54 protein-coding genes and 3 pseudogenes (2 of these 57 cut by a window edge) are annotated in these 57,671 nt (G+C 38.1%); 15 read left to right on the top strand and 42 right to left on the bottom strand.

The features are described 5' to 3' along the window. The 7 genes from ACWF5P_RS15325 to ACWF5P_RS15295 form a co-directional block, all read right to left on the bottom strand. Window positions 1-644 carry the 5' portion of an NADP-dependent oxidoreductase gene (locus tag ACWF5P_RS15325; RefSeq protein ID WP_452445037.1) on the bottom strand. The gene continues 355 nt to the left of window position 1, outside the view, so the window shows 644 of its 999 coding nt (coding positions 1-644); it begins with the start codon at window positions 642-644; the stop codon falls past the left edge of the window. A gap of 40 nt (window positions 645-684) precedes the next feature. Then, complete coding sequence (locus tag ACWF5P_RS15320; RefSeq protein WP_137020278.1) at window positions 685-1,020, bottom strand: ArsR/SmtB family transcription factor; 336 nt, start codon at window positions 1,018-1,020, stop codon at window positions 685-687. A 606-nt stretch (window positions 1,021-1,626) separates the two neighbouring features. Further along, window positions 1,627-1,998: a DUF4440 domain-containing protein gene (locus ACWF5P_RS15315; RefSeq protein ID WP_434168540.1), complete on the bottom strand. Its 372-nt coding sequence runs from the start codon at window positions 1,996-1,998 to the stop codon at window positions 1,627-1,629. Between the two features lie 151 nt (window positions 1,999-2,149). Next, window positions 2,150-2,941, bottom strand: a complete 792-nt coding sequence (locus tag ACWF5P_RS15310; RefSeq protein ID WP_434168539.1) for a phosphotransferase — start codon at window positions 2,939-2,941, stop codon at window positions 2,150-2,152. Window positions 2,942-3,479: 538 nt separating this feature from the next. After that, window positions 3,480-3,926, bottom strand: coding sequence for a GyrI-like domain-containing protein (locus ACWF5P_RS15305; protein ID WP_434168538.1), 447 nt, complete (start codon window positions 3,924-3,926; stop codon window positions 3,480-3,482). Between the two features lie 251 nt (window positions 3,927-4,177). Then, on the bottom strand, window positions 4,178-4,528 hold the full coding sequence (locus ACWF5P_RS15300; protein WP_260356619.1) for a VOC family protein: 351 nt from the start codon (window positions 4,526-4,528) through the stop codon (window positions 4,178-4,180). Between the two features lie 310 nt (window positions 4,529-4,838). Continuing rightward, window positions 4,839-5,336, bottom strand: coding sequence for an LURP-one-related/scramblase family protein (locus tag ACWF5P_RS15295; RefSeq protein ID WP_434168537.1), 498 nt, complete (start codon window positions 5,334-5,336; stop codon window positions 4,839-4,841). A gap of 679 nt (window positions 5,337-6,015) precedes the next feature. Between ACWF5P_RS15295 and ACWF5P_RS15290 the strand changes: the two genes are divergently transcribed. Next, window positions 6,016-6,360 (top strand): VanZ family protein, encoded by a 345-nt coding sequence (locus ACWF5P_RS15290; protein WP_434168536.1) that lies wholly within the window; start codon window positions 6,016-6,018, stop codon window positions 6,358-6,360. 592 nt (window positions 6,361-6,952) lie between these two features. On the opposite strand, the gene ACWF5P_RS15285 is transcribed toward ACWF5P_RS15290, so the two are convergent. Further along, window positions 6,953-7,390 (bottom strand): VOC family protein, encoded by a 438-nt coding sequence (locus ACWF5P_RS15285; protein WP_434168535.1) that lies wholly within the window; start codon window positions 7,388-7,390, stop codon window positions 6,953-6,955. A gap of 386 nt (window positions 7,391-7,776) precedes the next feature. On the opposite strand from ACWF5P_RS15285, the gene ACWF5P_RS15280 reads away from it, so the two are divergent. Further along, a complete protein-coding gene (locus ACWF5P_RS15280; RefSeq protein WP_434168534.1) occupies window positions 7,777-8,160 on the top strand; it encodes a DUF1796 family putative cysteine peptidase in 384 nt (127 codons plus the stop codon). A gap of 490 nt (window positions 8,161-8,650) precedes the next feature. Here the strand turns inward: ACWF5P_RS15280 and ACWF5P_RS15275 are convergent, their stop codons facing one another. The 3 genes from ACWF5P_RS15275 to ACWF5P_RS15265 all read right to left on the bottom strand — a co-directional run bounded on the left by ACWF5P_RS15275 (window position 8,651) and on the right by ACWF5P_RS15265 (window position 11,057). Next, complete coding sequence (locus tag ACWF5P_RS15275) at window positions 8,651-8,899, bottom strand: hypothetical protein (RefSeq protein WP_434168533.1); 249 nt, start codon at window positions 8,897-8,899, stop codon at window positions 8,651-8,653. Further along, on the bottom strand, window positions 8,896-9,987 hold the full coding sequence (locus ACWF5P_RS15270) for a GerAB/ArcD/ProY family transporter (protein WP_101224756.1): 1,092 nt from the start codon (window positions 9,985-9,987) through the stop codon (window positions 8,896-8,898). The genes ACWF5P_RS15275 and ACWF5P_RS15270 overlap by 4 nt, the downstream gene beginning before the upstream one ends. Window positions 9,988-10,301: 314 nt before the next feature. Beyond that, the gene (locus ACWF5P_RS15265; protein ID WP_452445036.1) at window positions 10,302-11,057 is read right to left on the bottom strand and encodes an SDR family NAD(P)-dependent oxidoreductase; all 756 of its coding nucleotides are present in this window, start codon (window positions 11,055-11,057) and stop codon (window positions 10,302-10,304) included. 361 nt (window positions 11,058-11,418) lie between these two features. On the opposite strand from ACWF5P_RS15265, the gene ACWF5P_RS15260 reads away from it, so the two are divergent. Then, window positions 11,419-11,781, top strand: a complete 363-nt coding sequence (locus ACWF5P_RS15260; protein WP_434168531.1) for a hypothetical protein — start codon at window positions 11,419-11,421, stop codon at window positions 11,779-11,781. A gap of 112 nt (window positions 11,782-11,893) precedes the next feature. On the opposite strand, the gene ACWF5P_RS15255 is transcribed toward ACWF5P_RS15260, so the two are convergent. The 3 genes from ACWF5P_RS15255 to ACWF5P_RS15245 form a co-directional block, all read right to left on the bottom strand. Then, window positions 11,894-12,088: a hypothetical protein gene (locus ACWF5P_RS15255; protein ID WP_434168530.1), complete on the bottom strand. Its 195-nt coding sequence runs from the start codon at window positions 12,086-12,088 to the stop codon at window positions 11,894-11,896. Between the two features lie 136 nt (window positions 12,089-12,224). After that, complete coding sequence (locus tag ACWF5P_RS15250) at window positions 12,225-12,668, bottom strand: cell wall hydrolase (protein WP_101224760.1); 444 nt, start codon at window positions 12,666-12,668, stop codon at window positions 12,225-12,227. A 136-nt stretch (window positions 12,669-12,804) separates the two neighbouring features. Further along, window positions 12,805-13,383 (bottom strand): LysE family transporter, encoded by a 579-nt coding sequence (locus ACWF5P_RS15245; RefSeq protein WP_434168529.1) that lies wholly within the window; start codon window positions 13,381-13,383, stop codon window positions 12,805-12,807. 133 nt (window positions 13,384-13,516) lie between these two features. On the opposite strand from ACWF5P_RS15245, the gene ACWF5P_RS15240 reads away from it, so the two are divergent. The 3 genes from ACWF5P_RS15240 (at window position 13,517) to ACWF5P_RS15230 (ending at window position 16,427) form a co-directional block, all read left to right on the top strand. After that, window positions 13,517-14,419 carry a LysR family transcriptional regulator gene (locus ACWF5P_RS15240; RefSeq protein ID WP_452445035.1) on the top strand — a complete coding sequence of 301 codons (903 nt, stop codon included), beginning with the start codon at window positions 13,517-13,519 and terminating at the stop codon, window positions 14,417-14,419. A 249-nt stretch (window positions 14,420-14,668) separates the two neighbouring features. After that, a complete protein-coding gene (locus ACWF5P_RS15235) occupies window positions 14,669-15,850 on the top strand; it encodes a YhgE/Pip domain-containing protein (protein ID WP_230177749.1) in 1,182 nt (393 codons plus the stop codon). Window positions 15,851-15,896: 46 nt separating this feature from the next. Then, window positions 15,897-16,427, top strand: a complete 531-nt coding sequence (locus tag ACWF5P_RS15230) for a PadR family transcriptional regulator (RefSeq protein ID WP_230177750.1) — start codon at window positions 15,897-15,899, stop codon at window positions 16,425-16,427. A gap of 486 nt (window positions 16,428-16,913) precedes the next feature. On the opposite strand, the gene ACWF5P_RS15225 is transcribed toward ACWF5P_RS15230, so the two are convergent. The 4 genes from ACWF5P_RS15225 to speB form a co-directional block, all read right to left on the bottom strand. Beyond that, window positions 16,914-17,492 carry a TetR/AcrR family transcriptional regulator gene (locus ACWF5P_RS15225; RefSeq protein ID WP_101224765.1) on the bottom strand — a complete coding sequence of 193 codons (579 nt, stop codon included), beginning with the start codon at window positions 17,490-17,492 and terminating at the stop codon, window positions 16,914-16,916. Between the two features lie 103 nt (window positions 17,493-17,595). Next, on the bottom strand, window positions 17,596-19,239 hold the full coding sequence (locus ACWF5P_RS15220; RefSeq protein ID WP_434168527.1) for an amidohydrolase family protein: 1,644 nt from the start codon (window positions 19,237-19,239) through the stop codon (window positions 17,596-17,598). Window positions 19,240-19,281: 42 nt separating this feature from the next. Next, entirely contained in the window at window positions 19,282-20,649 is a 1,368-nt protein-coding gene (locus tag ACWF5P_RS15215; RefSeq protein WP_452445034.1) for an APC family permease, read from the bottom strand. Between the two features lie 41 nt (window positions 20,650-20,690). Then, on the bottom strand, window positions 20,691-21,632 hold the full coding sequence (gene speB / locus ACWF5P_RS15210; RefSeq protein WP_434168525.1) for an agmatinase: 942 nt from the start codon (window positions 21,630-21,632) through the stop codon (window positions 20,691-20,693). A gap of 312 nt (window positions 21,633-21,944) precedes the next feature. On the opposite strand from speB, the pseudogene ACWF5P_RS15205 reads away from it, so the two are divergent. Further along, window positions 21,945-22,217, top strand: a pseudogene (locus ACWF5P_RS15205) (IS1595 family transposase); the annotation flags it as partial. A 135-nt stretch (window positions 22,218-22,352) separates the two neighbouring features. Here ACWF5P_RS15205 and ACWF5P_RS15200 read toward each other — a convergent pair. From ACWF5P_RS15200 to ACWF5P_RS15180, 5 genes and pseudogenes are all read right to left on the bottom strand, one after another. Continuing rightward, window positions 22,353-22,670 carry a heme oxygenase gene (locus ACWF5P_RS15200; protein WP_402877773.1) on the bottom strand — a complete coding sequence of 106 codons (318 nt, stop codon included), beginning with the start codon at window positions 22,668-22,670 and terminating at the stop codon, window positions 22,353-22,355. Window positions 22,671-22,689: 19 nt separating this feature from the next. Next, a complete protein-coding gene (locus tag ACWF5P_RS15195; protein WP_434168524.1) occupies window positions 22,690-23,370 on the bottom strand; it encodes an ATP-binding cassette domain-containing protein in 681 nt (226 codons plus the stop codon). Beyond that, window positions 23,371-24,492, bottom strand: a complete 1,122-nt coding sequence (locus tag ACWF5P_RS15190; protein WP_434168523.1) for an FtsX-like permease family protein — start codon at window positions 24,490-24,492, stop codon at window positions 23,371-23,373. Window positions 24,493-24,661: 169 nt separating this feature from the next. Beyond that, window positions 24,662-25,255, bottom strand: a complete 594-nt coding sequence (locus tag ACWF5P_RS15185) for a TetR family transcriptional regulator (protein ID WP_434168522.1) — start codon at window positions 25,253-25,255, stop codon at window positions 24,662-24,664. 78 nt (window positions 25,256-25,333) lie between these two features. Further along, window positions 25,334-25,818, bottom strand: a pseudogene (locus tag ACWF5P_RS15180) (recombinase family protein); the annotation flags it as partial. Between the two features lie 126 nt (window positions 25,819-25,944). Here ACWF5P_RS15180 and ACWF5P_RS15175 point away from each other — a divergent pair. Together ACWF5P_RS15175 and tatC are read left to right on the top strand one after the other, a co-directional pair. Beyond that, window positions 25,945-26,097 (top strand): twin-arginine translocase TatA/TatE family subunit, encoded by a 153-nt coding sequence (locus tag ACWF5P_RS15175; RefSeq protein ID WP_434168521.1) that lies wholly within the window; start codon window positions 25,945-25,947, stop codon window positions 26,095-26,097. A 64-nt stretch (window positions 26,098-26,161) separates the two neighbouring features. Next, window positions 26,162-26,737 (top strand): annotated as a pseudogene (gene tatC / locus ACWF5P_RS15170) (twin-arginine translocase subunit TatC); the annotation flags it as partial. A gap of 51 nt (window positions 26,738-26,788) precedes the next feature. Here the strand turns inward: tatC and ACWF5P_RS15165 are convergent. From ACWF5P_RS15165 to ACWF5P_RS15150, 4 genes are all read right to left on the bottom strand, one after another. Continuing rightward, the gene (locus ACWF5P_RS15165) at window positions 26,789-27,889 is read right to left on the bottom strand and encodes an endospore germination permease (protein WP_434168520.1); all 1,101 of its coding nucleotides are present in this window, start codon (window positions 27,887-27,889) and stop codon (window positions 26,789-26,791) included. Between the two features lie 293 nt (window positions 27,890-28,182). Further along, window positions 28,183-28,395, bottom strand: a complete 213-nt coding sequence (locus ACWF5P_RS15160) for a hypothetical protein (RefSeq protein ID WP_434168519.1) — start codon at window positions 28,393-28,395, stop codon at window positions 28,183-28,185. A gap of 155 nt (window positions 28,396-28,550) precedes the next feature. Beyond that, window positions 28,551-28,688: an anti-repressor SinI family protein gene (locus ACWF5P_RS15155; RefSeq protein WP_434168518.1), complete on the bottom strand. Its 138-nt coding sequence runs from the start codon at window positions 28,686-28,688 to the stop codon at window positions 28,551-28,553. 282 nt (window positions 28,689-28,970) lie between these two features. Next, the gene (locus ACWF5P_RS15150) at window positions 28,971-29,192 is read right to left on the bottom strand and encodes a hypothetical protein (protein WP_434168517.1); all 222 of its coding nucleotides are present in this window, start codon (window positions 29,190-29,192) and stop codon (window positions 28,971-28,973) included. 341 nt (window positions 29,193-29,533) lie between these two features. Between ACWF5P_RS15150 and brnQ the strand changes: the two genes are divergently transcribed. Further along, complete coding sequence (gene brnQ / locus ACWF5P_RS15145; protein ID WP_133353042.1) at window positions 29,534-30,874, top strand: branched-chain amino acid transport system II carrier protein; 1,341 nt, start codon at window positions 29,534-29,536, stop codon at window positions 30,872-30,874. Window positions 30,875-31,296: 422 nt separating this feature from the next. On the opposite strand, the gene ACWF5P_RS15140 is transcribed toward brnQ, so the two are convergent. From ACWF5P_RS15140 to ACWF5P_RS15105, 8 genes are all read right to left on the bottom strand, one after another. After that, entirely contained in the window at window positions 31,297-31,815 is a 519-nt protein-coding gene (locus tag ACWF5P_RS15140; protein ID WP_230177755.1) for a DinB family protein, read from the bottom strand. Window positions 31,816-32,455: 640 nt separating this feature from the next. Further along, window positions 32,456-33,331, bottom strand: a complete 876-nt coding sequence (sdaAA, locus tag ACWF5P_RS15135) for an L-serine ammonia-lyase, iron-sulfur-dependent, subunit alpha (RefSeq protein ID WP_230177759.1) — start codon at window positions 33,329-33,331, stop codon at window positions 32,456-32,458. Between the two features lie 31 nt (window positions 33,332-33,362). Continuing rightward, window positions 33,363-34,025 (bottom strand): L-serine ammonia-lyase, iron-sulfur-dependent subunit beta, encoded by a 663-nt coding sequence (sdaAB, locus tag ACWF5P_RS15130; protein ID WP_101224774.1) that lies wholly within the window; start codon window positions 34,023-34,025, stop codon window positions 33,363-33,365. Window positions 34,026-34,775: 750 nt separating this feature from the next. Beyond that, a complete protein-coding gene (locus tag ACWF5P_RS15125; RefSeq protein ID WP_452445033.1) occupies window positions 34,776-39,107 on the bottom strand; it encodes an endonuclease in 4,332 nt (1,443 codons plus the stop codon). Between the two features lie 54 nt (window positions 39,108-39,161). Beyond that, on the bottom strand, window positions 39,162-41,972 hold the full coding sequence (locus ACWF5P_RS15120) for a bifunctional metallophosphatase/5'-nucleotidase (protein WP_452445032.1): 2,811 nt from the start codon (window positions 41,970-41,972) through the stop codon (window positions 39,162-39,164). Between the two features lie 540 nt (window positions 41,973-42,512). Then, complete coding sequence (locus tag ACWF5P_RS15115; protein WP_402944147.1) at window positions 42,513-43,364, bottom strand: pirin family protein; 852 nt, start codon at window positions 43,362-43,364, stop codon at window positions 42,513-42,515. 70 nt (window positions 43,365-43,434) lie between these two features. Beyond that, window positions 43,435-43,908 carry a MarR family winged helix-turn-helix transcriptional regulator gene (locus ACWF5P_RS15110; protein WP_452445031.1) on the bottom strand — a complete coding sequence of 158 codons (474 nt, stop codon included), beginning with the start codon at window positions 43,906-43,908 and terminating at the stop codon, window positions 43,435-43,437. 182 nt (window positions 43,909-44,090) lie between these two features. Further along, window positions 44,091-44,645 (bottom strand): helix-turn-helix domain-containing protein, encoded by a 555-nt coding sequence (locus ACWF5P_RS15105; protein ID WP_048678909.1) that lies wholly within the window; start codon window positions 44,643-44,645, stop codon window positions 44,091-44,093. Window positions 44,646-44,748: 103 nt separating this feature from the next. Here ACWF5P_RS15105 and ACWF5P_RS15100 point away from each other — a divergent pair, with 103 nt between their 5' ends. Continuing rightward, window positions 44,749-45,333, top strand: coding sequence for a LysE family transporter (locus ACWF5P_RS15100; protein ID WP_230177769.1), 585 nt, complete (start codon window positions 44,749-44,751; stop codon window positions 45,331-45,333). Window positions 45,334-45,559: 226 nt separating this feature from the next. Here the strand turns inward: ACWF5P_RS15100 and ACWF5P_RS15095 are convergent, their stop codons facing one another. After that, window positions 45,560-46,345, bottom strand: coding sequence for a PhzF family phenazine biosynthesis protein (locus ACWF5P_RS15095; RefSeq protein ID WP_452445030.1), 786 nt, complete (start codon window positions 46,343-46,345; stop codon window positions 45,560-45,562). A gap of 297 nt (window positions 46,346-46,642) precedes the next feature. Further along, window positions 46,643-48,055 carry a LysM peptidoglycan-binding domain-containing protein gene (locus ACWF5P_RS15090; protein ID WP_452445066.1) on the bottom strand — a complete coding sequence of 471 codons (1,413 nt, stop codon included), beginning with the start codon at window positions 48,053-48,055 and terminating at the stop codon, window positions 46,643-46,645. A 136-nt stretch (window positions 48,056-48,191) separates the two neighbouring features. On the opposite strand from ACWF5P_RS15090, the gene ACWF5P_RS15085 reads away from it, so the two are divergent. The 3 genes from ACWF5P_RS15085 (at window position 48,192) to ACWF5P_RS15075 (ending at window position 51,164) form a co-directional block, all read left to right on the top strand. Then, on the top strand, window positions 48,192-48,602 hold the full coding sequence (locus ACWF5P_RS15085) for a hypothetical protein (RefSeq protein ID WP_452445029.1): 411 nt from the start codon (window positions 48,192-48,194) through the stop codon (window positions 48,600-48,602). A 117-nt stretch (window positions 48,603-48,719) separates the two neighbouring features. Next, window positions 48,720-49,097 (top strand): hypothetical protein, encoded by a 378-nt coding sequence (locus ACWF5P_RS15080; protein WP_101224781.1) that lies wholly within the window; start codon window positions 48,720-48,722, stop codon window positions 49,095-49,097. Between the two features lie 1,317 nt (window positions 49,098-50,414). Then, a complete protein-coding gene (locus ACWF5P_RS15075) occupies window positions 50,415-51,164 on the top strand; it encodes a sulfite exporter TauE/SafE family protein (protein ID WP_101224782.1) in 750 nt (249 codons plus the stop codon). Window positions 51,165-51,242: 78 nt separating this feature from the next. Here the strand turns inward: ACWF5P_RS15075 and ACWF5P_RS15070 are convergent, their stop codons facing one another. Then, window positions 51,243-52,847 (bottom strand): ABC transporter permease, encoded by a 1,605-nt coding sequence (locus tag ACWF5P_RS15070; protein WP_452445028.1) that lies wholly within the window; start codon window positions 52,845-52,847, stop codon window positions 51,243-51,245. Then, window positions 52,847-53,764 (bottom strand): ABC transporter ATP-binding protein, encoded by a 918-nt coding sequence (locus ACWF5P_RS15065; protein WP_452445027.1) that lies wholly within the window; start codon window positions 53,762-53,764, stop codon window positions 52,847-52,849. The genes ACWF5P_RS15070 and ACWF5P_RS15065 overlap by 1 nt, the downstream gene beginning before the upstream one ends. 154 nt (window positions 53,765-53,918) lie before the next feature. Here ACWF5P_RS15065 and ACWF5P_RS15060 point away from each other — a divergent pair, with 154 nt between their 5' ends. Continuing rightward, window positions 53,919-54,506 carry a TetR/AcrR family transcriptional regulator gene (locus ACWF5P_RS15060; protein WP_452445026.1) on the top strand — a complete coding sequence of 196 codons (588 nt, stop codon included), beginning with the start codon at window positions 53,919-53,921 and terminating at the stop codon, window positions 54,504-54,506. Window positions 54,507-54,557: 51 nt separating this feature from the next. Here ACWF5P_RS15060 and ACWF5P_RS15055 read toward each other — a convergent pair whose 3' ends face one another. The 3 genes from ACWF5P_RS15055 to ACWF5P_RS15045 all read right to left on the bottom strand — a co-directional run. Then, window positions 54,558-55,064: a hypothetical protein gene (locus ACWF5P_RS15055; RefSeq protein WP_452445025.1), complete on the bottom strand. Its 507-nt coding sequence runs from the start codon at window positions 55,062-55,064 to the stop codon at window positions 54,558-54,560. 349 nt (window positions 55,065-55,413) lie between these two features. Further along, entirely contained in the window at window positions 55,414-56,112 is a 699-nt protein-coding gene (locus tag ACWF5P_RS15050; RefSeq protein WP_101224786.1) for a GntR family transcriptional regulator, read from the bottom strand. Between the two features lie 674 nt (window positions 56,113-56,786). Next, window positions 56,787-57,671, bottom strand: the 3' portion of a protein-coding gene (locus ACWF5P_RS15045) for an aminoacyl-histidine dipeptidase (protein WP_101224787.1). 582 nt of this gene lie beyond the right edge of the window; only the last 885 of its 1,467 coding nucleotides appear in the window; the start codon falls outside the window, past its right edge; the stop codon is at window positions 56,787-56,789.

Genomic DNA, 57,671 nt, shown 5'->3' with positions numbered 1-57,671 from the left:
CCCCCAAGTGTATCAAATACGGCATCATAGTTTTTCAGTATCTCTTCAAATTTTTCTATCTTGTAATTGATAATTTCATCTGCACCAAGAGATTTTACTAAATTCGCACCAGCTTCACTGGCAGTCGTTGCAACAGTGGCACCCATTAATTTGGCCAGTTGAATAGCAAAGGTACCGACACCACCAGCCCCAGCTTGAATTAAAATCTTCTGTCCCTTTTGTAATTTCAAAATGTCAGTTAGGGCTTGATAGGCGGTTAACCCAACCAGTGGAATCGATGCTGCTTCTTCAAAGCTTAAATTTTTAGGTTTTAAAGCGATGTCATCTTCATGAATAGCGATATATTCAGCAAAAGTACCGATTTTACTCTTACGTGGACGTGCATATATTTCGTCACCAACTTTAAAACGAGTCACTTTTGTGCCAACCCTTGCAACGACACCAGAAAAGTCATTTCCTAAGATAAGAGGCATTTTATATTTAACTAACAATTTCACTTTCCCATCGCGTATCTTAAAATCAACAGGATTAATACTAGCTGCATGAATTTCTGCGAGTACCTCATATTCACCAATTTCAGGTGTGGGCATTTCTACCAAATGCATTGGAACTTTCCCATACCTATCAATAACCATTGCTCTCATACCTATACCTCCAACTTATGTGTGTTTATATTCCATCATTTCAATAAAAGTTCTGCATGAACTTATCAATATCCAACACAAGCGTTCTTAATAAACCTAATTCTGTACGTACATTAATATAATAAAAGTTTTTTGTCCCTTCTTTACGCATTAAAATAACACCGGCATCCCGTAAAACCTTAAGATGATGGGACACAGCAGGTCGAGAAAGATGTGTTTGTTTAGTGATTTCACCCACACGTAATCCTGTTTGACAATCCGTCCCCATTAGAACTAACAAGATCGATTGACGTGTTTCATCACCAATTGCCAATAGTACTTTTTGACAATTAATAAAATCCTCTTTGATAATATTTAGTTGGTCCTGTTTATTCATTCAGTAAAATACCTCCAGTAATCAGTTTAATGGTTTAAGTTGATGAACCATATCACCTAACAGAACAATATACTATTGTTCTGTTAGGTGCAATATTGAGAAAGTAAATCGAGACGAATACATCTTAGAAGGGAAGTACGTTAACTTTTAATGTTTTGGAACTATCCTGCCCCGTTAAGTTCCTTAAGAAAAAGCTGCCCTAAAGACAGCTCCGATCTTCAGCTAACGCACCCGTTACTTAAAGATTAAATTCCTAATTACGACCATGTCAGTAATTATTTTCTGGTGATACTTTGTATTTTTTCTGTTCATCCCTAACAAAAACAAAAGCTTCTTCAACAGTAGTTAGATTGTTTTCGTGCCAACTTTTACCCAATTCTTTAACCAAGGAGTGTACCAGTCCGATTCTACTGACCACTAAAGGGGACGAAAGAAAATGGTCCCGGTACAATACCGGGGCCGCCTATAGCCGCATAGTTTCGAAAAATGGAGGATAGTTGCAGTCGGCTTTTTTTCTTACTTTGTGAAGGATGTACAATTTCGATAGCTCCATAAAGAAAAAACTGCCTAAAAGGCAGTTCCAATCTTAAGCTACGCACCCATTAGTCAGTAATTAAAGCGAAGGAGTTGTTTTTGTACCTTGGTGAAAAACATTTTCCATCTTCCATCTCTTAATTTCCAAATTGAACTTCGCAATGAATGTTGTTTTTTACCTTCGTTAAATATTCGGTAGGTAGTTAACACTATTTCTTCAGACAATGGATGTATATCAAAATCACTCAATCTCATCTTTACCTCCCCTATTCCTTCTTCGCCAATCCCCTCATCTTTGTACAAGACTTTACCAGAACTTCCAAATTCAAAAAAATTGTCTGCAAGTAAATTATTAAGCTCTTTTTTAGATGTACGAATTTCTGGTTTTAACAACTTCTCTTCCAGTTGACGTAAATGTTCTTTTAACGAAGATTCACTTTCCATTTTCCACTCCCCTTTATTACTGTCCATTATAAAAATATCCCAAATACTCGCTTTTCCCTCTTCAAGCTAACCTGCCCCGTTTGTTGCATGAGAAAGAAGCTGCTGATCAGCTCCGAAGTTAAGCACCGGTTAGTTCAACAAAAACCTACCCTTAAATCCACTCTTTTCCATGTTGTCGAATGAACTTGATATCATTTTCATAATGTTCGAGATGCCCTTCAGCAATTATTTTTTGAAAAGCAGTATCACCTTCACTGGCTTTTCTTGTAATGGTTTTACATAACCCTTCTAATCGTAGCAATACCATTTCCAAATAATTTTCTTCTATTCCCTCACCGTAAGAATCAAAAAACAATCTAACTCTTTGTTTTATACAGTTAGCATGCTGTAATGAATTATAATAAACTTTCTCACCTGTTTCAGAAAGATAAAATCTACTTAAGGGGACGCAAGTATAAAGAGAATAAGCTATGTCCCAAAGTCTTGGACCAGGTCCAGCAACATCAAAATCAATAATGCCCATTGGTCTTTCATTATTAAAAATAATGTTGTACATTGCAAAATCATTATGGCATAGTACCTCAAATTGTTGGGGGGTGTTATCTATCGATTCCCAGCTACCATCAAATGAAAAATCACTGACAGAATCATGATAAAGACGGAGCATTTTCGCTATTTCTATTAAGACATCTTCAGACCACATGTATTCCTTTAAAGGATAATTACCAGCTTCTCCTTCAATAAATGATAATATCTCTCTTCCTTTTACATCAATACCTAAAAACTTTGGTGCATAACTGAAACCTTTGCTCTCCAAATGCTTTAATAGCTTATGAATTTTGGGACTATATGGCTTTAATTCTCGTCGAACAGTATCTCCCGAACGATAAACATTTGAAACATTCCCTCCAGTTAGCATTTCTTCGTTTTCATGGTTTGACATCTATATATTCCTCTCAACTTATGACTTTCTATAATCCGTAAACTGTTCAACTATCCTGCCCCCTCAATTCATTAAGTAAAGGCTGCCACATCCGCCAGCCTCAATTCTCAACTATTGCACCTATATTTAAATTATTGAAAGTTATTACCTTTTTATGATTTTGGCAATCTTGAAAATTCCAAAGCCGCAAAGAGTTATGATACCCATTATGATAATTGGTATTAAAATATTAAATGACATTAAATCATCTCCCTACAAATTATGTAAGTTATTTCTATATCCATATAATACCACATTAAAAACATCTACTTATGGAACTATCCTGCCCCGATAGTTCCATAAGAAAAAGCTGCCTTAAAGACAGCTCATTTCTAAAACTAACGCACCCGTTAGCTTAAGTACATTCTTTCACCAACTTTTGTTATTCCAAATTGGGCAAATTTTCATAATTGTAAACTACTCGAGGTCCATAAAAAAATGACCCTTATTTTCTTTCACTAAACTACCCGTTTGTTGAAGAAGGCTTTCGATTTGTCTTTTAAGCTTGAATTGGTAAATAAATCTGTACTTCTTCATCTCCTTCCCCCATAGGGTGATATGTCTCGATAATATAAGAATCGAGATCTCTTTGATAACCTTGTTCTTCTGCCCAATTCAATAAATTCAAATGAAGTTCTCCCAAATTAGATATATTCCCTCTTGTAGTTATGTAACTGTTATTTATTTCAATATAATCCATTCCTGTTGGTACTTCATTTAATTTCTCACTCACAATTAACCCTACATAATAATGACCTATCCTATGCTCCTCATCCTTTTTAGGCTCAAATAATGCAATTTCGTTCTCTGTTAGATTTAGGATTTCGTTTAATCGACTTAATAGTTGCTTTGCAAGCAAGGGTACTAAATTACCAAAGTTAACAAACTCCCCACTACCTTTTAATCCAACAAGCTTAAATTCTTTTTTAACCATCATAAACGACATATTAAACTCTCCTATTCACATAAAAATCCCATAATATTCTAATTTTATTTGTTCAACAAAAAATCCTTACTTCCTGCATTGAAGTAAGGATTTCATACTGATTTCTGTAACTGTTATTCAACTAACCTGCCCCTTTAGTTCTATAAGAAAAAGCTGCCTTATAGACAGCCCCGATCTTCAGCTAACGCACCCGTTAGTTTAACAAGAAAAATGACCGCAACAGCGATTTATCTTTAGTCCCATTCAAAAGATTAACACTTGCATACCATTAAATGATTCCCATCAGGGTCTTTGAAATTAAACCAATGATTATGCATAATTTCTGTTGATAATTCCACTTTTCTTTCCTTAATATATTCATATGCTTCGTCTATATTATTACTGTTAAAATGAAAAACTGGAGTTTTAAAAATATTTTCCTCTGAATAAATCTTGCTATCTAAAACAATCCCTATTCCATTCATAGGTACAATATATAAGTGACCGTATAATATCTCACCAGCTGCTGCTAACCCCAATAAGTCACAATACCATTTTCGAGCTTTTTCAATATTACTTACGGGAATAAAAATTGTTCCGATTTGATTTAATATGGGGTTCATATTTCTCACTCCTAAACCGAATTTGTTAAATAAATTCATTCGCTTTAAATTTTATATTCCCTTCTTTATTCAACTAACCTGCCCCAATAGTTCCATAAAGAAAAAGCTGCCTTAAAGACAGCTCCGATCTTCAGCCTGTTAGTTCTATAAGAAATGCGAACCTTATTCAAGAATCGCGCTCGATTACTGAATAACGAATATAAAACCTTGGTACCAAATGGCCTTGTCATTTATTTATGATACGTTTCACCGCACTATTCAAGCAGTGATTTTTTTAAAACTGTCAGCCTTTTAATTTTACACTTCTACTTTAAATCGACGCTGCTGAGGAAGCAGCTGCTTGATCAGCCTTCACACAATCAATAGCAACAACGAGTGCGATAATAATGGTTTCCATCTCTTCATCTATTATTTGTACCTTGTAGCTATCGCCCCAAGTGAACCACTCCTTGCCCACTTTGCCTACGATTTTACCATGCTGTAAAATTTGAAAATCCATATCCCACCAATTACCATGTACATCAATGCCTGCCGCATCAATTGTATATCGTGCTTTAAAGAAGGAAAATTCCTTCTTTATTGTTAATACCTCTCGACCATTCACCTCAACCAAAAACTTTGGTGAAAAGCTGAACACCTTTTTCGTAATGAGTGCTACTTCATCCCTTGCTGTATTCATAATGGAGAAAGTCTTTGGAACTTGCATAAAACTTCCCTCCACGTAATATATATCCTTCTCCTGCTGATCCTTTACTGTAAATTTCCCGCTAAGACTGAATACCTTCTGCTTTATATAAAGCTGCCTCATACTTATGCCTCCCAACCTTAAGTCTTTTACATTACTTACGTTTGAAATGGGCATTGGTTCCAATCGTATGCATTAAATTCCAAATAATAACTCCACTCAAAAGCGCCTTCTTTTCGGTTCACTTTTGTAAAGTCAGCAATTCTTCCTTCGCAATCTGGCATAATTTTTTAATCAAATCTCGTTTAGAGATCTTTGATTGAAAAGATAAAGTATCATTACTTTATCAAAAATTTGCATCTTTCTTACAAACATCGCAATTTCATTTTAAAGACACAATTACCAATGGCGGATTCCTAAGAAGATTAATAATAAGATCCAAGTATAAATTTAAGAAAAATTTTATATTTACCCCACTTTTTATTTTTAAAGTTTTTCCTATCCTATAAACAAGTTACATCAAGGAGGAGACTAAAAATGAAGAAGAGCAGAAATCAAAACATAAATCTATTTACATACAAAGAATTAACAATCGGATACCAATTACTTAATAGTGAAATAACTGAAAAATTTCCGGAGATGATAGCATAGTGTAAAGTAAGTAGGATAAAGCTTAGATTATAAATTTGAAGAATTGTGAATTGAGGATTTATATGGAAGAATCAAAAAAAATCAAAAAAAAATAACTGCTGGCTTGTTGGCCGTATATTTATTTGCATTAACATGGATTATAGTCTTTAAAATGCAATTTTCATTTCAAGGCTTGCCGGATTTTAGGGAAATCAACTTAATCCCTTTTGCTGGGTCAGCTAATGTTAATAATCAAATAGATTTTAATGAAATAATCTATAATGTACTTGCATTTATCCCATTTGGAATTTATATCAGTATGCTAAAACCAAATTGGTCTTTCTTGAATAAGATTGCAGTAATAGCAGGAGTTAGTTTGTTATTTGAAGTATTGCAATTCAGCTCTGCTATAGGAGCTAGCGATATAACTGACTTTATTGGAAATACATTAGGTGGAATTATTGGAGTTGGAGTTTATATTGTATTTTGTAAGCTGTTTAGTACAAAAAGCAAATAAAATCCTTAATGTTTTAGCTTTGATCGGAACGATATGCATTGTTGCATTATTGCTGTTATTAATATATCTCAGGATTAGTGGTGTTATTATTTATAAAGTTTCCTAAGTAATTGGAAGAATTGCTGTTCATGAAAATTAACAGAGGGTATACCATCAATGACTTTGATACAGCAGGTTCTTTATTTATAAAACAAGAATGACAAATATCACAAGCCACCATTTTGAGGGTGGCTTTTTTTATATCCAGTAAACAAAGTAATGTAAATCCCATACAGTTAAAGGGTTTGGCATCTGTTCGTTTTTTGTCATTCATGCATGATTTTATACATTTTTTCACATCAACGTTTTTGGCTTCTGAAAAAGCCTGGTTGCTGCATAAAAATGTGGAGTTTTATCTAACCTCTTATTCAATATAATTGCCCGATTGCGGAACAACTCTATTGTCACTCAACAATTGCCTATCCACTTTTAATTCAGATGTACTTTTCCTTTCACTATAAAAATAATCCTTTTGATAACATCTAAAGGGGCAAAGCATCGTTACTTTATTTTAAATCCACAATTGACCCAACAACCATTAATTACCCTTAATTTATTTGATTTGCTCCGCCAACTCTAAAATAATTCCCTCTGGTCCACGACAGTAGCATAACTTATAACTATCTTCATATTGTTGTATCTCACTAAAGATTTCCGTACCTTTCTTTTTCAATTTGGCAACAAGTGCTTCAATATCTTCAACAGCAAATGCAATATGCCGGATACCCAGGGTATTTGCAAAAGGTTGCTGAATATCTTTTTCATCTGACGGCGTATGAAATTTAATTAGCTCTATCCATGCCTGACCGTCTGGCTTCCCCAATCCTACACATGCTACTTTAACGTCATTAAGCCCACTCATCTGATCCATCAATTCTCCTTCCATCTCCCATTCCCCTTGCACTTCAAGTCCAAAATCGAGAAAAAACTCTTTAGCAGCAGAGAGATCATTTACGATTACACCTACATGATCTATTCTGTGGATCTTCATATTTCATACCTCCTATATTCCTGTTATTTTGCAATATCCTGTATTCTTAAATCTTAATTCTCTAAAAACAGAAAATATCCTTCTTCAACAAACTGGCCCGTTAGAGCCATAAGAAAAAGCTGCCTTAAAGACAGCACCGATCTTCAGTAACGCACCCTATGCTTTAAGTACAAGAATTTACGAACTTGCTTTCGATAAAAGAAAAGTTTGGTATCTTACTCCTCTGGTTCAACAATGAATAAAGGCTTCCGTGAAAACCTTTTAAACAGAGATATTTAAAGTTATAAACTTTTCATAGTTGACATCTTTTTTACACACATTTTTTAATTGTCCAATCAAATAGAATTGCTCTGATATAGAATATTAAAAAGCAGAGGAGTGATTATTTGAATTTATTGGACATAAAAGGATCATATGAATTGATCGCTGGTTTGGGCAGCTGGTGTGGTCCTGCCCTCCATACAAAGAGGCATGATTTAAGAAGGAATTCATTTCCCTTGGATTGGGTTCAGTCTGGTTTTCTCCCTGAAGTAAATAGATTATTAAAGAATAAATTCGAGGGATATATGGAGTTAGAAAATATGCATGAGAAAAATATACTCGCTCATTTTGTTGATGAAGGAAATGTTGTTCTTGAACCAGGGGGTACTCAACCATCAAAAGCCCATTTTATTCATGATAGCCAATATAAGATTGATTCCGTTCATGATTTTCCGAAGATACCAAACCAAGATTGGATTGTTAATATCCAGCATTTAAAAATAAGCTGAATCATCGCATCTAAAACTTCCTTACAAAAATCGAACATAGTAAAAATACTTTATTCATCAGATATGAGTGGTCAACGGCGAACTATGAAGATATTATTGAATTACAATCTATTTTATCTCAACTTACAACGGGTAAGTTTAACCTATTGTTTATGCAGCCGGTAGATGGTCTAAAAGGAGTTACAGACATGAACTGGCCACATGATGGGATATGCTTTGTACGAGTTCCTCGTAATGATCCCAGTAATAATGCCATTTGGGATCAGGTTTTAGAAGGGATATCATTAACGAATTAAAAAAGATGACCCTTTTATGCTGCCTTCTCCTATATGAAGTATTTCATAAAAAGATAAATATATAGGCAGGGTTTCCTGGCTTTTTTTTATTAAATACTTTCAAATTAATATACAAAAATGAGTAATTGCTTTTTTTCTAAAAAGATCAGAATAGTGCCATAAATATTGGATGTAAATGTGAAGATACTGGGTTACTAACCTGCCGTTAACTCCATAAGATATTGTGAATTTAACCCCAAACTAAGCTGATAGAGGTTCTGTAATAGCTCATTTAAAAATAGACGCTTGCTTTGATGCGGCTTGGCAGACAGTCGGCGGAAAGGGAGCGGATTTCTGAAATCACCTGGAACGGTTTTTAAAATAAAAAACTGCAGGCAAACTCTCTTTTCTTCAAGTTTGTCTACAGTCTGAGTAATATATTTATATAAATGATAATTTGTCATAAACGTTTTCTCGATTTTTTTATGCTTATTAAAACAAAAAGAAGCGGCAAGTATAAAACAAGGAAGCCCACGCTGTATGGATTGATTATTTTATTTAATACATATAAGGAATCGACATCGAAAAAAAATATACTGACAAGCAATATGATTATGGACATTACCCATAAGGGATACATTTGCTGGACGTTGAATAAGCGCTTGACACCCCTGCTGGCAGCCCACAAAGGAATGACCATGTTGGGAATGATGACGATGGCCCACCAAGAAACAGTTATGTATTCGAAACGTTGAATAAAGGGGAATTCAATGACACTGGTCAATGAGAGTGTTGGCCATAGGGTAAGGACCAACTGTTTCTGTGAATAGAAGACTGTCGAAACAAAATAAAGTAATAGGATCAATAACGTAGTGGCCAAGGCTCCTCCATGAGCATATTTTTGTGATGTTTCAGGATTTTTGATGAATGGATAAAACATCAGGATCATTTCAAAACCAAGCATTGATAATGAAGTACTTCTAGTTCCTTTCATTATTTCCATTAAAGTATGATCGAAAATAGGAAGAAAACCATTGAAATCTGCGTATTTAAAACCATATAATGGTACAAATAATAGCCAGTATGAAACGATTACGGTTAAAAAGGCTATACCCGTAATGGTTCGGAAACCTCCCGTACATATATAATAAATCAGGATCAGGAAAACCAAAGCAAATGCCCAAGATGGTATCTCTTCAAACATCCAAACATGAATGACATTTATATAGCCGATTATGACCGTCATTCCAAGGGCGAAAAAGTACAGAATGAATAAGAGACTAAAGATATTTCCGATCCATTTACCAAATGCATGATTATTAGCAGAAATGATATCACCGGGAACAATACTGAAAATCTTATATATAAGCCAAATTAATATATGAACAATCAGTCCGGCTAGGAGTATGGAGATCCAGCCATCGGTTCCCGTCGCCTTGGCTAAATCTCTTTGAAAATTTAACACGCCTAACCCAGTTTGCATGGAATGCAGTAAAAAAAACACATAAAATGGCGATACCTTATACTTTTCATTCACACCAGCTTGGTTCATACAGGACCCTCATTTATATCACTTATATTTCCTATGTTAATAATCTGGCTTTTACAGGAGTAATTTATTCAAAGGATACAAACGTTAAGTTCCGAATCACAATCTCGCGACTCTCTTAAATTATTAAGATTTAAACAACAACTGAACGGAAGGTTACATTCCTAAATAGAATTGGTATCAATTCTACAACCTTTAACCTTCTCTTCTAAGATCTAAAAATCTTAGGTATGCTTCTCAAGCAGTAGGTTAAAAGCTAATTCACATAAAAATACGGCGTAAAAAATTTACACCGTTAAGTCTTTTTTTAAGAATTCTTATTTAGATTTGAAGCTTAGGAAACCATCGTCAACAGGAATTGTTTGACCATTAATTGCACTGGCCCCTTCACTAAACAAGAACGTAACTACGCTAGCTACGTGCTTCGGTTGGATGAGCTTTTCCCGCATATGCTGTGCAGCTAGAGCATTTTTCACTTCTTCATTGTCACCAAGTATTGGCGTATCGATGAATCCTGGAGCAACTCCTAAGACTCGGATACCATGTTCAGCTAACTCTAATGCCCCGGATTTAGACATCATGACCACAGCTGCCTTAGCTGCGTTATAATTAAAGCTGCCAACTGCTGCCATTGTTCCATAAATTGATGCTGTATTAACGATAGTACCTTTTACATTTAATTCAACCATCTTTTTAGCTCCATAATACATCCCATAATATACACTGTGTTGGTCAACATCTATGACCCGATGATATGATTCTGGATCCATCTCCAAGAAAGGTTTTACCAGACCAATTCCAGCATTGTTAAAGATCCCGTTTAAAGTACTGAATCTTTCTACTGTCCAATCAATAAGAGCACTAACTTCATCACCTTTTGATACATCAACTTTATAGGAAGCTGCCATACCAGATGCGGCTTCTATCTCAGCAACCACTTCATTGGCAGAATTTTCATTATAATCTGCAATTACTACGGATGCACCTTTTGTTGATAGCTGCAATGCAGTCTCCTTTCCGATTCCGCTGCCTCCACCTGTTACTATAATTACTTTCCCATTTAATTCGGTCATCATTTAGCCCCCTTCAACTTATGTACCATCTAATAACCTTCCATTTAAAGTTTTATCGTTTTATCTATTTTTAATACCGTAGACTTCTTATTGAGGTGTCCCGTTAGTTCAATGAAAAAAGCGATCCTATTAAAGATCGCGCACGTTTGCTGAAGATTTATTGTCATTACATATTGAACTTTAGCCCCAATTAATTTAAAAGATTTATAACTATCTTGATTGCTGTAAAATTCTGCTAGCATGAAATATTCCCCTTACAGGAAAGCACCATCACTGTAAGGATGTTTAAAAAAACGGCCCATAGCACAATAATATAGGCAACGTATGTCTGTCTTTATTCCACCAAAGGAGGGGTATCCATTTGAAGATCTCTTCAATATCATTCAAAGAACCTCCAGTTTATCATGAATTCCCTCCCCTATATGAAGGTTTAGGGCTGCCTGAGTTATCTTCATTCATTCAGCAACGATTTGAATTCGCATATACTTTGGGGAAAGTCGAAAGGACGGGGCTTGGCAGCATTCGTTTTTATAAAAGGCGGGGTAATTTCGAAGTTCTTATACCTGATAAGTTACCAGGAGTGGGACCAATAAAGCTTCGGAAATTAAAGGGGTTGTTACTGGAGGAAGTAAAAACGGCTTTCATCGAAAATATTGAATCCGAACGAGAAAAGCGGAAGGTCTACCACGGAGAATTTCGTCGCCCTCGGAAAGACATTGAATAGGTGTGCTTTTCTACAAACTGGCGTCTGTTTGAGTAAGATCATTGTTGTCTTTTTGAATTTATTTTTAAAAGATTCCCACTAAAAAAAGGTTACCGCAGCAACCTCCCTCATTTTACTGATCCGTTTTATTTTCATTATCTAAATCATCATCAAGAAAAGACTTTTTATCTTCTTTAACCCCATATTTTTTTTCAAGAAATTGACCGATAATTGAATTGTTAATTCCTTTTCTTACTGCTGTTTCAATAACTATATAGAGAATGAATAACCCAACAGTAAAATAAACAAAAAATATTATAGCCTCCACTAAAAGTCCCCCAAACAATAATCCGTTTTTTACTATATTTTACCATAAAATCCATATTACCTTTTTGAAATGCCCGATTGTTGCATAAAAAAAGGAGCTGCTGATCAGCTCCTTGAAATGAAATAATAGCTCCCAGTCAACCTCCGGTATAAACACTTTCACATGTTCCAGGTTTTGGTTCATAATAACAATGATTTTTAAATTGACCAGCAAAAGGTTGATCGTACCATGTTGGAGGGCACGGGGCATATGGATTAAAATACCAAAGGGCATATTTCCCTGGGTGTTCCCTCCAATAATCCAAATTCTGTTTTGCTAATCTTTTTTCAGCAGATCTTGCTCTTTGATAAAATACATTACCTTTTTGAACTGCTTCAAAAGAATAATTTCCTCCTTGTACTTGATATATGACCTGTGGAATTGTTCTTAAATCTATAAAGTCTATACAATTCGCTTTAAGACGATTAACAATTACATTTCCAACATATAACATCCCTTGTTTTCCTTCACCTTCGGCTTCTGCTCTCATCATCCTTGCCATTAAGTCGACATCTGAGCTCCGGTAACTTACTCTTGCCATTTTTTCACCCCAAAAATATCGTATGAAAAAAAGACCTCATTAATGTCATTGTTCATAAATTAAGATTGCTTAATTTTTTTTAAGCTTACCGTTTTTAAGCAATCTAAAAACTTAAAGACAGCTACTTTTTGAGTAATCACAGAAAAATTGTACCGGCAGAGTAAATCAATAATAGACACATAATTAACCGAAAGGACTTATCATGTTTAGCAAAAAAATCTTTAAAAAGCGAGCCGAATCCAGACCACAGAAGCAATGCCATCCATCCCAGAAAAATCGTTAAAGCTAAATATATAGCAACGAATTCAAGCGACTCATTAAACGGTAAAATAAACACACTCAACACGGTTAAATAGAACAAAATGCTTTTAACATTGATGATTTGAAGAATGAAGCCTGATATAAAAGAAGACTGCACATCTCTGGATTCCTTCTTTGAACCTTTGGGCATAATAATCTGCCAAGCTAAGTAAAGAAGATATGCGGCACCGGCCATTTTAAAATATGGCTCCACGATAGGTATCCAATTGTAGAGGCTTGTTGTAAATACTCCGCTCATGATCCCTAATACTGCAAATCCTGCCATGATGCCGCTAGTGAACCTCCAAGACCCAAAGAAGCCAAACCTCCTTGCTTCATTCATCAATAAGATGTTACTTGGACCCGGCGTAATCGAAGTAATCATCACATATGAAAGAAACGCTACTATACTCATAATCTCACCTTCATTCACTATTTCCTAACGAACAGTCTTTATTGTAAGATGACTATAACTATAAATAAAATTGAAATTAAAAAATTCATTATCATTTTTTTCGATACATCAACCATCTTAAGGAGCCGACGATATGGAAATTAGACACCTTAAAACGTTTCTGACCATTGTAGAGATAGGAAGTTATACAGGGACTGCTTCAAAGTTGGGTTATACTCAATCCACGATAACTTCTCATATACAGGCGCTTGAACATGAGATTGGCGGGGAAATTTTCACTTATGCAAATAGAAATTTGCAGCTTACTACTCTAGGCAGAGACTTAATACCGTTAGCGGAAGATTTACTTTCCACTCACGAACAGATCAAGAACATGCGTTGCACCAATGAAGTTAAAGGTGTTTTAAAAGTGGCAGCACCAGAGTCTTTAACAATCTCCAGGTTAGGTCCAATCATAAGGGATTTTTCCTTGAAACATCCCAATGTCAAAATCATATTAACCAACGGTCCATGTGGACAAAACCATATCGACTTAATAAGCGGGCGGGTTGATGTCGCTTTAATGGTCTATCCGGAAATTAAACCGGAGAAATGCATTCATTATTCTTTGATTGAGGAGAAGATAGTTCTTGTGAGCAGTCTTGACGGTCCTGATCATTTTGATGCATATAAAAATATCGGCACAAATACCAACCATTTCTTCATCACAAATGAAGAAGGCTGCAGTTATCGGACAATGTTTGAAAAATATTTAATAAAGCATGAAATGGATATCTTTCAAACCATGGAGTTATGGAGTATTGAAGCAATTAAACAGATTATCATGAGCGGACTTGGATTTTCGGTATTGCCTTATATTACAGTGAAAGATGAAGTGGAGAGCGGCAAGCTGAAAATCCTTAATCATTCAGAAAATCTCGATCCCATTTATTCCTATATGCTGATAAAAAAGAAGAAATGGCTGCCTCCAGCAGTAGAGGCTTTTGTTGAAGTTGTATTAAACAGGTTTAATGACACTGAGAAAATGAGTATCTAAATCGTTGTCATATATGCTAGTCAGAGAAGTGCCGAAGGAATCAAAATGCCCCCCCTCCCTATTAGTTACTCGCAACATAGCAGAAGTTTTGACGTTCTGCTTTGTTGCGAGTTTTTCATATACATAAATTTTTTCAATTGACTTTTTATAAAAACTAAAATAAAATTCAAAGTACTTCAATTTAAAGTACTCTAATTAAAGTACTTCAAATTTAGTAAAATACTGAAATTAAAAGGATGGATTCAACATATGAAATTTACTGCATTCTTAAAAACAAGAGGTGCAACAGCGGCAATCTTTATGGGGATTTTCTATGCAGTTGCCATGCTAGGCATCTTCTTGCCTGGGTATACAGCCATTCCAGGAAATGTCGATAAATTACCGATCGCCATCATCAATGATGATGCTGGTAAAAATGGAGCGATGATCGCCGAAAATTTACAAGAAAATTTACCCTTTAAAGAAATCGAGACGGATATAACAAATAAACAAGCCTTAAAAGATTTGGAGCACAATGATTTAGCATTAGTCGTTCACATCCCAAAAACCTTCTCTGAGAATATACAAAAAGGTGAAGCGTCATCAAGCATCGATTTTACAATCAATGAGGCAGGGGCAACGGTCGTTTCTTCTACCATGAATGCGATCGTAACTGAAATTAACAGTCAGTTAAGCACACAATTCTCGCAACAAACAGCTCAGGGCGTATTGATGAACTTTAATGTACCAGAAAAGCAAGCCGCTGAATTAGCCGAAAAGATTGAGAAATCCTATGTAGGAAATGTCGTTACAATCAACGAAATACCGGATGGCATGAATCATAATATGCTGCCTATGTTCTTAACAATGGCCGGTTATGTAGGGGCTATGATCGGGGCGATGCAATTAGTGGGTGCATTTAGAGCCAGCCGGGGAAAAGCAAGCAAAACACGGTTATTCACTTATGTGCAAATGGCTGCATTATTGATTGCAGTGGTTTCATCAATCATCGCTGTAGGTGTAGCATATTTAATTGACAAGCCGAGCGGTGACCTATTCTTCGGTATAGTAGGTCAACAAATACTAAACTATATGGTATGTTTTAATTTCACTGCGATTTTAATCTTCTTATTTGGTGAAGGCGGCATGATTTTAAACTTACCGATTTTATTAATGCAAACAATAGCTAATGGTGCCACTATCACACGTGATATGATGCATTTACCGTATGAATGGATGAGCCACATTTCACCGATGTATTACTCGGTGCAAGCATACTTTGCAAACCTATTTGGCAGCATCAGTCCAAGTCCATATATTTGGTCAATGGCTGCGGTAGGTGCCGTTGCAATGTTAATTAATATGGCTATTGTCGCGTTTTTACAAAAACCAATGCCAGTACAGGTTTCTGAAACAGAAGTTGAAAAGAAAGCGGCAGAAATCTCAGCTTAGTTTTTGCTACAATAAGGAGATAATACTTCTTAAAGGAGCGTAGTAAATGTCTATTCAAATTTTTATATTGAGCAAGCTGATGGAGGATAAAAACTATCCTTATAAATTAAAAAAACAGCTTTCAGAACCCATTCCGTTGGATCGCCTGGGTGGGTTAACTGAAAGTAAACTGTACTACCATTTTGAATCATTAGTAAAACAAGGTTTAGTCGAACCAGTTGAAGTCATAAAAGAAGAACATCGGCCTGATAAACAAGTATTTGCGATTACGGCTAAGGGTCGCGAAGAACTACCAAAGAAAATCTATAAATTATTTGAAAGTGCGGATGAAATTAAGGATATGATTGTAGGTTTAGCCAACATCAAGTATGTAGATCGGGACAAAGTAGTAGAAATACTAGAAAAAAAAGTAAAGTCCATCAAGGCTATTTGGGAGCAGCTAGGGAATTTCGAGTCAGAACCTAATGGCAACGAGAATATTCGTGAATTTTTGGGTAGCTATTTTTCGACCAGGACTGATCACACAATATATTGGTTTGAAGAGTTAATTAAAAGGATTAAGTCAAAGGAATTGTAAGTTTACTTTAAAGCAGGATTTTTGGCAGGTATTCCTAGCTTCAGATTAAAAATAAGATTTACGTGTAGATGGCGACCATGCTAATCACATAACCAAAAATAATAATAAAGCTATGTGAAACCTTATATTCACATAGCTTTTTTTATATTTAAAAAACATACTCGGTATGAGCAAGGCAGACTGTAGACAAATTTGATATTAATTAGGATTGCCTACACTTTTTTGAGGGAGTGTTAGAATATGAACGTTGATTTCCACTCCAGGCACTCGCTTTCCGCGGGCGTTCCGGGAGCCTCCTTGGCGCCTATGCGCCTGCGGGGTCTCCCCTGGACACGCTTTTCCCGCAGGGGTCTCGAACACCCGATCCAATCAACTTTGTTTAAAAATTCAGATGGAATCCCTTTTGTCGACAAACTCACTTACTCTATATGAGCAAATAATGTATTCCTATTAGATAGCTTTTAGAGCATGAACTGTTTGAACGTATCATCCACTTAGTCCATACCAAAAATTTTCCCATATATTCTGAATTCTAGGTTCCATATTCTCTTTTCCATAATAAGAAAATTCCATGAATATCCCATCAATCAAACAGAGATAGGACATGATTAAGTTCTCGATTGTCCCTTGGCGTATTTCTTTTTTGTCAATTCCTTCGACAAAGATATCATGTAAGATAGCGGAAAATGATTCTTCAGATCTAAGGAATTTATCATTTAATATGTGCTTCAAATGCTCCGGCGGGAAAATCATTGCCCTCTTTAAAAAAGTTGCTTTATCTTCATGGTTTTTATAATAGTTACAAGTATCAAGAAGGATATGCTTTAACTTTTCTTCAGAAGAGAGTGTATTTATTTCTTCGACAAATTGTTCGACCTGGTTTATATGCTCTTCTAGTATTTCTTCAAACAGACACAAGAAAAGGTCATCCTTATTTTTGAAATGGTTATAGATTGAGGGTTTTTGTATACCTACCCTCTTGGCAATTTCCGATAAAGCTGTTCCCTCGTATCCATACTTGGTAAAAAGCGTTAAGGAAATGTTTTTAATTTCATTTTTTGTCATAATGATCCCCCAAACTATCTAACGTTAGTTAATATCATTATAAACTCATTTCCCTTTTTAAACTAAAGATTTGATACCTCTGTTTCTCTAAATGATTAGAGAATTAGAATATGCTGGATAAAGATGTTTCTTCACTTTTATACACAACTTCCCCATCGTTTATTGTAAGTTCCACTTTAGCTTTGAGCACTTCACTTTCTGGAATATCGAAAAGATTTCTGTCTAAAACCACAAAATCAGCAAGTTTTCCCTCTTCTATTGTACCTAGCTCATGCTCTCTGAAACTTCCATAGGCTGAGCCATATGTATATGCTTGCAATGCCTCTGCCAAAGTGAGCTTTTGTTCAGGATGCCATGTGTTTTTTGGATCTCCACTGCTATCAACTCTTGTAATGGCAGTATATATTTGCCGCATTGGATTTAATGAGATGGAAACCGGAAAGTCTGTTCCTAATGCTAAAGATGCACCTGAATTTAAAAGCGACTTCGTCAGGAAAACATTTTTTTCCCTTTCAGGACCTATAATTGAAGAATATACCTCTCTTGATGAAGCAGCCATGTGATCAGGCTGCATCGAGGCAATGACCCCTAGTTTGGAAAAACGTTCAATGTCATCCGAATCGATTACTTCAATATGTTCTATTGTATGCCTTGAGTCTCTTTTTCCATTCTTACGTACTGCTTCTTCAAAAGCGTCTAAAGCTAAACGAATTGCCGCATCTCCAATAGCGTGAAACCGGATTCTAAATCCAAGTTCATCTGCTTTAACAACTCGATCAATCAATACTTCTGGATTTAGAGCTGGATGACCACAGATATCCACTTGATCGGAGTAAGGTTTCAGGAAGTAAGCGGTATGACCCGTGACTGTTCCATCAACAAATTGCTTTAATCCTGAAAATTGAAGTTTCTTTGATTCATATTTATTTCTCAGCTTTTGGGCTTTATCCAAATTGCCATCTAATTCAGGAGTGATATGAAATCTAGTCGTTAATTTTCCTTGCTTATCTAATTTCTCGAAAAGGTCATAGTCTTGAAGGAAGTCATCTATTGGAGCAAACAAATCGTTTACAGAAGTAATCCCATATTGCGATAACAATCTTAAATACTTTTTTAGTATCGTTTCTTTTTTATCTTGTGTTAACCGTAATGCCTCTTTTAAAACGATTTGCTGGGCTTCTTCATATAAAATCCCAGTAAGTAAACCATTCTTATCTCTTTCATAGCGACCAAAATCCGGATCACGTATATCCTCAGTAACTCCTGCTAAATCCATGGCCTTACTGTTCACCCATGTATAATGACCTTCAGCATGAAAAAGAACAACAGGACGATCTGGAATAACAGCATCAAGTATTTTATAATGGGGCTCTTGTTTATCATGCCAATAACCTGCGTCCCATTGCATACCAATGATCCATTCTTCCTCAGGACATTCTTTAGAAAATTCCAGTACTTTTGCAGCTACTTCATGAGCTGACCTGGCTTCAAATAAATTGACACTATTTAAACTTAGGGCACTAAACATGATGTGGAGATGAAAATCATGAAAACCAGGCATAATTAATTGATTTCCATAGTTAAATACTTTTGTCTCACTACCTATAAAAGGTTCAATCTCCGCTTTTGATCCTACACTCATAATTTTGTCACCTAAGATAGCAATTGCACCAGACGTCGGCTCTTGTGCAAGCCCTGTAAAAATAGCATCACTGGAAAGAACAATATCCGCGTTTTTAATAGCCATGGAGTTTACCTCTTTTCATTCAAAATAATAAACAGTAACTGATCATTGCACTAGTTTTACATCAAATTCTTCTTTTTGCTCTGCAAAATTCAGTTCAGGAGGACGTTCCTTAAACATTTTAGTTAAGTACAATAAATATATGAACCCTACTGCCATCCAAGTAATCCCTAATACTAAAGAATGGATATCTAACTTTGTCATAAACAATATAGTTATACCGGTGCCTATTAAGGGAAGAAGTAAATATAAAACGATACTTTTAGGCGATCTCTGCTTCTGCCTCACAAAATAATGGATAAGCACTGAAAGATTAACGAATGTAAAAGCAAACAGGGCTCCAAAGTTAATGAAAGAAGTAGCTGTTGCGATATCCAAAAATACAGCACTCATTGCAACACAAGCAATGATTAGGATATTGAAAATGGGCGTTTGGAATTTTGGAGAAACATATCCGAAAACCCTCTTAGGCAGAACATTATCTCTCCCCATTGCATATAAGATCCTAGCTCCGCTGCCTCCTGAAGCTATTGCAGAAGCAGTAGCAGATGTCACTACCACGGAAATAAACAAACTATTCAGAAAATTACCCCCGGTATAAATCATGATATCCACTATAGCTGTATCAGGGTTCTTAAAAGCATTGAAGTTCGGGAAAATGGATTGTGCAAAATAGGTAGATGCAACAAATAATACCCCCCCGATCAATGTCGTAGCATAAATAGCTTTAGGAAGTGTTTTTTTCGGATTTTTGGTTTCTTCAGCTAATGTTGTAACCGCATCAAACCCAAGAAAACTAAAACATAATAGAGGTACAATCGAGAGCAGATTATTAAAATTTACGTCATGACTAAAAAACGGATCCTTCGAAAACAACTCTCCGGTACCTTTTCCTGCTAAAAGTCCATTTATACAAAGCAGGCTGAAGATAATGATAAAAAGAAATTGAAATAACACCAAAAAGGTATTCACATTTGCAGCAACCTTAATCCCAAAAATATTAATGGTAGTCACACCTATAATAAAAGAAATAATAACTGCAATGATAGGAATACCAGGGAAGTAAGCATTCACCATAATCCCAAAAAGTAAAGCACTGATCATAGGACTGAAAAGATAATCCAATAAAATTACCCATCCTACCAGAAAACCAAGATGTGAATTAATCCCTTTCTGCACAAAGGTATAGGCTGAACCTGTAGTCGGATACACCTGAACCATTTTTGCGTAACTATATGAAGTGAACAGCATGACAATTAAAGCAATTATATATGCTGTCGGAATCATTCCCTGGGTACGATCAATGGCGATACCATATGTGCTAAAGACTGTCACAGGCGCCATAAAGGAAAGTCCAAATACAATAACATATCTTGCATTTAGTGAACGCTTAAGCTCGGGTAATCCTTTCATCGCAAAGAGCTGCCCCCTTTATCTAATGTAATGACTGCTTTTTATTGATTGACTTCTTTCGTACTTAATGCTGCTAGGCTGGCAAACTCATGTACAAGTGTTGCTGCTAAAAGTGAAGTGATTTGACTTGAATCATATGATGGCAGCACTTCAACCACATCATATCCTATAAAATTAAAGTCAGTTAGGGCACGAATCATTTTAAGTGTTTCAAAGCTGCTAAAACCGCCTGCTTCAGGTGTACCTGTACCTGGAGCAAAAGAAGGATCAACGAAATCTATATCAAATTTCAAGAAACAAGGTGTGTTACCAATGGTTTTTCTAATCTCTTTCAAAACATCTTCAAATCCACGATTGGAAAGTTCCCCAGTTGTAATCAAACGATAACCTAAATCAAGACTTGCCTGTAAATCTCCAGAGTGGTTTAGCGTACCTCGGATTCCTACTTGAAATACTTTATCTGCCTGCAGCAAACCTTCTTCGTGTGCACGTATAAATGGAGATCCATGCCAATATTTTTCCTCATAATATGTATCCCAAGTATCTGTATGGGAATCAAAATGAATCATGGCTACCGGGCCATATACCTTTGCCGCAGCTCGTAAACTAGCTAAAGTGACAGAATGATCTCCCCCTAACCCAATAGGTATGACCCCTTTGGACATCAATTCAAACATGGATTCCTTCATTAGATCATAACTTCGATGAATATTATGGGGAATAACAGGGATATCCCCTATATCAATGGCATTCAATTGTTCAAAAGGATATACCTTATGAATAGGATGATAAGGAAACAGGGTCATGGATGCTTGGCGAATGGCTTGAGGAGCAAACCTGGCTCCCACCCTAAAAGAAGCTGCTGTATCAAAAGGCATACCCACAATTGCCAGCTTTGCATCATGCTTTTGAGAAGGTAAACGCATAAAGGTTCCTGTTGTACAAAACTCTGGCTTTACATCTGGTGTAAGTGGATATTTCATAAGTATCATCTCCTGGTTTTAAATAAAAATCTTTTCATATAAATTTACAAACACAAGGTGTAATCGCTTACAACCTATGATTCATTAAATTACTTTTTATTTCTAACACCTACTTTTAGAATTTTATTAACTAACGGTAGTTAGTATAAAACCAAATATAAACATAGTTGTAAAAAAAGTCAAACTATTTTTTATTGTCTATTAAATCCTCTTTTTGATCAAAGTAGCCTTTTCTTTCAATCCTGCCTCTATTAAATTAAATGCACCTATTCTTGTTATGCTGACCTTCATTAATATTGGAATAGAGCAAATCGCATTAAATCAAACGATGGTAAGCATGTTATTAAGGGCTTGTATCACATTCAAAATGTAAATGGTCTCCATTCTCGTATGAAACAATGGATAAACCGATTTAAAGGCGTGGCTACAAAGTATATAGATAACTATCTTGCGTGGTTCTTGTTTGTAGATAGCAGAAGTAACGAAAGTACAAAACACAACATCAAAGAGTTCTTACTCACATCATTTGTATTTGAAATGACTGATACTTATGATAGTTTACGTTTGTCAAAATTCAGAACTTAGTTTCTTCTCTATTGGGGGAGCGTCAGGAAAATGCGGATTTACAACGATAAAGAAATACAAATATGAAAAATCTAATGTTCTCAATGGTTAATTGAAAACATTAGATTTTCTTTATTCAGGAAATCATTGGTACCTTTATTTGGTTGTAGAAATCAGTTCAGAAATAACAATTTCACTTTCAAGTAATGGAGATTCTTTTGATTCCGAATCTTCAGAAGATCGCTTATGGACATTTCTGAACGCATCACTTTCACGCCAAACTTTAAAATTTTCTAAGCTATCCCAGTACATATTCACATTCATTTCATCGAACGCTTTATTGCCATTGGAGACTAAAACTTCAGTTTTAATAAAGCCTTCAAATTGATGAACTTGGGAATCCTTCGTGAAACCCGGTGCTAAATGATTGGCAAATCCTTTTTTTGTTTTAATGCGATTAGTAATAACAAACATAATTAACTCCCCTTCTTATTCAAATAATATTTAACTTTAAATTCCCATCTTCCATATGATAAACCTGGTCGCAGTAAGCCAACATACGTTCATCGTGCGTAACCATTATCGCTGCTTTATTTCGCTTTTTCACTTCATCAGCAATTAATTTCACAACTTCGTGAGCACGTTTTGAATCTAAACTTGCTGTTGGTTCATCAGCAAGAATAACGCTTGGCTGGTTGAAAAAGGCTCGGGCAATCGCTACACGCTGTCGCTCACCGCCAGATAATTCATTAGGCATTTTGTGCATCTTATTTACTAACCCAAGTTCTTTCAGTAAACTTTTTGCAAATTGATGATCTTCTTTATTTACTTTACCCGCCATTCGTTTTATTAAAATCAACTGATCAATTACAGATAAGTAAGGAATTAAGTTAGATGTTTGTAAAATAAAACCTATTTCATTTAAACGGAAGTCGGCTAGTTGTTTCTCATTTAACGACCCCACATCTTTTCCATTTACAATTACCTTCCCAGACGTTGAGTTTATTAATGCACCGATAATAGATAGTAAAGTACTTTTTCCCGAGCCAGATGGACCTACAATTGCCACCAACTCTCCAGAATTCACTGTTAAAGAAGCCTCTTTTAATGCTGTTAGAGTAGTAGTTCCCTCTTTATATTGTTTTGTAACTTGTTGCAACTGAATACCACTCATTTATTCCACTCTCCCTAAAGCTGTTAATGGATCAATTTTTGTAATTTGCCGGACTGAAACAAGAGAACTTAATAGACTTATAACTAATAAAGTAATTGCGTACAAGACTACTAGCTTACCATCTAAATTAAATGGCATATCTTTAGGGAAGGAAAGAGCTGTCAAGTATGTTAAACCTATACCTACTAAAATTCCCAAAAACGACAAAACGAACACCTGAGCAACAATAGCTTTAGAAATAAATCGATTTGAGGCACCAATTGCCTTCATTACACCAAATTGCGACGTCTTTTGAATTGTAATAACATAGAAAAAAACGGAGATTATAAAAGCCGAAATGACAATTAAGAATGAAAGCATCATTACAATTGTACCGTTCTCTTCCTTATATCCCGGCATCCCTTTTACAGCTGTTGATTTTGTAACAGTTTCAATCCCTTTGAACTGTTTATCCAGCTGGGCTTTATCTAATTGAGGAGCTTTTAAAACAATTGCTTGGACTGGATTTTCAATGCCGTTGTCAGCTCCTGGTGCTGCATACTGATACTCTCTCCAAGTATCCATATTCGCAAATAATACTGGTAAATGGTTGAAGGTTTCATTTTCGACAAAACCAATAATGTTTAATTTCATTTTGGAATTGGAAACACGAATTTCATCCCCAACTTTGTACCCGTCATCTTTTAAATTACTATTAGCAAGAACACCATACTTCTTATTAGTAGAAAGTTGTTTTCCTTCTATTACGTTTGGTTCAATAAATGAATCGGCAGTAATTCCAACTAAAGAAACATCTGTTTTCTTACTGCTATCATCAGTTTTTCCTTTGGAAACAGCTGCCATTGATGACCCAAAAACAGCTGCATCCTTTACATCTTTATTTTTTTTAATATCGTCAATTAAATTACCAGACATAATAGATTTACTAAACGTAGCACCAGCACTTCTCTCATAAACTACATAATCTGCGTCCAAGTTTTTAATCGTGGCAGCACTTAGTGTTGAAAGACCATTTCCCAGTCCCGATAAAATAAATACTAGCCAAGCAATAAGAATGATAATAATACTCATCATTCCATAACGAAATTTAGAATGCTTTAATTCTTTAATTGCTAAAAACAAATCTAAAATCCCCCTTCAAATTAGTTACATATGCGTCACTTTCAAACAAAAAAATAACTTATATGTCTTTTACAAATATTATTATAAGTTACACATTAGTCACTTTTAAACAAAAAAATAACTTATATGTCTTTTACAAATATTATTATACACATAAGTTACATATTCGTCACTTTTTTTTTAGAATTCCATTTAGAATCAACTTCTTCGTATAGATGAGCACTTGTTCAGCGTTCATTTCTGAATGATTAGGAATAGAAATACTTTGAAATATAAACCCTAATAACAATTCATTCGGCATATCCATTTCGATGAAGCCTTCTATCTTTCCTTGCTGCACTATATGGATAAGAGGCTTATATAGTTCGCGGTGCATAAGAGAAAGATGGTTTTTCTTAGCTTCTAATTGTGGATCACCTTTTGTAGGGATGACATCTTGAATCCCAAGAATCAAATGTAAATCCCTGTGGGTGAATATCTTTTGCAAAAGTAAGTTTATCTTTTCTAAAAATGGCAAGGACTCCGAAAGAGAAGAAAAACTCGCTAATGTATTTTTCATTTCCTCTACCATAAAATCTAATAGTAACTCATCTTTATTTTGATAATACTTATAAATTGCAGATCGTGTAACATTTAATTGTGTTGCTAGTTGGCCAATTGTAAACCCTTCATACCCTGTTTGAATAATAAGCTTTTTGGTGCAAAGGAATAGGTCAACTGTATTAAATTTCCGATCTCTCCCCATATTATAACCTCTTTTCAATTCGTTCCTTAAAATGTTTATTTATTATTTCATCCAGTTCTATTGTTCAATATATTCTTTCTATAATTTGAAGAGTGATTAATAATTAATCTCTGACAGTTTTCTATATAATGAAGCTCTAGACACGTTTGTAATTTCACAAATTTGATTTACAGTCATACCTCCTTCTTTATATAGCTTTACTGCATAATTCATTCCTGCGTGATTCTCATTATATTTCTTTAACCGACCTTTAAACTTTCCTTCTTTTTTTGCTAGTTCAATCCCTTCAATTGACGCATACGGATAAGGTCTCGTTCTAATTGGTTAACACCAGCCACTACCGTAATTAAGAATTGGCTATATGGATTATTCTCTGATAAATCTAGCCAAGTATCCTTGAGTGACTTTATGCTTGCTTTTTTACTTCGTATTATATCAAGTAGTTCAAATAAATCCTGCGTACTTCGAGTAATCCGAGTTAAGTCTGTAACATATATAATATCACCTTCCTTTAAATTTTCTAACATTTTTTGAAGTTGCTCGCGATCCTTTGTTGGTCCTGAAACTTTCTCTTCATAAAATACACTTTTGGATAATATTGAAGAGATTATGAGTATGGGACCAGAACAGTACATTTACTGCCCTTTATCAAAATATGTGATTGAGTTTTACCACGAAGTAACTGTGGCTTGGTTGTAAAATCGTTCGTGATAAAAAAATGGTGGGAAACCCTTATTAGTAAGGTCCCTTTAATTTCCCCCGAAATTGGACGTGCTTTTGGAAGTACATTAAGAGAGTTTAAAAACTCTACGAAAGATTTAATTTCTTCAGACGAAGAAGAAAAGACGCAATCCAAGTAATTTTGAAGAGGATGTAAGCAACAAGCTTGCATCTTCCTCTTGTTTTTAGGAATGGAAAAGTTGTATGACTAATCAAGAAATGCTTTTGGTTGAGCACCTCGGAGAACTCAGGAAACGGTTAATCTATACTTTGGTAGCTTTTATCGTTTTCTTATTTTGATCATTCATTTATGTACAGGAAATTTACGCATGGCTTATCCGTGATCTCAACCATAATTTAGCTGTATTGGGGCCAAGCGAAATCCTTTGGGTGTATTTTATGATTTCAGGAGTGATCGCGATTGCTCTTACTATTTCGATTGTTGCCCATCAAACATGGTTATTTGTAAAACCGGGGCTTTCTGAAAAAGAACGAAAAACGACTCTATCGTACATTCCTGGATTATTTGTCCTCTTTATTACCGGCTTATCATTTGGTTATTTTGTTGTGTATCCAACCGTACTTTCCTTTTTACTATCCTTGTCTGAAGGACAATTTGAAACGATGTTCACATCTGAAAAATATTTTAAATTCATGATTAACTTGACACTGCCGTTTGGATTTTTATTCGAAATCCCGCTTGTCGTCATGTTCCTCACCTCTCTTGGTGTCATTAATCCTATGATTCTTTCAAAAGCGCGAAAGATATCTTACTTTTTGTTCTCTTACGATGTTTCTCATGAACTTCGTACTTCCTTTTAAGACCCGAACTTAGTTACGCCGATCATTTTTCTGAACCTTGGCGATTATTAGTAGTATCAATGGAAGCAGAAACCCGAATGTCATAGCATAATACGGCCAGATTTCTGTAATGAATTCACTATAATGAACAATATTCGGTGTCATAATCAATGTAAAGGCAATCAAAAGGATACCAAACGGAAAAATCAGAGGACGATAATCTTGCAATTTAAACGTTTGTGCCAAGCCTAAAACGGTCACATAAAAAAACAAACTAAATCTAATAAAAATGGTGATGAACCATATTATGGCTAGTATTGCTTCCAGCCGCATCAAGAAATCAGCGATATTTATTTTCTTTGCCAACATATAGATTGGATAACTATGTCTTGCTGTTGACTCGGAACCAAGTACAAGAGTGGCTAACATAGTTATAATGATTAAAACACTTCCACCCAACAATTGACCGACAAAAAGGCTTTTTCTTATTCTGTCTTTTTGACTTACGAACGGGAGGATCATAAGAACCGCAACCGATTCAACAAACGGGAAGACAATAAATGGTATAGATCCCCTTATAACCGGTTTCAATCCTCCCTCCCATACGGGTTGCAGGTTTTGTAATTTAATCTCGGGAAGCAGCAGAATTATCAGTGTTGATACAAGTAATACAACATAGGGAAAAAATATTTCCGCGCTTCGGGCCAAAGGTTCCAAACCAAGACGCGCGGCCATGAGGACGACACTCATAAAAAGAATCATGATCACCTGAATTGGAGTATCAGGCATAATATGACTGTTTATAAAATCCCCAATTTCACTCAGATAAGCCGCTGCGGTTATAAAAAAGTAGCTTATAAATAAAAGAGAAATTGCCATTCCCAGCCACTTACCCAGAATTTTTTGGCTGTATTCCACTAATGTTAAATCAGGATAGCATTTCCTTAAGGCGTCATATATAAAAACAATCAATAACGGTGCTATTGCCACGCTTATCATGCCCGAAATCCAAGCATCTTGTTCAGCTTCGGAAGCGACAACGGAGGGAATGACTAAAATAGAATCTCCAAGCGTATATAAAATCACTAATATCATCAGTTGACGGCTTCCGATTTTACCCTTCTCGAGCATTTTCATAAGTTCCTTTCACGACTAAACGGTAAGTTATATACAAAAAGCAGAAATTCTGATTCCATAACCATTATTGACAGAAGAGGACTATACAAACCCTGTTGAGTACAAGTTATTTTTACTCCCGTTGATAGGATATCTTAGAGCTTCGATTCAATTTCTAATAATTTAAGGAGTATCGCTCCATGAAAAAAAGAGCTGCCAAAGCACCCCCCTTGAAATAAAACCCCATTAGTTTAAGTACTTGTTCGGAATGGGAAAAAGGCGTCCCGTTTCTCCAGAAACGCCCAGTATTAAAAATTCCTCTCTAACAAAATCCCCACTTGCTCTGCCAAGACTTGAGGTGGATCAGGTATTCCATTCGTGAAATACGATTCTACTATCCCAACAATAGCTACTCCAAATAATTGAAAGATAACCTCTTTACTTAATCCTTGATTTTTACCTTCGTTTACATCTACTTCATTCTGTACTTCTTCGATGACAAGCTCTGCATATATGTGCAATAAGGATCATCTGTGTAATATTATTAACAGGAACAAGATATCTTCAATGACCAATTGAGTACGATTCGTGCGTTAGTGCACAATTCGAGTGAAATTGTGTAATATGCCTTCTTCCATTTATTCTCACGCTTTATTAAATGAAATAAAAAAAGACCTTATTCAGGTCTCAGAGATTGCGATTGATTCAAGAATTCTCTAATTTCTTCTATAGAAATCCCCAGCTCCCGGGCATCCAATAGCATTTCTGCCCATTCCTTATCCAAGCCTTTTTCAATAAATAAAGAAATTAACATGTTCGCACTCCCCGTTTAGTTAAGACAATTCATATTAATTATCCTCGCATTTAACGTTCCAATTTTATCCAGGAAAATTTTCTACGCAAACTATACATCGAAGGCCACTAAAATCTTTAGCAATCTTTGTTATTAATCCCAGAACGATAATATAAACTCACTTTTAACAACTGAAATTGTTCCTTATTTAACACAATGAGTGGACATGTGTGTTATTTTAACGCCACTATTTTACTTTACTACAACATTTAGCCTAACGTCCCCTCAAACAAAAACCGAATTTCATCTATCATTTTCCCTGCTTCTTTTTCCTTCAAAATATATCGATGCCGCAAGAGAAATGATTGCAATTGATACCATGCCAGCTAACCAAGATAAGTCCATATCCGTGATATACTTAACCAAATTAATTATAGGAAGCATGAATATGAAAATTAGTAATAAAACATCCTTTTTGCTTTGTTTCCGTTTTTCAAAGAACAATCCCAGTATTTTCTCAACCATTCTAAACACCTCCTTAATTTTTCCACAATTAAAGCCCGCGTCTAAACCGTCAATCTTTATCGAAAGTTCAAACTGGTTCGCGACGTTAAGCATTTTTTTCAACCGCCTCATTTCCTTTACATTTCAAATTTTATGAGTATGAGCAGCCTTTAGATGTTCAAAATAAGGTAAGGGCGGACCACTGATCATCAAGGTAAATAATAAAAAACAAAAAATATATTGAAATATCAAATTAATTTAGTTATAATACTGTACGGTCTTAGTATTACTGTTTATATAATTTTTAGAAAATTTAATAATTTTCTAAAATAGCAAATTTTGGTTTTTTCGGAGGGTTTATTTTGTCTAATAAGGTTCCATCTTCATTTATAGTAGTGATTGGTTTCATGTTATTTGCCCTTTTCTTCGGGGCAGGGAATTTAATTTTCCCGCCAATGCTTGGTCAATCGGCAGGTATGAATATCTGGACCGCTAATGCAGGGTTTTTGGTCACAGGAGTAGGATTACCGTTACTTGGTGTGCTGGCTCTCGGTTTTTCTGGAAAAGATGACTTACAATCGTTAGCGAGCCGTGTCCATCCAGTCTTTGGCATTGTATTCACAACCGTTCTTTATTTAGCCATTGGTCCATTATTCGCAATGCCTAGAACAGGAAACGTTTCTTTTGAGATCGGTGTAAAACCTTTTTTGCCTGAAGATCCAGGTCCATTGCCTTTACTTATTTTCACCATCATCTTTTTTACGGTTTCGTGCCTTCTTTCGCTCAATCCTGCGAAAATTGTCGAAATTGTGGGGAAAGTTTTGACACCCATCAAGTTGACGTTTATTGGAATCCTGGTGGTAGTCGCTTTCGTTAATCCAATTGGTGATTTTGAAGCACCTGCCGAGCATTATATGGTTCAACCATTTTTCAATGGATTCAGAGAAGGATATTTAACCATGGATACTCTTGCATCTTTTGTTTTTGGCATCATCATCATTAATGCCATTAAAGAAAAAGGTGCCAAAACAAAAAAACAAATAATGATCGTTTGTGGAAAAGCGACTGCCATTGCGGCCGTTATCCTTGCTACCATTTATACAGCTCTCTCTTATATGGGTGCTTCAAGCGTTGGGGAACTTGGACGCTTGGATAATGGAGGCATTATCTTGGCGAAAGTATCGGATTACTACTTTGGATCGTATGGTGGGCTATTATTAGGATTAATGATCACAGTGGCTTGTATAACGACGAGCGTAGGACTCATTACCTCTTGCTCGACGTACTTCCATAAACTATTTCCAAGTCTGCCTTACAAAACGATTGCCATAAGTTTATCCATATTCAGTGCAATCATTGCCAATATTGGACTAACCGAGTTAATTGCCATTTCAGTACCGGTTATGACAGCCATTTATCCATTAGCCATTGTTTTGATCTTCCTAACATTTCTTCATTCCTTATTTAAGGGAAGACCTGAAGTTTATCAAGGCAGCTTACTTTTAACATTCATCGTCAGTTTATTTGATGGATTAAATGGAGCAGGTGTACACATTTCATTCATCAATGATTTCTTCACTGCAATACTTCCTATGTATGAAGCTGGGCTTGGGTGGATCGTCCCTGCCATTGTTGGAGGATTCATTGGGTATGCAAGCAGCGTCTTAAAGTCGAAATTCGGTCATAATCACCAAATAGATTAAATGAAATAAAATCAGTCCAGGCATATAAACTGTAGACGAACTCGAAGATAAGCGAGTTTGCCTACAGTTTTTTTCTTTGGCTGTTTTCGCATACTTTGTTGCTATTTACCAAGTAATGCGGTGTGGTTGATCTCCACTCCAGATGCTCGCTTTCCGCGGGGCGGGCGGTGAGCCTCCTCGGCGTGAACGCCTGTGGGGTCTCACCTGTCCCGCTGCTCCCGCAGGAGTCTCGCACTTCCGCTCCGCTCCAATCAACCTTAAATAGTTTCGTTTTAAAAACAACCATTTTTACGAAAAGAGCCTTTTATTTAAAAGACGTTCCAGTTGATTTCAGAAATCCGCTCCCTTTCCGCCGACTGTCTGCCAAGCCTCATCAAAGCAAGCGGCTTTGGGGGCTCGGCTAGCCAGTTATTCGGCAGGAGTCATTCATTTCGTAATTTCTTCAGCAACTGAAAAATCTGTCCTCGATGATGTGATTCATGTTCAACCAAATGGTAAACGACCCATTCAGGCGTGACGTCATATTGTTCAAGTACCCTCGGTTTACGCCAATCCGTTAGGTCCATTGTGCGAAAGTTTGAAAGAAATACTTCACGTACATTATTGAGGCGGTAGAAATGTTCTTCTAATGTTTGTCCTTCAATGTGGTTTAGGGAGCCATCTTCGGCACGACATCCTAATGGAAACAACGCGCGTATTTCCGAATCCCATTCCGAAACAAGGACCTCCTCGTATAACCAATCTGCCTCTATCAGAGCTATGTGATACAACATCGAGCCAATCGTTTGCCTTTCATCGATTTTCGTATCAAGTATATTTTGGCTGATTCCAGTCAATTTCGTTATCAACGTACGGCGAACATCTTCTAAACACCATAGCCACCGCCCAATTTCTTCTTCATATCCCGGTAATGCTGATACCAGTAATGCTCTTCTCTCCACTAAGATCAATCCTCCTCTTCATCAACATACATTCTATTTAAAATTGGTGTCACCTCCTTTTTAATAGAAAATACCCCTTTAGGGCAGGACAAAAAGAGCAATCTTTAAGATTGCTCTTTCGCTTGTTCATGTTTTTTCGTTTTATGTTATTCGATATCTTCGAAATTAACTACCCAAAAAAAGATTGGCTCTCATCTCGTCTGATATACGCCTGCTTTTTAGATAATCCTGTTCCCGTTCTTGTTCAACCATCATGCGCTGCTCCAGTTTTTGAGCATATAGTGCATAGCCGATTCCATGAGCCTGAAACATCGCTTTTTCCATTGCCGACGTGTACGTTAATTCGAGAAAATTAATGAAGAATCAATCCTTCCCATAGTGAATTTCGTACTCATCTTATCATTGAAATTGATAACTAACAAAGTTGCTATGGCTCCATATTCACTGATAATTCAGATTTTTTAACGATTCTTTCCATCTCCGTGTCCATAAACGCCAAATTCCTCCATCTTCCTCTAATTTCCTTTTTTCATTCACAAAAAGATAATCTTATTATTGAGCAGGTTAAGGGATTGGAGTTGTTTTTTTAAGACAAATTAAAAACCCCATTAACAAACCTTTTGTTAATGGGACTGAATGTTTATTTATATGAACCGAAAATTTCCTTTGCCAATCTACGCCCAGTAGGAGTCGCAGCCAGGCCGCCTTCTGCCGTTTCACGAAGTGCAACCGGCATGGTCAATCCGATTTTATACATGGCATCGATAACTTCGTCACATGGAATACGGCTCGTAATGCCTGCAAGCGCCATATCAGCTGCCGTTATCGCGTTGGAAGCCCCCATTGCGTTACGTTTCACGCAAGGAACTTCGACCAATCCAGCCACTGGATCACAAACCAGTCCAAGCATATTTTTCAATGTGATTGCCATCGCTTCTGCGGCTTGGCTTGGTGTACCGCCGGCCAGTTCCACTATCGCAGCTGCGGCCATTCCGCTTGCCGAGCCCACTTCTGCTTGGCAGCCGCCAGCCGCTCCAGAAATGGAAGCGTTGTTTGCAACCACGAATCCGAAGGCAGCGGAAGTGAAAAGAAATTCAATCATCTCTGCCCGGGTCGGGTTTAATTTTTCTTTCACGGCAAATAATGTACCGGGCACAACGCCCGCAGAACCTGCAGTCGGAGTGGCACAAATCATTCCCATTGCTGCGTTCACTTCGTTCGTCGCAACAGCTTTACTGACGGCATCCAATAATAAATTACCTGCCAGTGCCTTGCCCGACTTGATATAATTTTGCAAAAGAACAGCGTCTCCGCCCGTTAGGCCTGTCACGGATTGCACACCTTTCAGACCTCTTTCCACCGCTTGTTCCATCACTGTCAAATTCCTGTCCATCTTTTCGATGATCTGTTCTCTCGACAGGCCTGAGAACTCCATTTCTTGTAAAATCATGATTTCCGCGATTTTTACCTGTTTACTTTCAGCAAGTTCTACTAACTCTGCTACATTTCGGAACATGTTTTTACCTCCATATCTATGCCAGCACTTATCATTCAACCATCCTTATGACTTGTGACACGTTTTCCAATCGTTCAATTTCCTTCATGACATCGCCCTTGATTTTCTGATCGACTTCAATCACCATGAGAGCCATTTGACCTTTTTCTTTCCGTGAAACTTCCATATGGCCAATGTTAATTTCATGATTCGCCAATACTGTCGAAACGGAAGATATGATTCCAAATACATCGTTATGCACGACTAAAATGGCTGGGTTTTCACCCGACAATTTAAGCTTGAACGTATTCAATTCCGTTATTTCTATCGTTCCGCCGCCAATCGAGATCCCAACAAGTTCTAATTCCTTATCTTCGTCGAACAGTCTGATCTTGACTGTATTAGGATGATCCATCACCGTATCCTCGATTGTAAAGGAAACGTCCATACCGGCTTCTTCCGCTATCGTTAAAGAGGCAGGAATTCGCTCATCATCCGTATCGAAATCCAAGATCCCGCCTACGACAGCAACATCCGTACCGTGTCCCCTATATGTTTTTGCAAAAGAACCATATAAAGAAATAATCGCTTTCTTCGGTTGCTTTCCGAATAATGTCCGTGCTACTCTGCCAATTCTGGCAGCTCCTGCTGTATGTGAGCTTGAAGGTCCAATCATGACGGGACCGATTATATCGAATGCAGATCTGTATTTCATCGTGAAATGCCCCATTTCTGGCAATATATTTTTTAACCGTCTTTTAAGGATGAATGAAGATTAAAAAGCGGCATAATTACTATATTAAAATATTTTTGTCATTCCTGCAATGAAAACCCTTTCATTGCATATCCCATATTAACATATATTACATAACATACCTACCAAAATATTTTTTATTTAATGCAAAATAAACGTTTGATTTTTCAGTATTTTAAGATAATTAACTATCAATGATTAACTTTATATAAAAGCATGAAAAAAGCAGCCTTGTGGCCACTTTTAGTTTGTAGATAAAAAATCGTGAGCACTTGCATAGTCACGACTTTTTCTTTTTAAGCAAACCAGCTAATAGTAGCGACTCAATTCATCCATTAAAGGGCCCCTTTATTGAATAAGAAGGTCATTTCCTCGACCGTTCACGCACTTTATTCGACCTTCCACCCTCTCGATTCGACCGTTCACCTACTTTATTCGGTCTTCCACCCTCTCGATTCGACCGTTCACGTACTTTATTCGACCTTTCACCCGCTCGATTCGACCTAAACCGCCCTTTATTCGACCTTTAACAATTTTTTTCATTATTTTGCGGTCCACGCATTAAATGCCAAGCGACGCACTCATTTAACAGGGTCTCCGCTAGCTAGTTAAACCAAGTCTCCTCTTAACATCATGGTTGCACTTTCGCCCCCCTTGTGTCAGCAAACTAAAAAAGCAGCCATCAGGCTGCTTTCCCTTCTATCTCCGATTTTAACTTGCCTTTTTCTCATCGATGGATTTAGCGGCACCCCAAATTTCGGATGCCCATTCAGGATGATCGATGAATGGATTGCGGTTATTTTGCCAGTCCTGAATGACATCATTGCGATGGCTCTCGAAATCGTCTACTGGATCGAGTTCATTCCATTTCAATAGTGTCGATAGCTTTCCATGAAGCGGCTTCGGATACGTATTGACTGTATCGGATAATTCAAGATCCAACTCGCCGTTTCCTTCATATCGGACGGCCATGTAAAATAACATCCTTGCTATATCGCCTTTAACATGATTTGGCGGCTCCCATGAATCTGAATCAAACTTACATTCACATCCACTATATGTTTGACCGCCCTCGTCGAAATCAAGGTGGCCCCGTTTACCATTCACTGTCACATCAGCGGGACGGAGGTGATGAAGGTCTGTCCCAGGCCCTTTGCTTGTCCCAAAATCACCGTGGGACTTTGCCCAAACATGTTCACGGTTCCATTGTCCGGTATTGCCCCCATTCGCGTTCTCAGAGATGGATTTTCCAGAGTAAAGCAAGATGACATTCTGCTTGTTCACAGGGTCTTCATCCGTTTCCTTAAGGGCATTCCACACTTGATCATAAGATAACATGGTGTGCCCCTTAATAATCGAGTGCAGAACCGCTTTCAATTCCGTTCCCGTTTTTCCTGCAGCCGTTTCGTAATAAGCTTCAAGCGGCTTATCATTCGATACGGTCAACGTGAAACGGGCAACCGCTTCCGATTGCTGGTCCTCGGCCTTGACTGCGACAAGGTATGTTCCAGCTTCATTTGCAGGAAGGATTAATGTCTGGCCGGTGACCGTACCGATAGTCGATGAATAGGTAAGTTCATCTCCATCTGGATCTGAGAAGTGCTCACTCAAATCGATGGTGACCTTGGAGCCTGCTTTCACTTCAAGATTTTCCAGGTTTTTCGTCACGACGGGCGCATGATTTTCTTTAGGGTCAAAAGGGGAAGCAATCGCTTCCCCCTTGGAATCGACAAACTTGATATTCGATGTGTCTACGCCATCTGTTACCGACCATTTCTGAACATTTTCAGCGCCCCTGATTTCTTTTACATTAGCGTTATCAATGATGACTTCCTTCACCGCCATGCCTCCAAAATCAATGATTGCGCCTTCCTTATCCGGTTTTATCGTCACAGCAGCATTCTTCAGCCCAAGGCCTTTGAGTACAGCATATGAACCTTTTAACCAGATACCTTCTTCAATGTTCGATGTTTCGTCAAGATCGATCAAAACACTAGGTGAAGCGATCGTAAGTTTTTTTGTTTTAACGTTTGTTAAATTATACGTTTTTTCTGGTGCAGGAGTTTCGACTCCACCAGATTCAGATAAAGAGGTTGAAATCAATACAGGGTCATGATCGCTAGCCCTTCCATGAACTTCCATGAAGGATGAGTTAATATGGATAATATCGACTTTCGTTGTCGCGGCCATATTATTCGAAACAAGGATATGGTCCAGTACTTGTGAATTGCCTTGATATGTGTAAGAATAACGTTTTTCAAATGGAACTTTTTCGATCATATTGGTTAGGTCTTTGCCCTTTAATGTTTTAAGCGGAGCCGAAAATTCAAAATCATTAAAGTCTCCAAGCAGGACAATATTCGCTTTGGCATCCTGTGACTTGATATCACTGACAAACCGATTGACGATAGAGGCAATTTGAAGCCTTTGCGTTTCACTTGAAAGGACAGGAGGCTGGTTTTTGCCGAATAACGGCTGGTCACCGCCCTTGGAATTAAAATGATTGGCTACCACCACTACGCTTTCGCCTTTAAATTCGAATTGAGCGGCCAAAGGCTTCCTGCTTGATGTGAAGGCGGGATCGGTAGGCTCGATTCGTCCAGGGTTCAAGGTAAGTTTTCCATCTTTGAAGGCCACAGACTGTGTTGCCGTTCCTTTCGTTCCTTCAGTCAATTTGACACGGTCGACATTATATAAAAAGCCTACCCGGATATTCCCGCCGGGTGCCCCGCCATCAAGTTTATCTTCTGGAGCGATATCGATGTATTGATATTGCGGTCCGCCCAGCTCTTTTATTTTGTCGGTTAACTTCTTGGCACTTTGAGCAGAATCCGTTGTCCCGCTATCTGTTGCCCCATCATTATCTTGCATTTCCGTTACGCCGATGATATCGGGTTGTTTTAGATTGGTAATGATGGATGTTGCGATCGTTTCAACTTTCGAATTAGCGGTTTGAGTCGAGAAATTCTCGATATTATAGGAAGCGATCGATAGCTTATCAGCATCCTTCTCTAAGGATGTCACTTCCCGAGCCGTACCGCCATCCTTTAATGCCGGCAGCTGAGCTTTATCCGTCAGTACCCTATAGTTGCTATATCCATAGCTGATGACACCCGTAACCGAGCCTTCAAAGAAGTCACCGGTTTTAGCTGTAAATGATTCATCATTTATATCCAGGGTAATTCTTTCAGGATTGAAATCCGTTTCCGTTATTTTGACGCCTCCAACTGCAGTTGTCGTTTCCATATTCCCCGGAATCACGACCAATTCACCATAGTCTTGAGGAGCAACCACTTTCGGGTTATATACTTCTACGAGCATTCCCTCCAAACTCTCGTAGAAATCAATGCCGTCTTCACTTGGGTTAAAGTCTGTCAATCTATCATCATCGATGTTCTCAGACGGCGGAATGACATCTTTTCCAATGATGATCGGTTCTGGCATAGCTGCAGTGCCAAGCTTTTCAATCGTCGTATTGGTCAATTCAGTTGTTGGCAGATCCGTCGTTTTCATTTCAGCGTATCCTTCGATATACCATTCGGCAACTTTACCTGCCACTTTGACATGATCTCCCGCTTTCAGGCCATGTGCTTTGTTGTACACAAGTATTCCCTCGGATGTCTTCAGGTCCTTATCCGGGTTGGGATCTTGCATGTAAAAGTTATTCGCATCTTTTACATACGTGACGACACCTTCCACACCTGAGACGAGTTGAGTTTCATATGATGAAAAATGATTCATCCCTTGAATGTCACGAATCTTCACTTCATTGATTTTGGTAACGGTATAGGCAAATGTGAAAACTTCCGATATCTTGTCATTGACAGCGATTGCCTTGATGACCGTATCTTTCGTTAAAATGATAGGTTCTGTGTACACAGCACTTGAAGACGTCGGTGCGGATCCATCCAGCGTATAATGGATTTTCGCTGCTTCCCAACCAGATTCAAGTGATACCTTTGTATTTTCACTAACCGTACCAGGGAAAATATCCGTGTAAACGGCTGGTTTGTTCAACAGTTCATAATCTTCAATACCACGCGGCTTCAACTGATACGTGTCATTGAACCTCGATCCGATTCCGGTTACAGAAATGACATCCCCTGCTTTAAAGCTCTTCACGAAATCTTCATAACTTGAACCGGTCCGGTTATCATGGCGAACGACAACAGATTTCCCTTCAGTATCTTCCGCCTTGAATTCGAATGTTCCGTATGTTCCCGATGCTGCCAATTCTGTAATGGTTGCTTTCTCAATGGTAACCAGCTCACCTTGTGTTTCCTCATTTACGCCAGATGCATCAATTTTTTGGATATCAGGAAGTTCATTCCCGGAGGAAACCACTTTAAGGGAGGTTGGTTGAATTTGTAATTCATTATTATAAGCGGATACTTGTCCGATTAAAGTAACCTTATCCCCTAGCTTTACATCCGCAGGCCACGAAGAACCATAAACATATAGCCCAGCCGTTTCATCCTGGATATAAAAACCCTTTCCTCCCCAATAACCAAGGCCCGTGGTGACCACCCCATCGACCTGCACGACATCTTCAGTATTCGTGCGTGCTTCGGCAATGGAGTCCAGTACCTTTACATCAGGCTGTTCTGGAGTCGTTCCTCCATCAGTGATAATTTTGTAATCCGTCGCGGATTTCAGGCCGGGTACTGAAAAGTACTTTTCAAGCTTCCCCGTAATCGTCACCTGCGCATTGAGTAATTCTGGATGTTCGACCAAATTCAAAGCAGTTCGGATATTTCCGGCTGGAAGCTGAACAGGCATGATTTTCTTAACATCCGTTTCATCCGGTCTATCCGCAATACCTATATTCGTACCTTCAGTAAAAGGCGATGTTTGTTGATAGCTTGTACCGCTTTTAGCTGTACCGACAATGTATCCCTTCACCGTCGCCGTACCGCTGTTATTATTAATCGCTTCCGTTACCGATATTGTCCCTTCCGCTTTTACAGCGGCTGCATATGGCAAAACCGTTGACAGCACAATCAGTATGGCAAAGAAAAGCTTGCTTATCCCGTTCTTCTTCAAGATCTCAACCCCTTCAACTTTTTTTCGTAGGCTCAGCAGTCATTTGAATACCGCTTAAAGAATGGTTTCGCCATTCACCGTGACACCGCTCATGCTCACGGTCTTACCGTTAAGTCCCGATAAATCCAAATTACCCTCGACTGTAACTTGCGAAAAAGTAAAGTCATCCGGAGGAGTTCCTGTTAATGTAAGATTCCCTTTAACCACTGCATTTTCCAATGAAGCAACATCAGTAATATCAACAACTACATTACCTTCATGGGTTTTTGGCGCATCAGCCGTTCCGCCAAAGTCTTTGGCCAATACCACAGTCGGGTCTGTATTGCTTCCGGCAACATCCTTGATGCGTCCTTCGATGCTTGGATCGACAGTTTTCAGCCCGCTTACATAATCCCGTAAATTCTCCCAATCAGCGAGTCCGATATCCGTCACTCTTCCTTCTTCATAAGCCTTCTTGAAAACGGTGAATCCATCTCCGCCCTTGGCTGTAAAAGCATTGGTCGCCACGACATATTCCTTCGCTGCATCCAATACGGAATATGTTCCATCTTGTCCAAGTACTTCAGCCTTTGTGACACGATTGCCTGCTTCCTTCGAACTGTCGTAGCTGAATTTCATTCCGGAAACATGCAGGAAGCCGCCATTTTCCTTAGGAGCGAGGCTTACACTATGCTCTAATGCTTCATTGATTTCTGCACCCGTAAGCTTCATCGTCGCTAACGTATTCCCAAACGGTAAAACGGTTAGGATTTCCCCTAAGGTGATCTCACCTTGATCGATGCCAGCGCGGATGCCCCCGCCATTTTGGAATGCTATGACCGTATCCTTATTGAATTCCTTCGCTTTAGAAAGCATTCCATCCGTAATTAAATTACCCAGTTCCGTTTCATTTTTGCGAACACTCGGCTTTGTTTCATCTCCTGCATCACGCGGTGTTTCCAACGCCTTCACAGCAGATGCACCAGTCTGCGTATCCTTCAGCTCCTTAATCTTCGAGGAGTATGTTTCGAGCACTTTTGCCGCTTCAGCATCATCCTGTTTTTCAGAAAGCTTAATCAGCTTACCGGCTTGTCCGACAATCTTGCCTTCCTTATCGAAGTTCACATCGATCGTTCCTAAATAGTCGCTATATTGATACCCTTGAACGATGACAGTCGGCTCTTTCGTTTTCCCTTTATCATCTTTGTCAACAACAACGGGGGCGTCTAACTGCGTATGGCTATGTCCGCCCACAATCACGTCGATGCCCTTGACCTTGGCAGCCAATGTTAAATCATTGTCATAAGCCGCATTGTCATCATAACCAATATGGGATACGGCAACTATCTTATTGACACCCATGCCTTTGAACGCCTTGACCGCTTTTTCGGCTTCTTCAAGATAGTTTTCAAATTCTATACTTCCTGGACTTGAAATGTCTTTCGTCTCTTCAGTTGTAAGCCCGAAGAACCCTACCTTTTGGCCATCCACTTGTTTTACGATTCCATTGTATATCTTCCCTTGCTCCGGCTTACTTGAAATTAAATCCGAGAATAGTCCCTTGAATTTATCATCTTTGGAGAAGTCCACATTCGAACTGACAAATGGGAACTGTGCCCCTTTAATGAAGTCAGCCAAAGCTTGATGCCCTTCGGCGCTTGATCCCAAATCAAACTCATGATTCCCGAATGTCATGACATCATATTTCATTAAATTCATGAAGCGAAGATCCGCTTGCCCTTTGAATTCATTAAAATAGAGGGTTCCCGAGAATACGTCACCAGCATCCACCAAAAGAGCTTGCGGCTTACTCTTACGCACTTCCTTAACAGCCGTCACCCTTTTGGCCACATTGTCCAAATGGGCATGCGTGTCATTCGTATGCATCAAGGAAAGCGTGATCGCCTTCGCTGGATTTTTCAAGGCTTCTTCAGCGGCAGCGACTTTCTTATCTGCCAATGCTATTTTCGAAAGGAATTCCTTTCGGTCCGACTCCTTGATTCCATTTAAATTAATGGCTGCTTTCGCCTTTTTAGCCGCGTTTATCTGTTCTTTCGTTTTAAGTTCCCCATTGGCAAGTGCTACATAGGCATTGACCCGTTTGGCCACTTCCTTTTTCTTTTCTGCATATACCGCATCATCATACTTACCTTTCACTTCTTTCACATAGGCGTGTATGGCTTTTCCGAGCTTGGATGTTTTGCTGACTTTTTTCAACTGTGACGAAACGGTTTGCATCCGCTTGTCCGCGGTCTTTAAATCACCCTTCTTCACCCAGTATGCAGCTTTTTCATAGTAGTACGGAACTTTCAGGTCACCGTTCAAAGCTGTTTTGGTCGATACAGTGAATTTATCGTATAGGAGCTTTTCGATTTTCGCACCGTAAACCGTATCTTTAATATCTTTATCTGCCTTTTTCACGGCCTTATCCAGTGCTTCGTATTGATTCCTGATATCTATTGATTTCTTGGCAAGTATTGAATTCGTAAGGGCGCTAATAGATTTACCATGTGAAGCTTTTGCTTTCTCCGCCGCTTTATATCCTTTTACATAACCTTCTGAACGAGTGATGTACTTATCATAAGCTTCGATTTCTTTGTATTTGGCATCTTTTTCTTTTTTGCTTAGCATTGATTTTTTAATATTAGAGTTGATGTCTTTTTTTGCTTGTTTTGCAGACTTGATTTGTTTTTCAACAGTGGATACTGAAGCGAGTTTAGAAGTGTAGAAATAGGTGTCGAATGGTTTTTTGATTGCTGCCTTGGCCGTTTTGATTTTACTATTCAGGCTAGTGGCAGCATCCGAAGGTGCAGGTGCTACTGCTACGATCGTTGTCGCAGCCATTATGGTAGCTGATGCAATTTTTACGATTTTCTTTTTCCCCATTATAGTTAATCCCCCCATAAGTTCTATACTGACATAACATCCAGCTAACTTATCCATAGAATTGACGCGCTTTTCCAAAAATTTAATTCCGGCAAATTGACTTACCCATACACAAATCCACCCTACTTTTTTCCTCTAAAGATCCGTGTATCTCCTATATTACAACAAAATAATCCAATTTTAAAACAATTTTACAATACAACATCGAATATTAACAGAATATTATCATTATAATCACCCCAAAATACCTAGTGGCTAATTGATGATATATCAAGAAAATTATTTAATGGTAAAATAGAATCAGTTTCATCTAATTCTAAACTTAGTCTTTATACCTAATTGCTGAAAAGCAAAAAAGGGAGAGATTTAAATCTCTCCCAAACTGCAGATAATGACGCCTAAGACTAGTTAGCATCCAGTTTTTTCTTAAAAAAAGTCCAGTTAATTTCAGAAATGCTCTCCCTTATAATCACTATCCCCGCCCACCAATATGGGAAGATTCAAAAAAAAGAGCATCAATTACGATGCCCTTTTTCCATCTTAATGCTTCAAGAAAGTGCCTTGCCGATACTCAAGGTATGCCTGATCGATTTCCTCTTCAGTATTCATGACAAACGGTCCGCGGGCAACAACAGGCTCCATTAAAGGTTCTCCTGCATATAGAACAAGTCTTAAAGGTTCAGTTGCCGTTATATCAACTTCACTTTCCCCTGATTCTTTACAAGCACCCAGCCATAATACCTGTCCCTTTGAGGCTCTCACTTCGTTGTTACCGAAGATTCCGCTTCCTTCTATTAGATAGATGATTCCGTTGTAGCTTCCTGGTAAATTCTGCGTGACCGATGCTCCAGGCTCCAGGACCATCTCCACCATCGTCACGGGAACATGGTTCTTCGTTGTCGAGATAACATCCTTGGATGATCCGGAAAAGACACGGATCAGTGCTCCTTCTTCTTTTCTGACCGGCATATCTTTTGCCATTAAGTTTTGATATCTTGGTGTCGTCATCTTTTCACTCCGGGGAAGGTTGACCCAAAGTTGAAGGGAATGGGCAGTCACACCTTCGGAAGGCACCTCATTATGCACGACGCCACTTCCAGCTGTCATCCATTGGACATCACCAGGTCCAAGTATCCCTCCATCCCCGGTATGACTGTCATAGTGCTCGATCGTTCCGTCAATGACGAATGTAACGGTTTCGATTCCCCTGTGCGGGTGGATATCGAATGATCCCTTTTGAAATTTATCCTCCATCATTAAAAGGAACGGATCACTCTTTTCCCAGTTTCCTGGTTCTATGACTGGTCCGGCCGTATGAATCGGACTATACCTTTGAAGCTTCACATCTTTCACTTCGACAATATCTCGTTTAAAATGATTTTCACTTTTCATTACTCCATTCCTCCCTTAAGTTACTAGTAAACTGATAAAAATCCTATCAGTATGGCTGCCTGATCCAGTCTTAGGATTCCTCCTGGCTGGCATTAGGCACTTCAATCTGTAAACTATGTCTATGAATCTTTATCATCATTTCATGCATGCGCTTCTTTTCTTCATCATCCAATATATCGAATAATGAAGCTTGGAAATCGGATTGAATAGGCATGACCTTTTCCATTAACTTTTTCCCTTTTTCCGTTAATGAAATATATTTAACTTTCCATTGTTGATTACGGACGATCAAGTTCTCTTTTTCCAGCCTTGTCAGCATATGTGATACGCCTCCACGGCTTATCGTTAGGTGCTCCGCTAATTCGATTTGTGAAACAGGCTGATGGATAAGTACTTGTGCCAACATATCGAATTGGGCAGCGGTGACGCCGAAATGCTGTAAGTGTTCATTCGAAAGCTGATTGCTTCTTTGATAAAAACGAACCATTCGCAGCCAAATCAGCAAACTCAATTTGTTCTCATCCGAAAATCCCCGTCTATCCATGTAAAGCCTGCCTCCCATCTTTGATGCACCATCAGTTTACTAGTAATTTGATGACAAGTCAAATCGTTGGGCCTTTGACTTTTTGAAGCAGTATCCCCAACAGGCAGACCATACCACCAGTCAATCCATAGGGGATATTCACTTTGCTAAGATATATTAACAGAACTACATTACTCCATTTTTTAAGTTGGATAATATAAGATCATGCTTAATCGAGTTAATGTATCCCCTGAATTATGGTAGGCATGCGGTCTGTCAGCCTTGAACCTGATAGAATCACCATTCCTTATTGTAAATTCTTCGTTATTTACACGTACAGTCACTTCCCCTTCAAAAACAGTTATGTACTCTTCCGTCCCTTCCCTATGCGAATCGGAACTTAGGAATCCACCTTTTTCTATCTCGACTGAATATACTTCAAAGCGCTTCTCATCCTCAAAGGGAAAGTGGGGATAAACTCGATATTTGCCGTTATCTTCAGATAATGATTGAATTTCACTTTTTAAAACAATTTTTGTATCTGGCTGCGGACTATTTATCAATGAAGAAAATGAAATCTTTAATCCATTGGCTATTTTCCAAATTGTCGTAATCGTAGGGCTCGATCCACCCCTTTCTATTTGTCCGATCATCGTTTTGCTTACTCCAGTTAATTCGGCAACCTTTTCAAGACTTAATTTTTTACTTTCCCTGATGGCTTTTAAATTGTTAGCAATAATAAAATTTATTTCTTCCATAAAAATGCTCCTTATTTACAATATAACGTCGGCATTGTACAATAAAAAGGAAATCGTTATAATGTCAATTTTGGTCATTATAGCATACAAAGGGGAATCAACCATGCCATTACTATCTTTTTTGCTGTTTGTTTTTGTTACCAGTTTCACTCCGGGTCCAAATAACATCATGGCCATGTTATTTGCGAACAAGTACGGGTTAAAAAAGACGATTAAATTTTGTTTCGGAGTAGGTGCCGGTTTTTTTGTAATCATGCTATTGTGCAGTTATTTTAATGTTTTACTTGAAAATTCCATACCAAAGATTGAATTTATCATGACGATCCTTGGGGCAATTTACATGCTGTATCTGGCCATAAAAATCATTTCCAGTTCAAATAAAGCGAAGGACGATAATGATGACAGGAACAACAGTTTTATAGCTGGCATGCTTTTACAATTCATAAATCCAAAAGGAATCTTATATGGCATCACGGCAATATCGACCTTCATCCTACCTTATCACTCTTCAAATTTCAGCTTACTATTCTTTTCATTATTTCTGGCTTTTGTTGGTTTTATGAGTACGTTCTGCTGGAGTATGTTCGGTTCTGTTTTTCAAACGTTTTTATCAAAGTATAGAAGTCAGTTTAATGTAATCATGGCTTTGTTATTAGTGTATAGTGCCATTTCGATTCTTGCACACTAAACAAAGGTAAAGGGCACAAACCTTCATTAAGAAGGATTGCCGAGTTGTAAATTTCGAACGTTCATTTCCACTCTAGGCACTCGTTTTCCGCGGGCGGTCCGCCCTCGGCGCCTTTGTGCCTGTGGGAACCCCCTTGGACGCGCCTTTCCCGCAGGAGTCTCGAAAACCGGCTCCAATCAACTTTTTTAAAAATTTAGATGGAACCCACTCAAATCTTCCCCCTGCATTAAATGGTTAAGTTCCCTTTGAATATTGTGACGGCATGTCCGGAAAGTTTAACTGTGTCTTCCGTTACTTCAACCTTCAATAGACCTCCTCTTTCCGATGCCTGATAGGCTATAAAAATACTTTTGTCCAGCTTTCTTTTCCAATATGGTCCCAGACAGCAATGGGCTGAGCCCGTTACTTGATCTTCGTCAAGGCCTTGGGCAGGGGAGAAGAAACGTGAAACGAAATCATATTCACTGCTATCCGATTGACTCGTTACAATGACGCCCCGAACCGGCAATTGGGCAATGGAATCTATATCCGGCTTTAAATTCCTTACGATTTCCTCTGATTGAACTTCGACTAGAAGATCCCATTTGTTTTGCCCAACATACTCAGGCTCAACACCTAAAGCCTTTATCAGTAAATCAGGGGCAGCGGTCTCCTTCTCCCTTAATGACGGAAATTCCAACTGAACCATTCCTTCAACGAATTTTGCAGTGAGAAGCCCGCTTTTCGTCTGATAGGCAATCGGCTGATTCCTTGGCACGTATCCTTTATCCCATAAAAAGAAAGAGCTTGCCAGCGTCCCATGTCCACAAATCGGGATTTCAATGAAAGGTGTGAACCATCGCAGCTTCCATTCACCATTATGAGGTTGAATAAAAGCAGTAACAGGCATATTAATCTCTTTAGCTATTCGCTGCATCCACTCGCTGTTACTTTCCCCGGTAAGAAGGCAGACTGCAGCAGGGTTTCCTTTAAAAGGTTGATCTGTAAACGTATTTATGATGGTTAATTCCATTAAATGTTCCTCCGGTAAGTAATATTCTAGTCTCCTAATTCCACAATGAGGAGCCCTTTTCCTTTTTTGAATGACCATTCCCTTGTTTTTTAAAGAGTTCTCATTAAAATGAAAAGGACCACCATATGGCGTCCTCGATTAAGTCCCTTTATCGACTCAGATTCCAAACGATTATTAACGTTGTTATAAAAATCCAATTCTTGAAATGCATTTCGAAATCACTAAAATAGACAGCTTTATAATAAAGCTGCCCTTCATATATATATATTTTGATACACCTTGCTGTAACAAAACACCCTACAGTTTCCGTACAATAAATGTATCCCCAAGCAGTTCCCAATTCTGTGGAAAAGGATAACCAAGTACCCAATAACTGAGACCCCTTGACCTGTAAATTTTCACCAAGTCGAATTTGGCTTTAGCACTGCGTGCGTCCTCAAACCAAACTTCATGTGTGCGCCCCTGATTATCTTTGTACCTATAATAAGGTGATTGGGCTGTCTCGTCATATTTTATTTCTACATTATATTGGACGGCGCGTCTGATGGCTTCCTGCATGTCGAAAGTCTCTGCTTCCTGCCCCTCTTCATGAGGAATAAGCCAGTCCCGTGCATAAATTTGAAATCCTATGAAGATTTTATTTGTTGGTATCACCGTTACGGCATAGTCAAGGACACGCTTTATTTCATTAATGGGAGAGATTGCCTGCGGCGGCCCCTTTCGGTAACCCCATTCATATGTCATCAGCACCACGAAGTCGAGCAGCCGTCCGTGAACTGGATAATCATGTGCCTCAACTAATGGCCCCTTTTGATTAGCGCTAGTTTTTGGGGCAAGGGAGGATGACACAAAGTAACCCTCAGGATGCAATCGATCCACTGCTCTTTGGAGAAAGCGATTATAGAAATCACGGTCCTCTGGTGCTACACTTTCAAAATCGATATTCAATCCACGGTACCCTTTATTTTTCATCGTTTTTATGACGTTGGTTAATAATGTTTCCACTAAACTTAAATCGGAAAGTATCGTATGTGCAAGCTGTGTTCCCGCTTCCGTTGCGGAAAAATTCGTTATGCACATCATGGGTATGACGCCAGTTGACTGTGCCGCCCGTATCGTCGGGGTGTCATCTATGACTTCTAAGCTGCCATCTTTCCTCATTCTATAACCGAATGGACTTACGTAGGTCAAATCGTAGGCTACATCACGTACCTGCTCCGCACCTACTTGCCCGTAAACGTTTGTAAAACCATTTACATCAATGATAGGTTTTGGTTTCTGGGGAATCCTTATTATCCTCCCGATATGAATATTGGACGGATCTGTAATCCGATTCGTTTGCATAATGGCTTGAACTGTCGTTCCATAACGTCTCGCTATATCATAAAGGGTATCTCGTTCCCTTACGGTATGATAAATAACCGGGATGGTTAGTCTCTGCCCTGGATAGATAGCGGAAGGATTTGTGATGCGATTCGATTGCATGATTTCCTGTACCGTAATTCCAAACTGATTTGCGATATTATTTAGAGTATCACCTTGCTGAACCCTGTACTGAAGATAAGGTTCAGGAATCAAAAGAGCTAGGCCAATCACCAGCTTATCTGGATTTTCAAGGCCATTGATCCGAACAATCCGGTTGATACTGACACCATATTGCTTGGAAATTCCCCACAAAGAATCCCCCCTATTCACCACATGGATTTTCACATGCACAGCCCCGCTTTCCTTCAAAATATTCCCTTCATTTTATTCCCTAGATAGCCCTAATATGTTTTTTTGCGTTCAACACTCATTAAATAAATGTGTTCATAAGCCTGTGAAGGATATAGGGGAAAAAATAATAATGGCAGCTATCAATTCCAGGGAATGTATTGAGGGCTTGTCCATGTATTTTAAAAGAAACTACAGGCATGATAATACGATTTTTAGAGGGGATTTTGAAGCCGAAGTATTCCAGAAGAGAACTATTATTCAGAAGGAAAGGATTCATTTAAGATTCAAAGCTTATGAGCATGAAAGAATTTCAGCATTGGCCTATTCCATGGATTGTAGTGTTAGTTTAGCAGCAACTATGCTGCTGATTGCTGGTATTAGAAATCGAGACGCCTCTACACAAATGGTGGATTCAGAGGTAATTAGTTTACCTGATCCGGGAAGGCTTAAAAGTTTAAAGATGATTCAGAAATACATTTCAAAACTGAATGACGAGCACATTTCACTTTTTTCTCTAATTTCTTATGTAGCGCTGAAGTAGTGGATACTACAAAAACGCTTCGTGAAAAAGTGAATCTTTGGATAGATGATAATATAAAAAATATTGATTAGAATTATATGGAGAATAATAAGTCAAAACGGGTGAGGAGGAATGAGCATGAAAATGTTTAAAATGAGTGCTGTGGCATTGGTCGCTGCGTTGTTGTTCCCTTCTTCTACATTTGCAAGTGGCTGGGATTACTTAGGAGAACAATCTCTTTATTCTAATGGTGCTGAAAGTGATGTGTTTGCCTCTACTGGTGGTGATTATAAGATTTGTCGGGATTCTTACGTGGGTCCAGCTGGTAAGTTAAAAGTTGAATTATGGGAGTATGATCCTGACAGTTATAATGATTATGTAGGGGTAAGATATTTAGATCGAGGCCAATGTGGTATTTTCCGGGGTATTGGTAACTTTGTTGATGGAGGAAATGAAGCAGAATTTTTTGCGAAATCAAGGACTAACAGTGATATGCATTTAATCTTTTATGATTAATTCACTAACTGAATGAAAAAAAGACCTGAGATTGATTCGTAAATGCTAAAGGATATTCTTCTAAAATGTATATATAGGGTTTTTTAGGCTGAAGTATTTCCACTTCAGCCTTTTCTTATGCAGGAAAATAATTATTTGATTTATCTAAATGGAAAGTGTCATAACTTAAAGGTATTGGCAGAAGAAAGAGCATAAGGAAAAACTGTCCCCAACTAAGTTGTTGAACTAGGCAAAGCCTAGTGTTTTTGTGGGTACATGTAAACTACTCCATCAATGTCCCCTTTGTGTCCCCTAATAAAACCATCAATGTCCCTTTCATGTCCCCTATTTTATTAATTTATTGTACGCAGTTACACCAAAATAAACCACTTGTAGCCAAGGGGTTTATTTTCTTTCACTTTTATTGTTTATGTATGATTTTATTCAGCTAAAAAAGGAAGTTTCATAGCGTTAGATTGATTGTCCTTTTTTTCTCTTCTGTTATTTAAGGACTCACCTCTATCAAAGGATTTGGCGTTTATTGTGTACCCCTGCTGGGCACACAATAAACAAAGACCATCTTTATAATGATGGTCTTTGTTTTGGTTAGCAGATTAAACTTTAAATTGAATAAAAGCTTGTAATTCCAATTATCATAGCGATTATTAGAATGGATACTACACCAATAAGTATTTTCTTCCAAGTTTTCATATAATCACCTACTATATATGAAATTTATTTTTTTACAGAAGTTTTTATACTACCTGAGAGTTTTCCTAGATGATTTCCTGATACTTTAAGATAAACATTTCCTATTTGTACAATACCAAGCGATCCTTCTCCAACTTTATAATAAAAAGTTACCTCTCCGTAATATTTTTTATTATTGATATAACCACCATAATAAGTTAAATCTGTAGCGATGGTTGGATTATAATGATAGACTACTTCTCCTTTAGTTGAAAGGGCTGATGTAGCACCACTAGAAGTATAATTATATTTTCCTGTGATTTTATATTTTGTAATGGGGACTCCTAAAACTCCTAAAGTTCCTGTATGACTAATTGTTTTTGTTTTAGTTGATGCGAAAGTAGAAATTAATGGAGTTTCATCTGAATTAACACTTCAAGATATATAACGCTTTTCCTGCCTCGTTTTCGACTCATAAGCAACAAAAACAAAGGATGTGTACCTCTCTATTAAGTATCATTTCAAACACTTCACAAAGAGCGTAAAACACCTTAAATAACCCGTTTTGAAGCACGGTTCCCCCAACCTAAAACCAGGTTGATATGGTATAATTATAGAAGGGTTATTGTGCTTTTAGGAGGTGAAAGAATGACGATCAGCAGCATCATATTGGTGGTGGCGGCAGTGTTTATCGGCGCCTTGATGCGGACGATGTTCGGGTTCGGTGAAGCGATTGTCAGCATGCCTTTGCTTGCCTTACTTCACATTCCGCTTAATACTTCGGTTTCCTTGATTGGATTGGCCGGTCTTACCGTTGCCTCGCTAACCGTCGTTAGCGGATGGCGGCATATTGAACGCTCGGTATTAATCAGGCTGGCGGCTTCAACGGTGATCGGCATACCAGCCGGCCTGGCTTTGCTCCATTACGCACCTTCTATGATCATCACTTCTGCACTGGGTGTTTTTTTGGTTGCATATGGGGGTTATTCTCTTCTAAAGCAAAGACTTTTTCAGGCTGTGGAAAAACCATTACTTAACTCGAAGGGCTGGGTATGGCCGTTCGGTTTTGCGTCGGGAGCCCTTGGCAGCGCCTATAACTTTAATGGGGTGCCGGTCGTCGTCTATGGAACTTTACGAAGGTGGAATCCAGATCGATTCCGCGGAACATTGCAAGCCCATTTCCTAATTTCCGGAATCCTGGTCGTGACGGGTCATGCGCTAGGCGGACTTTGGACAGCCGATTCACTTATTCTTTACGCTTATTCCATTCCAGCTATATTACTTGCGACTGGTCTCGGAATCTTCATGAATAAGCGGATTCCTGCGAAAAAATTCGAAAGCTATTTATTCTTTATCATCATTGCGCTAGGTGTACTATTATTAATTTCCCATGACTGATAACCAAAAGCCTGATTTCTCATTGAAACAATGAGGAATCAGGCTTTTTTCAGGAATAATAGAATCATAGTTGAATCGTCAACCTCGGATATCCCGTTTGTTATATCCGGTAAAGCCAATAGCCAGTAATACTATGGCTATGATGGTAAGCATGGATACTTTCATGAAGTCGATATCTTCAACAGGAAGTTTCGGAATATGGCCAAATGGCGTTAGTTTACTCATCCATTCAGGGAATTGAAGCATTCCCCCTAAATAAACGACCAAGATTGAGTATGTCAAGTAAAGCCAAGTCAAGCCAGATAACTTTGGTACAAAGCCAATGAACAGCACGGCAATGCCAATCATGATCCACATCGCAGGCAGATAAACCATTGCTGCACTAAATATAGTGCCGAAAGCAACCCCTTCATCCATCACTGAATTCCCGACTGCCCAAAGACCGATGTCAGCAATCGCAAGCATGAGAAAACCGCTAATAACGGAGATGATAAGATAGCTGCCCATAAGCCTTGTGCGTGATACAGCGCGGCTCAGTAAATGTTCAGTATAGTTCCTTTTTTCTTCCCCTTTAAGCTTTAACATCGCCATTATAGGCGGGATGGTGCATATCATTGAGATGACTGACATCAACATTGTCAAGAATTGTTCCGTCAGCGAATAACCTTCAACTGGCGTCAATAGTTCGGCCATCATTTCATTTTTTGCAAAAAAGGATTCTAAATCACCTAAAACGGAACCGTAAGATGTGCCTAAAATGAACATCCCGGCTGCCCAGGCAATCAATCCTGTTCGCTGAAGCCTTAGCGCGAGACCAAGCGGACTTTTTAAAAAGGATGAAGCATATTTTCTGCCAAGCTTAGCCGGTATGAATCCTGCTTCCAAATCACGGATGGCATTCAAATATAGAGATAGTACAACCAAAATGATTGCCGCACCGATCGTAAGGATGATTGGCCACCAATAATTATTCACATATACCTCTGAACCTAAAACCCAACCCAAAGGTGAAAACCAGGAAAGTGTTTCATTGCTGACATCCCCTATCGCCCGAATAAGATAGGAAAGAAGCAAAACAGTGATGGAGTAACCAATCGTACCTCGCGCACTCTCCGTAAGCTGGGCAAATAATGCCGTTATCGCCGAGAAGAAAATACCGGTTGCCCCTAACGCAGCTCCATACATAAGGGAACCTTCCAAATCCATGCTTTCAATTCCCAGAGCATACAATCCGAAACCCGTTATTAACGCGATCAATGCATTCGTACCAAACGATACGGAAATGGTTGCATATAAATTAGCCAACTTGCCAGCCGGCAAAGAACGGATCATCTCGATACGGCCGTCCTCTTCATCTGCGCGTGTATGGCGCGTAACAAGTAAAATACTCATTATCCCAACTGCAATAGCGGTTAAAACTAACATTTGATGCGCCATCATCGCTCCGTTTGTATAGTCATCCAGGCCGTAACCTTTCCCCACCATCGCTGTCATTGCAGGATTCCTCATTGTTTCTGCAATGGTTTGCCTTTCTAGTCCAGTCGGGTACAGATCGGTGAATGCCATTGCAACCATAAATGTAAGGACAGATAGGGAAATTATCCAAACAGGAATCCGAAACCGATCTTGCCGTACGATTAATCGGGAGAGTCTTCCTGTATTATGATAGGACTGGTTTGCCATTATAACGCACCTCCCGCCCCAGAATCAGAGGTCTTCCTTTCACCTTCATAATGGCTCATGAATAAATCTTCCAATGTAGGCGGCGCGCTTTCCAATTTCACAATTCCAAATTGGCATATATACCTCATAACATTATCCAATTCATCTGTATCCACTTGGAATGAAAGTGCTTCGTCTTTCTTCACGATATCCCGAACACCTTTTACACTCAATAAAGCAGGAATAGGCTGCTTCGTTTCGACAAGCAAGCTTGTTCTCGTCAAATGACGCAGCTCATCCAATGTTCCCGTTTCAATGATTTGCCCTTGACGAATGATACCCACTTTATCGCATAACCTTTCCACTTCAGAAAGAATGTGACTGGAAAGTAAAATGCTTTTTCCTTCATTTTTCGCTTCCATCACACATTCCTGGAAAACCCTTTCCATCAATGGATCTAGACCTGATGTTGGTTCATCCAAGATATAAAGGTCGGCATCAGATGAGAAAGCAGCAATCAAAGCAACCTTTTGCCGATTCCCCTTTGAATATGTTCCACATTTCTTGGAAGGATCCAAATCGAATTTTTTTATTAGTTCTTCCCGTCTGCTTTTATTGTTCGCCCCGCGTAATTCAACAAATAGATCAATAACTTCTCCGCCTGTTAAGTTGGGCCATAGGTTCACATCTCCCGGAACATACGCAATTCGCTTGTGAATTTCAACCGAATCTTTCCATGCATCCTTGCCAAAAATCTTCGCTTCTCCATCCGTCGCTTTTAAAATCCCGAGCAGCACACGGATCGTTGTCGATTTTCCAGCACCATTAGGACCGATGAATCCAAATACCTCACCTTCATTCACTTCAATGTTCACACCATTTAAAGCTGTAAACCTTCCAAACTTTTTCGTTAAATTCGTTGTTTTCAATACTGACATCCCTCATCCACCTCTTCCTCTGAAAAGAAATTATGAAATAATTTTATTAATTTAGTTCATAATATATAAAATAATAATTCCTGACAATAGTTTATGAACTTATTTTATTGTTCTATTACATATTTTTAATTAAACTAAGGTTGAGGTGAAATAAATGGACGGATTTCAACGCCGCAGGGAACAAAAGAAATTGAATATACTAGAGGCTGCCTTAGCTTTGTTCATGGAGTATGGTGTCCAAAAGATTTCGATTGGGGAAATAGCCAAAAAAGCAAATGTATCTCAAGTTACGATATATAATTACTTCGAAAGCAAACATAATCTAATTCATGAGGTTTTTGTTTATTATACAGATAAGGCATTGGATGAATTTGAACAAATACTGGCCAGCAACATGGCCTTTCCTGAAAAAATAAAGCAGCTCATGTTCACGAAGAATGAAACAGCCAAACAAATTCATGAAGATTTTTATCAATATTTAATGAAGGAATATACTTCCGGAATCAATTATATGGAAAAAATATATACAGAAAAGGCCCTGCCCCGCTTTATCGATCTGTTTAACCAGGGGAAGAAACAAGGATATGTTGATCCTGACTTATCTAATGAAGCGATTTTATTTTATATAAAAGCAATGAATGAATATATCCAACGGGAAGAGGTTTATCAAAGCATCCTGCCTTTGACTGAGGATATTATGAAGATTTTGTTTTATGGGATCGTTGGGGAAAAAGAGAAATGATTTAAGAAAAAACGGTGTGAATCGATATCTCCCATTCACACCGAATAAATCTTATTTAAGCTCATTCAATTCCTTTGCCAAAATGGATTTCCTTAAACCTCTTTGACGAATGAATTCTCTCATTTCCTCTGGACTTTGATAGGAAAGCCTGAAGTGATAATAATTAATATGCTCGATGATGGCGAAAACATAAAGAAACGAAAACCAAAATACTCCTGACTCAAATGCATTTAATTGATAAAAAAAGGCTGCTATTCCTAGGGCAATAAGGAAAAGGTTTAATCTTTTAAAGAATAGAAAAATCCGTAATTGCGTATAAGGTAAATGGGCGTAATGGTTTTCTTTAGCGCGTTTCCATTTAAGAAACCAATATAAACTTCCTTGAAGTAAAATAAATTCCAGTAGGACGAACGCATACACAGATGAAAATGAAGTTAAGTAGGAATCAGTCCAATCATGCTGCACCAGAAACGAAACCCACATTACAGCAAAAATCACAGTTGCCATCAATTCTCCTGTATATAAATGAAATAATTTTCTTTTCACCCTTTTTTGCATAAGATTCCCCATTTCCAATACATTGATTGATAAGAATGCAAATGTCCTCAATCTATTAATCTTTTCTTCTTGAATTTTAACCCCATATATTTAATATACGAAAAACAAAGTTTTCCGTTTCATTAATTCCGCTATAAGCTCTGTTCTGCTTAATGAAATTTCCGGTACTTGGGCAGGAATATATGTATCACTAATAGTAGATCAAGTAAAACTAAGATAAATAATAAGAGCGATTGCTAATTAATGCAGTCGCTCTTTGTTTGAATATTATTTGATATTATAATCTGTTATCGTTAATCGATCATATCTCCGGAATCTTTTAATATCCTGAAAGAATTTCCTGCCCTCATTAAGTCAATGTTAATAATTTGGCTGAAGTGTAATTATATTTCTCGATTGATAAATCAAAAACGGCTCCCGCTTTTAAAAAGACCGTACTTTCAACTATTAATGTCGGATCACCTGGCTGCAAGTCCAAAAGCTTGGCATCATCGTCATTTAGTTTTTCACATGAAATGATTTTATCTGCAAAACCAATATTCAACTTCAGATCCTCGACTATATATTCATAAATGGAACCATTTGCGATTTCTTTATTTATGATTGGAATGATATCTTTATTGAAAAAGGACTCTTCTATTACAATGGGTTCACCATTTAAATATCTAACCCGTTTGAGGTTATAGATTTTGGTTTTCACATTGCATTTCATTTGCTTGGCCAATTTTTCATCGGCTTCAATTAATTCTAACTTCAACACTTTACTTTTCATTTCATCATTTGGAAACACTTTGGTTAAGCCACCCATATCCCTCATCGAAATGCAGCCCGGTCTGGAAAATTCCCTTAGGAATATGCCGCTTCCTTGAACTTGATAGATATAACCCTGCTCAACCAATATGTTGATTGCTTTTCTTATGGTATTCCTGCTGACATCGAACTTCTTCATCAACTCTTCTTCAGTAGGTAACTTCGTATTTAATGTATATTTTCCTTCTAATATTTCTTTCTCCATTTGTTCTACGACCATTCTATACTTTACACCCATATTTCCATATACCTTCCTCTATACATAATGATTTCGAACAATAATTAATGATAGGTTTTCTTTACAATAGTTTATTTTATAACGATTGTAAAGAAACCTCTGTTTCTTTCAGAATGTAGACAAAAATTCGATGAAAAGCCAGTTTACCTGGAGTTTTTTTTCTAAAAAAAGATTCGAGTTGATTTCAGAAATCCGCTCCCTTTCCGCCGACTGTCTGCCAAGCCTCCTTGGCGCAAGCGTCTGCGGGGTCTCGGCTAGCCAGTTATTCGGCAGGAGTGTCGCAAATTTCTTCAATCCAATAAGAATTACAGAAAAAAACTTAAAGGATAAACTAGTCTAGTTTTTAGACAAATTCGAAGAATCGCATTTGCCTGCGGTTTTTTCTTAAAAAAGTTCCAGTTGATTGGAACGTAAGGTACAAGACTCCTGCGGGAAAAGCGTGGCCAAGGGAGACCCCCGCAGGCGACGCCGGGGAGGCTCCTGGACCGCCCGCGGAAAGCGCGGAGTGGAAATCAACGATCAGATTTACTAACCCTCAAAAACGTTCCAGCTGATTTCAGAGGCCCACTCCCTTGCCGCCGGCTGCTGCCCTCAAAAAAAGAGACATCCAATCGATTAACGATAGGATGCCTCCAAATCTATTGAATGCCATATTGCCGTTGCCCAAACATTGTTTATAGATCTTTCATCCGTTCTAATGTGTAAACAAAATATTCCCAGTTGTTTATGGTCGAAGGGATGCTTAAGTGTTCTTCAGGTGTATGTACGGAAAACATATCCGGTCCGATTGAAACAGTATCCAGCCCTGGTATCTTATCTATGAATACCCCACACTCGATCCCTGCATGCACAGCGATGATTTCAATATCCTCATGATATTTTTCTTTGTATGTCTCTTCAAATAATTTCTTGAGTTTCGAATCAGGATTATAGGGCCATTCCGGATAATCCGCATCAATCAATAGCTTGCACCCAAGCATGTCGGCAATCACCTTTGCCTGCGTGACCATATTATATTTGATGCTTTTGACCGAACTCCTGATTTCACTTTCGAATATCATTTCCGCTTCATTTGTTGTAACGACCCCTAGATTCGTCGAACTTTCCACTAATCCTTCTATTCCCATACTCATACCTTGAACGCCATGCGGGATTACCAGTAAGGAGGTAATGGCTTTAGTCACCGTCTCTTTGGAAAAAACGTTTGAAGAAATCGTTTCGATCTTTTCAAATCTAATCGATACCTCAGGGTCAGAAGATTGCAGTTCATTTTTAAAAGTATCCTCCCATTTCTGGAGTCTCTCCGTTATCTTCTGAACATCTTCTACAGAAATCAGTACAGTCGCCTCTGCTTCACGAGGAATCGCATTCCCTTTCAAGCCCCCGTTCATTTGCTGTATGAAGCAAGGAAAGTCTGTCGTTAATTCATGTAATACTCTGCCCAAAAGTTTATTGGAGTTCCCTCTTTCCTTATGGATGGACATACCGGAGTGTCCGCCCTTCAACCCTTTAATCCTGATATTATAAGATACAGCTTCAACAATTGAAGCCGATTCCCA

The sequence above is a fragment of the Peribacillus sp. NPDC055009 genome, assembly GCF_053608705.1.
Note: the sequence above shows the minus strand (reverse complement) of the source record. Positions and strands in the feature narration are given on the sequence as shown.

Excerpts from the sequence above, each read along its gene's own strand:
- ACWF5P_RS15320 (WP_137020278.1), bottom strand. The coding sequence starts at position 1,020 with ATGAATAAACAGGACCAACTAAATATTATCAAAGAGGATTTTATTAAT.
- ACWF5P_RS15315 (WP_434168540.1), bottom strand. The coding sequence starts at position 1,998 with ATGGAAAGTGAATCTTCGTTAAAAGAACATTTACGTCAACTGGAAGAG.
- ACWF5P_RS15310 (WP_434168539.1), bottom strand. The coding sequence starts at position 2,941 with ATGTCAAACCATGAAAACGAAGAAATGCTAACTGGAGGGAATGTTTCA.
- ACWF5P_RS15305 (WP_434168538.1), bottom strand. The coding sequence starts at position 3,926 with ATGTCGTTTATGATGGTTAAAAAAGAATTTAAGCTTGTTGGATTAAAA.
- ACWF5P_RS15300 (WP_260356619.1), bottom strand. The coding sequence starts at position 4,528 with ATGAACCCCATATTAAATCAAATCGGAACAATTTTTATTCCCGTAAGT.
- ACWF5P_RS15295 (WP_434168537.1), bottom strand. The coding sequence starts at position 5,336 with ATGAGGCAGCTTTATATAAAGCAGAAGGTATTCAGTCTTAGCGGGAAA.
- ACWF5P_RS15290 (WP_434168536.1), top strand. The coding sequence starts at position 6,016 with ATGCAATTTTCATTTCAAGGCTTGCCGGATTTTAGGGAAATCAACTTA.
- ACWF5P_RS15285 (WP_434168535.1), bottom strand. The coding sequence starts at position 7,390 with ATGAAGATCCACAGAATAGATCATGTAGGTGTAATCGTAAATGATCTC.
- ACWF5P_RS15275 (WP_434168533.1), bottom strand. The coding sequence starts at position 8,899 with ATGACAAATTATCATTTATATAAATATATTACTCAGACTGTAGACAAA.
- ACWF5P_RS15270 (WP_101224756.1), bottom strand. The coding sequence starts at position 9,987 with ATGAACCAAGCTGGTGTGAATGAAAAGTATAAGGTATCGCCATTTTAT.
- ACWF5P_RS15265 (WP_452445036.1), bottom strand. The coding sequence starts at position 11,057 with ATGACCGAATTAAATGGGAAAGTAATTATAGTAACAGGTGGAGGCAGC.
- ACWF5P_RS15250 (WP_101224760.1), bottom strand. The coding sequence starts at position 12,668 with ATGGCAAGAGTAAGTTACCGGAGCTCAGATGTCGACTTAATGGCAAGG.
- ACWF5P_RS15245 (WP_434168529.1), bottom strand. The coding sequence starts at position 13,383 with ATGAGTATAGTAGCGTTTCTTTCATATGTGATGATTACTTCGATTACG.
- ACWF5P_RS15240 (WP_452445035.1), top strand. The coding sequence starts at position 13,517 with ATGGAAATTAGACACCTTAAAACGTTTCTGACCATTGTAGAGATAGGA.
- ACWF5P_RS15235 (WP_230177749.1), top strand. The coding sequence starts at position 14,669 with ATGAAATTTACTGCATTCTTAAAAACAAGAGGTGCAACAGCGGCAATC.
- ACWF5P_RS15230 (WP_230177750.1), top strand. The coding sequence starts at position 15,897 with ATGTCTATTCAAATTTTTATATTGAGCAAGCTGATGGAGGATAAAAAC.
- ACWF5P_RS15225 (WP_101224765.1), bottom strand. The coding sequence starts at position 17,492 with ATGACAAAAAATGAAATTAAAAACATTTCCTTAACGCTTTTTACCAAG.
- ACWF5P_RS15220 (WP_434168527.1), bottom strand. The coding sequence starts at position 19,239 with ATGGCTATTAAAAACGCGGATATTGTTCTTTCCAGTGATGCTATTTTT.
- ACWF5P_RS15215 (WP_452445034.1), bottom strand. The coding sequence starts at position 20,649 with ATGAAAGGATTACCCGAGCTTAAGCGTTCACTAAATGCAAGATATGTT.
- speB (WP_434168525.1), bottom strand. The coding sequence starts at position 21,632 with ATGAAATATCCACTTACACCAGATGTAAAGCCAGAGTTTTGTACAACA.
- ACWF5P_RS15200 (WP_402877773.1), bottom strand. The coding sequence starts at position 22,670 with ATGTTTGTTATTACTAATCGCATTAAAACAAAAAAAGGATTTGCCAAT.
- ACWF5P_RS15195 (WP_434168524.1), bottom strand. The coding sequence starts at position 23,370 with ATGAGTGGTATTCAGTTGCAACAAGTTACAAAACAATATAAAGAGGGA.
- ACWF5P_RS15165 (WP_434168520.1), bottom strand. The coding sequence starts at position 27,889 with ATGCTCGAGAAGGGTAAAATCGGAAGCCGTCAACTGATGATATTAGTG.
- ACWF5P_RS15155 (WP_434168518.1), bottom strand. The coding sequence starts at position 28,688 with ATGTTAATTTCTTTATTTATTGAAAAAGGCTTGGATAAGGAATGGGCA.
- ACWF5P_RS15150 (WP_434168517.1), bottom strand. The coding sequence starts at position 29,192 with ATGGTTGAGAAAATACTGGGATTGTTCTTTGAAAAACGGAAACAAAGC.
- sdaAA (WP_230177759.1), bottom strand. The coding sequence starts at position 33,331 with ATGTTCCGAAATGTAGCAGAGTTAGTAGAACTTGCTGAAAGTAAACAG.
- sdaAB (WP_101224774.1), bottom strand. The coding sequence starts at position 34,025 with ATGAAATACAGATCTGCATTCGATATAATCGGTCCCGTCATGATTGGA.
- ACWF5P_RS15120 (WP_452445032.1), bottom strand. The coding sequence starts at position 41,972 with ATGGGGAAAAAGAAAATCGTAAAAATTGCATCAGCTACCATAATGGCT.
- ACWF5P_RS15115 (WP_402944147.1), bottom strand. The coding sequence starts at position 43,364 with ATGAAAAGTGAAAATCATTTTAAACGAGATATTGTCGAAGTGAAAGAT.
- ACWF5P_RS15110 (WP_452445031.1), bottom strand. The coding sequence starts at position 43,908 with ATGGATAGACGGGGATTTTCGGATGAGAACAAATTGAGTTTGCTGATT.
- ACWF5P_RS15105 (WP_048678909.1), bottom strand. The coding sequence starts at position 44,645 with ATGGAAGAAATAAATTTTATTATTGCTAACAATTTAAAAGCCATCAGG.
- ACWF5P_RS15100 (WP_230177769.1), top strand. The coding sequence starts at position 44,749 with ATGCCATTACTATCTTTTTTGCTGTTTGTTTTTGTTACCAGTTTCACT.
- ACWF5P_RS15095 (WP_452445030.1), bottom strand. The coding sequence starts at position 46,345 with ATGGAATTAACCATCATAAATACGTTTACAGATCAACCTTTTAAAGGA.
- ACWF5P_RS15085 (WP_452445029.1), top strand. The coding sequence starts at position 48,192 with ATGGCAGCTATCAATTCCAGGGAATGTATTGAGGGCTTGTCCATGTAT.
- ACWF5P_RS15080 (WP_101224781.1), top strand. The coding sequence starts at position 48,720 with ATGAAAATGTTTAAAATGAGTGCTGTGGCATTGGTCGCTGCGTTGTTG.
- ACWF5P_RS15075 (WP_101224782.1), top strand. The coding sequence starts at position 50,415 with ATGACGATCAGCAGCATCATATTGGTGGTGGCGGCAGTGTTTATCGGC.
- ACWF5P_RS15070 (WP_452445028.1), bottom strand. The coding sequence starts at position 52,847 with ATGGCAAACCAGTCCTATCATAATACAGGAAGACTCTCCCGATTAATC.
- ACWF5P_RS15065 (WP_452445027.1), bottom strand. The coding sequence starts at position 53,764 with ATGTCAGTATTGAAAACAACGAATTTAACGAAAAAGTTTGGAAGGTTT.
- ACWF5P_RS15060 (WP_452445026.1), top strand. The coding sequence starts at position 53,919 with ATGGACGGATTTCAACGCCGCAGGGAACAAAAGAAATTGAATATACTA.
- ACWF5P_RS15055 (WP_452445025.1), bottom strand. The coding sequence starts at position 55,064 with ATGCAAAAAAGGGTGAAAAGAAAATTATTTCATTTATATACAGGAGAA.
- ACWF5P_RS15050 (WP_101224786.1), bottom strand. The coding sequence starts at position 56,112 with ATGGGTGTAAAGTATAGAATGGTCGTAGAACAAATGGAGAAAGAAATA.